This is a genomic window from Haloarchaeobius iranensis (assembly GCF_900103505.1).
Taxonomy (GTDB): Archaea; Halobacteriota; Halobacteria; order Halobacteriales; family Natrialbaceae; genus Haloarchaeobius; species Haloarchaeobius iranensis.
The window spans coordinates 1-56,018 of record NZ_FNIA01000011.1 but is presented as its reverse complement, the minus strand read 5'-3'; the positions used below and the strand labels follow the sequence as shown (position 1 = coordinate 56,018).

The 56,018-nt window shown below is 68.8% G+C and carries 55 protein-coding genes and 3 tRNA genes (1 of these 58 running past the window's edge); 29 read left to right on the top strand and 29 right to left on the bottom strand.

The window, feature by feature from the left end; all coding sequences use genetic code 11:
* The 3 genes from kdgK1 to mutL form a co-directional block, all read right to left on the bottom strand.
* On the bottom strand, positions 1-912 hold the 5' portion of the coding sequence (kdgK1, locus tag BLT27_RS11070) for a bifunctional 2-dehydro-3-deoxygluconokinase/2-dehydro-3-deoxygalactonokinase (RefSeq protein WP_089733843.1). 45 nt of this gene lie to the left of the window's left edge; 912 of the gene's 957 nt are visible here — the first part of the coding sequence; the start codon lies at positions 910-912; its stop codon lies beyond the left edge, outside the window.
* Between the two features lie 129 nt (positions 913-1,041).
* Positions 1,042-2,052 carry an RNA 3'-terminal phosphate cyclase gene (gene rtcA, locus BLT27_RS11065; protein ID WP_089733841.1) on the bottom strand — a complete coding sequence of 337 codons (1,011 nt, stop codon included), beginning with the start codon at positions 2,050-2,052 and terminating at the stop codon, positions 1,042-1,044.
* A gap of 2 nt (positions 2,053-2,054) precedes the next feature.
* Positions 2,055-4,268, bottom strand: a complete 2,214-nt coding sequence (gene mutL / locus BLT27_RS11060; RefSeq protein ID WP_089733839.1) for a DNA mismatch repair endonuclease MutL — start codon at positions 4,266-4,268, stop codon at positions 2,055-2,057.
* An 80-nt stretch (positions 4,269-4,348) separates the two neighbouring features.
* Here mutL and BLT27_RS11055 point away from each other — a divergent pair, with 80 nt between their 5' ends.
* A complete protein-coding gene (locus tag BLT27_RS11055) occupies positions 4,349-5,587 on the top strand; it encodes an outer membrane protein assembly factor BamB family protein (protein WP_089733837.1) in 1,239 nt (412 codons plus the stop codon).
* 13 nt (positions 5,588-5,600) lie between these two features.
* On the opposite strand, the gene ubaA is transcribed toward BLT27_RS11055, so the two are convergent.
* Positions 5,601-6,413: an SAMP-activating enzyme E1 gene (gene ubaA / locus BLT27_RS11050; protein ID WP_089733835.1), complete on the bottom strand. Its 813-nt coding sequence runs from the start codon at positions 6,411-6,413 to the stop codon at positions 5,601-5,603.
* 138 nt (positions 6,414-6,551) lie between these two features.
* Between ubaA and BLT27_RS11045 the strand changes: the two genes are divergently transcribed.
* From BLT27_RS11045 to BLT27_RS11035, 4 genes are all read left to right on the top strand, one after another.
* Positions 6,552-6,737, top strand: a complete 186-nt coding sequence (locus BLT27_RS11045) for an HVO_0416 family zinc finger protein (protein WP_089733833.1) — start codon at positions 6,552-6,554, stop codon at positions 6,735-6,737.
* Between the two features lie 152 nt (positions 6,738-6,889).
* On the top strand, positions 6,890-7,048 hold the full coding sequence (locus BLT27_RS20610) for a DUF7563 family protein (protein ID WP_256399502.1): 159 nt from the start codon (positions 6,890-6,892) through the stop codon (positions 7,046-7,048).
* Between the two features lie 117 nt (positions 7,049-7,165).
* A complete protein-coding gene (locus BLT27_RS11040) occupies positions 7,166-9,007 on the top strand; it encodes a UvrD-helicase domain-containing protein (protein ID WP_089733831.1) in 1,842 nt (613 codons plus the stop codon).
* A 4-nt stretch (positions 9,008-9,011) separates the two neighbouring features.
* Positions 9,012-10,106, top strand: coding sequence for a M24 family metallopeptidase (locus tag BLT27_RS11035; protein WP_089733829.1), 1,095 nt, complete (start codon positions 9,012-9,014; stop codon positions 10,104-10,106).
* Between the two features lie 17 nt (positions 10,107-10,123).
* On the opposite strand, the gene BLT27_RS11030 is transcribed toward BLT27_RS11035, so the two are convergent.
* From BLT27_RS11030 to BLT27_RS11015, 4 genes are all read right to left on the bottom strand, one after another.
* Positions 10,124-10,378, bottom strand: a complete 255-nt coding sequence (locus BLT27_RS11030) for a DUF7533 family protein (protein WP_089733827.1) — start codon at positions 10,376-10,378, stop codon at positions 10,124-10,126.
* A gap of 150 nt (positions 10,379-10,528) precedes the next feature.
* Positions 10,529-10,936: a hypothetical protein gene (locus BLT27_RS11025; protein ID WP_089733825.1), complete on the bottom strand. Its 408-nt coding sequence runs from the start codon at positions 10,934-10,936 to the stop codon at positions 10,529-10,531.
* Between the two features lie 54 nt (positions 10,937-10,990).
* Entirely contained in the window at positions 10,991-11,860 is an 870-nt protein-coding gene (locus tag BLT27_RS11020; protein WP_089733823.1) for a TIGR01548 family HAD-type hydrolase, read from the bottom strand.
* 88 nt (positions 11,861-11,948) lie between these two features.
* Positions 11,949-12,389 carry a UPF0146 family protein gene (locus BLT27_RS11015; protein WP_217639133.1) on the bottom strand — a complete coding sequence of 147 codons (441 nt, stop codon included), beginning with the start codon at positions 12,387-12,389 and terminating at the stop codon, positions 11,949-11,951.
* Positions 12,390-12,428: 39 nt separating this feature from the next.
* Between BLT27_RS11015 and BLT27_RS11010 the strand changes: the two genes are divergently transcribed.
* On the top strand, positions 12,429-12,950 hold the full coding sequence (locus BLT27_RS11010) for an archaemetzincin family Zn-dependent metalloprotease (protein ID WP_089733821.1): 522 nt from the start codon (positions 12,429-12,431) through the stop codon (positions 12,948-12,950).
* On the top strand, positions 12,951-13,661 hold the full coding sequence (locus tag BLT27_RS11005) for a hypothetical protein (RefSeq protein ID WP_089733818.1): 711 nt from the start codon (positions 12,951-12,953) through the stop codon (positions 13,659-13,661).
* Here the strand turns inward: BLT27_RS11005 and BLT27_RS11000 are convergent.
* From BLT27_RS11000 to BLT27_RS10955, 10 genes are all read right to left on the bottom strand, one after another.
* Positions 13,619-14,941 (bottom strand): NHL repeat-containing protein, encoded by a 1,323-nt coding sequence (locus tag BLT27_RS11000; protein WP_089733817.1) that lies wholly within the window; start codon positions 14,939-14,941, stop codon positions 13,619-13,621. The two genes, BLT27_RS11005 and BLT27_RS11000, sit on opposite strands and share 43 nt — an antisense overlap.
* Before the next feature lie 513 nt (positions 14,942-15,454).
* A complete protein-coding gene (locus BLT27_RS10995; RefSeq protein ID WP_089733815.1) occupies positions 15,455-16,966 on the bottom strand; it encodes a carboxypeptidase M32 in 1,512 nt (503 codons plus the stop codon).
* A 75-nt stretch (positions 16,967-17,041) separates the two neighbouring features.
* Entirely contained in the window at positions 17,042-18,160 is a 1,119-nt protein-coding gene (locus BLT27_RS10990; RefSeq protein WP_089733814.1) for a M20 family metallopeptidase, read from the bottom strand.
* 91 nt (positions 18,161-18,251) lie between these two features.
* Positions 18,252-19,880, bottom strand: coding sequence for a globin-coupled sensor protein (locus tag BLT27_RS10985; protein ID WP_089733812.1), 1,629 nt, complete (start codon positions 19,878-19,880; stop codon positions 18,252-18,254).
* Between the two features lie 242 nt (positions 19,881-20,122).
* A complete protein-coding gene (locus tag BLT27_RS10980) occupies positions 20,123-20,542 on the bottom strand; it encodes a NusA-like transcription termination signal-binding factor (protein WP_089733809.1) in 420 nt (139 codons plus the stop codon).
* Positions 20,542-21,744: a DNA-directed RNA polymerase subunit A'' gene (gene rpoA2 / locus BLT27_RS10975; RefSeq protein ID WP_089733806.1), complete on the bottom strand. Its 1,203-nt coding sequence runs from the start codon at positions 21,742-21,744 to the stop codon at positions 20,542-20,544. The genes BLT27_RS10980 and rpoA2 overlap by 1 nt, the downstream gene beginning before the upstream one ends.
* Before the next feature lie 47 nt (positions 21,745-21,791).
* Entirely contained in the window at positions 21,792-24,722 is a 2,931-nt protein-coding gene (locus tag BLT27_RS10970) for a DNA-directed RNA polymerase subunit A' (RefSeq protein WP_089733805.1), read from the bottom strand.
* A 1-nt stretch (position 24,723) separates the two neighbouring features.
* Positions 24,724-26,553 (bottom strand): DNA-directed RNA polymerase subunit B, encoded by a 1,830-nt coding sequence (rpoB, locus tag BLT27_RS10965; protein ID WP_089733802.1) that lies wholly within the window; start codon positions 26,551-26,553, stop codon positions 24,724-24,726.
* A gap of 3 nt (positions 26,554-26,556) precedes the next feature.
* On the bottom strand, positions 26,557-28,122 hold the full coding sequence (locus tag BLT27_RS10960) for a DNA-directed RNA polymerase subunit B'' (protein WP_089733800.1): 1,566 nt from the start codon (positions 28,120-28,122) through the stop codon (positions 26,557-26,559).
* Between the two features lie 4 nt (positions 28,123-28,126).
* Positions 28,127-28,354, bottom strand: coding sequence for a DNA-directed RNA polymerase subunit H (locus BLT27_RS10955; RefSeq protein ID WP_089733797.1), 228 nt, complete (start codon positions 28,352-28,354; stop codon positions 28,127-28,129).
* A gap of 277 nt (positions 28,355-28,631) precedes the next feature.
* On the opposite strand from BLT27_RS10955, the gene BLT27_RS10950 reads away from it, so the two are divergent.
* From BLT27_RS10950 to BLT27_RS10940, 3 genes are all read left to right on the top strand, one after another.
* Positions 28,632-28,704 (top strand) — tRNA-Asp (locus tag BLT27_RS10950).
* A gap of 289 nt (positions 28,705-28,993) precedes the next feature.
* Complete coding sequence (locus tag BLT27_RS19765; protein WP_089733795.1) at positions 28,994-29,413, top strand: group I intron-associated PD-(D/E)XK endonuclease; 420 nt, start codon at positions 28,994-28,996, stop codon at positions 29,411-29,413.
* A gap of 68 nt (positions 29,414-29,481) precedes the next feature.
* Positions 29,482-29,554 (top strand) — tRNA-Asp (locus BLT27_RS10940).
* Between the two features lie 243 nt (positions 29,555-29,797).
* Here BLT27_RS10940 and BLT27_RS10935 read toward each other — a convergent pair.
* Positions 29,798-30,304 (bottom strand): hypothetical protein, encoded by a 507-nt coding sequence (locus tag BLT27_RS10935; RefSeq protein ID WP_089733793.1) that lies wholly within the window; start codon positions 30,302-30,304, stop codon positions 29,798-29,800.
* A 336-nt stretch (positions 30,305-30,640) separates the two neighbouring features.
* Between BLT27_RS10935 and BLT27_RS10930 the strand changes: the two genes are divergently transcribed.
* Positions 30,641-33,643 carry a bacterio-opsin activator domain-containing protein gene (locus BLT27_RS10930; protein WP_089733791.1) on the top strand — a complete coding sequence of 1,001 codons (3,003 nt, stop codon included), beginning with the start codon at positions 30,641-30,643 and terminating at the stop codon, positions 33,641-33,643.
* 256 nt (positions 33,644-33,899) lie between these two features.
* Here the strand turns inward: BLT27_RS10930 and BLT27_RS10925 are convergent, their stop codons facing one another.
* Positions 33,900-35,756 carry an ABC transporter substrate-binding protein gene (locus tag BLT27_RS10925; protein ID WP_089733788.1) on the bottom strand — a complete coding sequence of 619 codons (1,857 nt, stop codon included), beginning with the start codon at positions 35,754-35,756 and terminating at the stop codon, positions 33,900-33,902.
* Between the two features lie 287 nt (positions 35,757-36,043).
* Positions 36,044-37,084: an ATP-binding protein gene (locus BLT27_RS10920; RefSeq protein ID WP_089733787.1), complete on the bottom strand. Its 1,041-nt coding sequence runs from the start codon at positions 37,082-37,084 to the stop codon at positions 36,044-36,046.
* Between the two features lie 74 nt (positions 37,085-37,158).
* Between BLT27_RS10920 and BLT27_RS10915 the strand changes: the two genes are divergently transcribed.
* The gene (locus tag BLT27_RS10915) at positions 37,159-37,605 is read left to right on the top strand and encodes a DUF7382 domain-containing protein (RefSeq protein WP_089733786.1); all 447 of its coding nucleotides are present in this window, start codon (positions 37,159-37,161) and stop codon (positions 37,603-37,605) included.
* Here BLT27_RS10915 and BLT27_RS19160 read toward each other — a convergent pair.
* Genes BLT27_RS19160 through BLT27_RS10895 form a run of 5 tightly spaced genes read right to left on the bottom strand, consistent with a single transcriptional unit; the run spans position 37,583 to position 40,875 of the window.
* Positions 37,583-37,810, bottom strand: coding sequence for a DUF7350 domain-containing protein (locus tag BLT27_RS19160; RefSeq protein ID WP_139172314.1), 228 nt, complete (start codon positions 37,808-37,810; stop codon positions 37,583-37,585). The genes BLT27_RS10915 and BLT27_RS19160 overlap by 23 nt on opposite strands.
* Before the next feature lie 37 nt (positions 37,811-37,847).
* Positions 37,848-38,576 carry a protein-L-isoaspartate O-methyltransferase family protein gene (locus BLT27_RS10910; protein ID WP_089733784.1) on the bottom strand — a complete coding sequence of 243 codons (729 nt, stop codon included), beginning with the start codon at positions 38,574-38,576 and terminating at the stop codon, positions 37,848-37,850.
* Positions 38,577-38,599: 23 nt separating this feature from the next.
* Positions 38,600-39,562: a class I SAM-dependent methyltransferase gene (locus BLT27_RS10905; protein ID WP_089733782.1), complete on the bottom strand. Its 963-nt coding sequence runs from the start codon at positions 39,560-39,562 to the stop codon at positions 38,600-38,602.
* Positions 39,563-39,593: 31 nt separating this feature from the next.
* A complete protein-coding gene (locus tag BLT27_RS10900) occupies positions 39,594-40,220 on the bottom strand; it encodes a protein-L-isoaspartate(D-aspartate) O-methyltransferase (RefSeq protein WP_089733780.1) in 627 nt (208 codons plus the stop codon).
* Between the two features lies 1 nt (position 40,221).
* Entirely contained in the window at positions 40,222-40,875 is a 654-nt protein-coding gene (locus BLT27_RS10895; protein ID WP_089733778.1) for an HVO_0476 family zinc finger protein, read from the bottom strand.
* Positions 40,876-41,254: 379 nt separating this feature from the next.
* Between BLT27_RS10895 and BLT27_RS10890 the strand changes: the two genes are divergently transcribed.
* The 6 genes from BLT27_RS10890 (at position 41,255) to BLT27_RS10865 (ending at position 45,886) form a co-directional block, all read left to right on the top strand.
* On the top strand, positions 41,255-41,683 hold the full coding sequence (locus BLT27_RS10890) for a 30S ribosomal protein S12 (protein WP_089733776.1): 429 nt from the start codon (positions 41,255-41,257) through the stop codon (positions 41,681-41,683).
* 2 nt (positions 41,684-41,685) lie between these two features.
* Complete coding sequence (locus tag BLT27_RS10885; protein WP_089733774.1) at positions 41,686-42,300, top strand: 30S ribosomal protein S7; 615 nt, start codon at positions 41,686-41,688, stop codon at positions 42,298-42,300.
* Positions 42,301-42,396: 96 nt separating this feature from the next.
* Complete coding sequence (locus tag BLT27_RS10880) at positions 42,397-43,725, top strand: PQQ-dependent sugar dehydrogenase (protein ID WP_089733772.1); 1,329 nt, start codon at positions 42,397-42,399, stop codon at positions 43,723-43,725.
* Between the two features lie 72 nt (positions 43,726-43,797).
* Positions 43,798-44,451: a biotin transporter BioY gene (locus tag BLT27_RS10875; protein ID WP_089733770.1), complete on the top strand. Its 654-nt coding sequence runs from the start codon at positions 43,798-43,800 to the stop codon at positions 44,449-44,451.
* A complete protein-coding gene (locus BLT27_RS10870; RefSeq protein WP_089733769.1) occupies positions 44,448-45,149 on the top strand; it encodes an energy-coupling factor ABC transporter ATP-binding protein in 702 nt (233 codons plus the stop codon). Before BLT27_RS10875 ends, BLT27_RS10870 begins: the two co-directional genes overlap by 4 nt.
* Positions 45,146-45,886 carry an energy-coupling factor transporter transmembrane component T family protein gene (locus BLT27_RS10865; protein ID WP_368086035.1) on the top strand — a complete coding sequence of 247 codons (741 nt, stop codon included), beginning with the start codon at positions 45,146-45,148 and terminating at the stop codon, positions 45,884-45,886. Before BLT27_RS10870 ends, BLT27_RS10865 begins: the two co-directional genes overlap by 4 nt.
* A gap of 8 nt (positions 45,887-45,894) precedes the next feature.
* Here BLT27_RS10865 and fer read toward each other — a convergent pair whose 3' ends face one another.
* Positions 45,895-46,542 (bottom strand): ferredoxin Fer, encoded by a 648-nt coding sequence (fer, locus tag BLT27_RS10860; protein WP_089733765.1) that lies wholly within the window; start codon positions 46,540-46,542, stop codon positions 45,895-45,897.
* A 328-nt stretch (positions 46,543-46,870) separates the two neighbouring features.
* Positions 46,871-47,623: a DUF5781 family protein gene (locus tag BLT27_RS10855; protein WP_089733763.1), complete on the bottom strand. Its 753-nt coding sequence runs from the start codon at positions 47,621-47,623 to the stop codon at positions 46,871-46,873.
* A gap of 232 nt (positions 47,624-47,855) precedes the next feature.
* Between BLT27_RS10855 and BLT27_RS10850 the strand changes: the two genes are divergently transcribed.
* On the top strand, positions 47,856-50,045 hold the full coding sequence (locus BLT27_RS10850; protein WP_089733761.1) for an elongation factor EF-2: 2,190 nt from the start codon (positions 47,856-47,858) through the stop codon (positions 50,043-50,045).
* A 187-nt stretch (positions 50,046-50,232) separates the two neighbouring features.
* On the top strand, positions 50,233-50,688 hold the full coding sequence (locus BLT27_RS10845) for a hypothetical protein (RefSeq protein WP_089733759.1): 456 nt from the start codon (positions 50,233-50,235) through the stop codon (positions 50,686-50,688).
* Here the strand turns inward: BLT27_RS10845 and BLT27_RS10840 are convergent.
* Positions 50,664-50,885: a hypothetical protein gene (locus BLT27_RS10840; protein ID WP_089733757.1), complete on the bottom strand. Its 222-nt coding sequence runs from the start codon at positions 50,883-50,885 to the stop codon at positions 50,664-50,666. The two genes, BLT27_RS10845 and BLT27_RS10840, sit on opposite strands and share 25 nt — an antisense overlap.
* A 171-nt stretch (positions 50,886-51,056) precedes the next feature.
* Here BLT27_RS10840 and BLT27_RS10835 point away from each other — a divergent pair, with 171 nt between their 5' ends.
* The 9 genes from BLT27_RS10835 to BLT27_RS10795 form a co-directional block, all read left to right on the top strand.
* A complete protein-coding gene (locus BLT27_RS10835) occupies positions 51,057-51,587 on the top strand; it encodes an amino acid-binding protein (protein ID WP_089733967.1) in 531 nt (176 codons plus the stop codon).
* Complete coding sequence (locus tag BLT27_RS10830) at positions 51,584-52,528, top strand: homoserine dehydrogenase (protein WP_089733755.1); 945 nt, start codon at positions 51,584-51,586, stop codon at positions 52,526-52,528. The genes BLT27_RS10835 and BLT27_RS10830 overlap by 4 nt, the downstream gene beginning before the upstream one ends.
* Positions 52,529-52,674: 146 nt before the next feature.
* Positions 52,675-53,940 carry a translation elongation factor EF-1 subunit alpha gene (gene tuf, locus BLT27_RS10825; protein ID WP_089733753.1) on the top strand — a complete coding sequence of 422 codons (1,266 nt, stop codon included), beginning with the start codon at positions 52,675-52,677 and terminating at the stop codon, positions 53,938-53,940.
* Between the two features lie 4 nt (positions 53,941-53,944).
* A complete protein-coding gene (gene rpsJ, locus BLT27_RS10820; RefSeq protein WP_089733751.1) occupies positions 53,945-54,253 on the top strand; it encodes a 30S ribosomal protein S10 in 309 nt (102 codons plus the stop codon).
* 95 nt (positions 54,254-54,348) lie between these two features.
* Entirely contained in the window at positions 54,349-54,993 is a 645-nt protein-coding gene (locus BLT27_RS10815) for a rhomboid family intramembrane serine protease (RefSeq protein ID WP_089733749.1), read from the top strand.
* Between the two features lie 33 nt (positions 54,994-55,026).
* Positions 55,027-55,098: transfer RNA gene (locus BLT27_RS10810), tRNA-Ala, on the top strand.
* Between the two features lie 173 nt (positions 55,099-55,271).
* A complete protein-coding gene (locus tag BLT27_RS10805; protein WP_139172313.1) occupies positions 55,272-55,511 on the top strand; it encodes a hypothetical protein in 240 nt (79 codons plus the stop codon).
* The gene (locus BLT27_RS10800; RefSeq protein ID WP_089733745.1) at positions 55,508-55,699 is read left to right on the top strand and encodes a hypothetical protein; all 192 of its coding nucleotides are present in this window, start codon (positions 55,508-55,510) and stop codon (positions 55,697-55,699) included. Before BLT27_RS10805 ends, BLT27_RS10800 begins: the two co-directional genes overlap by 4 nt.
* On the top strand, positions 55,696-56,018 hold a 323-nt coding region (locus BLT27_RS10795), incomplete at its 3' end, for a DUF7845 domain-containing protein (RefSeq protein ID WP_455549938.1). The genes BLT27_RS10800 and BLT27_RS10795, both read left to right, overlap by 4 nt.

Here is a 56,018-nt window from a genome sequence, read left to right as displayed (position 1 = left end):
CTCGGACTTGCTGACGGTGGCCACGTCGCCCGGGATGGTCCGCTTGAGCGCGGCGGTCGCGGTGGCGTACTTCAGCGCGCGCCCCACGTCGTCGCCGGAGAGCCGCCGGGCGAGGAACGCGCCGGTGAAGGCGTCGCCGGAGCCGATGGGGTCGTGGGTGTCGGTCTCGAAGGCCTCCTGCTCGTGGACGACGTTGTCGTGGATGGCGACCGCGCCGTGTGCCCCGCGGGTGACGACGACGGTCCGGAACTCGTACTCGGAGGCGAGATGGTGGGCGAGCTGGGTCGGCTCCCCGTCGTAGTCGAGCACGGCCTCGGCGTCCTTCGCCGCGATGACGAGCACGTCGATGGCCGGGAACAGCCGCGTGATAGTGTTCCGGGCCGCCTCGGGCTCCCAGAGCTTGCGCCGGTAGTTCACGTCGAAGGCGACCATCGTCCCGGCGTTTCGGGCGACGCTCAGCATGTTGACGGTCGTCTCGCGCATCTGCTCGGAGAGCGCGGGCGTGATCCCCGTCGTGTAGAAGGCGGTCGCGTTGCGGACCCGGTCGAGGTTGAACTCCTCGGCGGCGGCGGTGGAGAACTCGGAGTCGGCACGGTCGTAGACGACGTTCGTCCCGCGTGGCTTGCCGGCGTGTTCGAGGTAGTACGCCCCCGGACGGCCCTCCTCCGCCCACACCACGTCGGTCGTGATGTCGTGCTGGCGGATGCCGTTCGCGATGCGTCGGCCCGGCGACGTGTCCGGCAGCTTCGACAGCCAGGACGCCTTCGCACCCAGTCGCTCGGCCGCGATGGCGGTGTTGGACTCCGCGCCGGCGGCGTGGACCGCCAGCTCCCCGGTCGTCTCCAGCCGCTCGTTCCCCGGCGGTGACAGTCGCAGCATGGACTCGCCGAACGTCACGAGGTCGTCGCTCATCTGTACGCTCCCGGCGTCGCCGCCGACTGGCTCGCAGCACTCATGTACGGCCGAACGGACGGCACCGGTATAAGTGTCCCCACCGCACACGGGCGACGGGTATCGAATCGAAAACCAGGGGACGCGCCGTCAGCCCGACAGACGCGCCTCGTCCTCGCGCTCGCCCAGGGACACGTCGTAGCCGAACCCCTGAGCGACGGCGACGTTCGTCTCGACGTGGTCGGTGGCCGCCGGCAGCCGGACGCGCCCGCCGCCGACGGCCAGCGGGAGGACGAGCTGGTCGCCGGTGTGGGAGTCGACGACGCCCGGCCCGTCGTGGAAGTCGAGCGCGTCGGCCGCCGCCGCCTCGCCCACGTCCTCGGCCGGGCGGCCGGGTTCTCCCAGGGCGGTGAAGCCGGCGACGCTCTGCTCGTAGTCGAGGACGACGAGGACGCTGGAGCCCGTCGAGGGGGCGTCGACGCTGGTGACGGCCCGTTCCCGGACCGGCGCGTCGACGGCCGCCCGCACGGCGGCGGTCGCCGCGGTCGCCTGCCGCTCGTCCACGTCGGCGTCGGCGAGGTCGTCGGTGGCGACCGACAGCACGCGGACGCCCTCGAGTGCGCCCCGGTCGGTGAGCGACAGCGCCCGCGGCTCGCCCGGCGCGACGCGGAGCGTCGCCTCGCCGCCGCCCTCGGGGTAGAAGCCCCGCCGGAGCGGTTCGACGGCGGCGTGCAGGCCGGCACGGCGCGCGAGCGGGAGCCGGACCCGCTCGTAGTAGTCGAGCGTCGGGGACCAGGCAACGTCCGTCCCGCCGGTGGCGGTCACCGACATCGGTCCGTCGAGCGCCGCCGAGAGCGGAAGCAGCGTCTCGAAGACGAGCGTGACGGCCCCTGCCGTCCCCACCTCGACGGTGTGCTCGCCCGGCTCCGGCTCGCCCGGGTCGAAGACGACCGTCTCGCTCCCCAGCTCGTCGCCCTCGACCGTGGCATCGCAGACGGCCGCGATGGCCTGGAGGCCGGCGAGGTGCTGGTGTTTGAGTCCGGGGTCCGGCCTGTCGCCACGGACGCGCTCGACCCGGACCGGCTCGCCCCGAACCGCCGCCAGCGAGAGCGCCGAGCGGAGCACCTGGCCGCCGCCGTCGCCGCCGTCGATGGTCCGCATCGCTACCCCCCGTGCCCCGGGTAGTCCCGTTCGAAGCGCGCCTCGATCTCGTCGGCGGGGAACGAGACGAGCGTCGGGCGGCCGTGCGGGCAGGCCCACGGGTTCTCGCAGTCGTCGAGCGCGGCGAGCAGGTCGACCACGGAGCCCTCGGTGAGCGAGGTGTTGCCCGTGATGGAGGGGTAGCACGCGAGGTCGGCGACGAACTCGTCCGCCAGCTCGTCGACGGTCCCCTCCCCGTCGGCCCCCTCGGCGACGAAGCCGGCGAGCACGTCCCGGAGGTCCGCGGGGTCGAGCGTCTTCCGGAACACCGCGGGGACGGCCGTCACGGCGACCGTCCGGTCGCCCGTGCGCTCCGCCCGGAAGCCGAGCGCCGAGAGCGCCTCGCGGTAGTCCGGGAACGCGGCCGCCTCGCCCGCCGTGAGCTCCAGTTCGACCGGCTCGGCGAGCGCCTGGGCGGTCGCGCCCTCCTCGAACCGCGCGCGGAGCCGCTCGTAGTTGACGCGCTCGTCGGCGGCGTGCTGGTCGACGAGCACCAGCCCGTCCGGCGACGAGGCGACGAAGTACGTGTCGCGGTACTGCCCCAGCACCTCCAGGCGGGGGAGCGCGTCGTAGTCCGTCGTCTCGGTGGCGTCATCCCCGGTGAGCGTGGCCTGGGTGCGCTCGCCGCCGAACTTGCGGTCGTCACCGCCGGCAGCCGTCGCCGGCCCCGCGTGGTCGCTCGACGACGGCGGGTCCGGCCAGCCGCCCGAGGCCCGCGAGTCCCCCGGCCCGAACTCGCCGAGGTCGGTGGGGCGCTCCCGTCGCTCGGTGGTGCCCCAGTCCGACGACCCGGCCGTCGACGACGCGTCGCCCTCGTCGGTCGAGGGTGACGGCTCGGCCGCGCTCGACCCGGCCGTCGAGGGTGCCTCGGTGTCGGCGGCCGCCGTCGCAGACCCGTCGTCGTCCGCCGACGTCGACGCCTCGCTATCCGCGGTCGACGGTGACGCCGGCTCGTCGGGCGCCGACGACCCGTCAGCCGGCGACCGCGTGGGATTCCGGGTGTCACGAGCCGCGGTGTCCCCGGCGCTCGCGGCCGCCTCGGCGGTCTCCGAGCCCGTCGTCCCGGCGTCGTCTGTCTGTCCCGCCGCAGGCTCCGGCCGCACGTCCGCCTCGGCCGCCTTCGACTTCCCGCGGGGGGCCGACGACCGCAGGAGACCGGCGTCGAGCAGCGCGTCCTCGACGGCGTCGTGGACCTGCCGACGGACCCCCGCCTCGTCGGAGAACCGCACCTCCATCTTGCGCGGGTGGACGTTCACGTCGACCTGCCCGGGGTCGACCGAGAGCTCCAGCACGACGAACGGGTAGCGGTCGCTCGCCAGCTGGCCGTCGTAGGCCGACAGCACCGCGTCCCGGACCAGCTTCGAGCTGACGTAGCGGCCGTTGACGAACGTCGAGACGTACTCGCGGGTGCTCCGGGTCGTCTCGGGGTGTGAGACCAGTCCGGCGACGGCGTCGAGCGGCCCGTCGTCGAGCTCCCGAGCCTCGACGGACTCCATCGCCTGGGCGACCTCCCTCCCGTAGACGCTGAGGACCGCCGAGCGCAGGTCGCCCTGGCCGGTCGTCGCGAACACCTCCCGGTCGTCGTGGGAGAGCGAGACCGCCACGTCTGGGTTCGCCAGCGCGTAGCGGGTCACCACGCGGTTGACGTGGCTGAACTCCGTGGCCCGGGTCTTGAGGTACTTCTTCCGGGCTGGCGTGTTGAAGAACAGCTCCCCGACCTCGATGGTCGTCCCCGCCGGTCGCCCCACGGGCTCGACCGACTGGACCTCGCCGCCCTCGTAGACGAGTTCGGTGCCCTCGGCGGGGCCATCATCGGGGTCCCGTGGCTTGGTCCGGATGGTGGTTCTGGAGACCGCCCCGATGGTGTGCAGCGCCTCCCCCCGGAAGCCGAGCGTGCCGACGCCGCCTTCGAGGTCGTCGATGTCGCGTATCTTGCTCGTCGTGTGCTCCTGGACGGCGGCGCGCACGTCCGCCTCGGTCATCCCGACGCCGTCGTCCGCGACCGTCACGCCGTCGACGCCGCCGTTCTCCACGGCCACGTCGACCCGGGTCGCGTCGGCGTCGAGGCTGTTCTCGACGAGCTCCTTCACCACCGACGCCGGGCGCTCGACGACCTCGCCGGCGGCGATGCGCTCGACCGTCGCCTGGTCGAGCCTCCGGATGTCCGTATCGGGCATGTGCGTCGGGTCGGCTGCTATCGCAATACGTGCTGTGGTCCGGGGGAAGACACTTACCGGCGGCTACGGAACCGGCGCGTATGTCGCCCGACTCGCCCTCCACCGCCAGCGTCGGCCGGCGCGCCCTCCTCGCCTCGGCGTCCGCTGCCGGCGTCGCGGCACTCGCCGGCTGTTCGACCGTCGACGGCCTGCTCGACGACGGCGTCGAGCCGCCCGAGCGCCGCGTCCCGGCCGACTGGAGACCCACACCGGGGGACTGGCCGACCGAGTACTACGGCTACGCCCGGACCCACCACAACCCGTTCGCGTCGCCGCCACGGAGCGAGCCGACCGTCGACTGGGAGGTCGACGCCGGCGGCCCCGTCGCCTCGATGGTCGTCGCCGACGGGCTGGTGTTCGTCTGGAACGATATCGACGGCGTCGTGCTCGCACTCGATACCGAGACGGGCGACGAGCAGTGGCGAGCGTCGATGCCCGGTGACGCCGGGCGGCTCCAGTACGTCGCCGGACGACTCTACGCCGGAAGCGACGATCGGCTCACAGCGTTGACCGCCGACGGGGAGGAACAGTGGTCGACCGACCTGTCCGACAGCGGCGTCTGGGCGTCCTTCCTCGTCGAACGCGAGGGCTGGGTTTTCGTCTTCCCTTCGGACGGGCCAGTACGCCTGCACGCCGACACCGGCGAAATCGTCGAACGGAGCGACGACGCCCTCTACGCGACCACGACCGCCGGCGGGTCGCTGTACGGCGGGCGCTCGACGTTCCGGGCCTGCGACGTCGACGACGGGGGGCTCGACGAGCGCTGGACGGCCGACTACGACGGCTACGAGACCTACGGCGCGCCCGCGGTCGCCGACGGGCTCGTCTACCGGGGGACAAACACGCTCTCGCCGTCCGACTCGGAGCCACGGGGCCGGCTCTCGGTGTACGGCGCGAGCGACGGGGCCGAGGTCGCGACCGTCCCGTTCCAGCGGACGCCACAGACCCCGGCGGTCGCCGACGGCACCGTCTACGTCGCCACTTCGGGGGTTCGGGCGAGTAACATCGGGAGAGAGGGCCTGCTCGCCGCGGTCGGCCACGACGGCGAGGTACGGTGGCGGTTCGACCCCGCGGCGGGCCTCCGTACGCCGGTCGTCGCCGACGGCACCGTCTACACCGGACCGTTCCGGGCATCCGGCGCCCCGCTCGTCGCGCTCGACGCCCAGTCGGGAGACGAGCTTTGGCGACGCGACCTCGGCCCGTCAGACCCGGAAATCGCCGTCGCGGACGGGACGCTGTACATCGCTGCTGGGAGCAAGGTGGTCGCGTTGCGGGACTGACGACGCGTCGGCGCTACTCCACCGCGCAGGTCCCCGAGTAGGACACGTCGTCCAGCGACCGCACGGTCGGCTGGTCGCCGCAGACCGGGCAGTCGGGGTTCTTCGCGACGGGCACCTCGTCGGTGGTCATGTCGGCGGCGTCGTAGACGAGCATCCGGTCGTCGAGCGGGTCGCCGACCGGCACGAAGTGCTTGACGGCCTCGGTGGCCATGATGCCGCCGACGACGCCCGGGAGCACGCCCAGGACGCCGGTCGTGGCACAGTCCGGCACCGTGCCGGGTTCGGGTGCCTCGGGGAAGACGCAGCGGTAGCAGGGGCCGCCGGGGAGGTACGTCGTCGCCTGGCCCTCGAACCGGTAGATTGCGCCGTGGACGAACGGGGTCCCGTCGATGACGCAGGCGTCGTTGACGACGTACCGTGTCGGGAAGTTGTCCGAGCCGTCGACGACGAGGTCGTAGTCGGCGACGAGGTCGGTGACGGTGTCGGCGTCGAGCCGGAGCTCGTGGCGGTCGACCGTGACGTCCGGGTTCAGCCCGGTGACGAACTCGGCGGCGCTGTCGACCTTCGGGCGGCCGACGTCGGCGTCGCCGTGGACGACCTGCCGCTGGAGGTTCGACCGCTCGACCGTGTCGTCGTCGACGATGCCGACCCGCCCGACGCCGGCGGCGGCGAGGTACGCGAGCACGGGCGAACCGAGCCCGCCGGCACCGACACAGCACACCGAGGCGTCGAGCAGGTTCGCCTGCCCGTCGGGACCGACCTCGTCCATGATGACGTGCCGGGAGTAGCGGTCCAGCTGGGTCGGCGAGAGCGAGAGGTCGGTCATGAAGGGTGGTTCGGGCCGGCAGTGAAAAACTCTCACGCTCGGCCGGGCGGCGGTGGTCGCCAGCCGACCCCGACGCCAGCGGTTGTCAAAGTATGTCGTACCACAACGAATTTAACCTGGTGTGATGTACCATGGCACATGGCGTCCGCACCCGACTCCGGTGACGATGTGTTCGACGAATTCCTCTCGGACCGCGGTCACGAAACAGAGCGAGTAGGGTGGGAGCGGAACTACAACAAGCTACAGTGTCCCGACTGCATGGCGCTGCACGACGAATCAGCCGACGACTGCTCGGTCTGCGGCTGGGACCCGTCCCCGGCGTAACCGCCGGTACGCGTCGATTCTCTCGTCAGCGGCGAACCGCCGACCGACCCGTCGCGTGCGGTGTGTTGTCAGTTGCGTGAGACGCGGCAACACGGGCGGCTTGGCGGTAACGTTATTAAACATAATTCCATCAGACAATCTTGGAGATTCAAATGCCGGAATGTCAGAACTGCGGGTCCTTCGTTACCGAGGCGTACGCGCGAGTGTTCACACCGCGGGAGATCGACGATCCGCGCGTCTGCCCGAACTGCAAGGACAAGATCCGCGACGGCAGTGACGTCCGAGAGGCGAGATCCCCACGGAACAACTAGATTTCCTCGCAGTCGTTCGTCTCCCCGCAGTGGGGCCACACCAGGTCGCCGGCGTCCGATTCTGTGCGTCGCCCGAACCCACGGCTCTTATACGTATCGGCCTCCAGTATATGTGCAATGAGCGACGCCGACACGAAACTCACCCGCCTGTTCGGTGGGCCGGGGAGTGGGAAGACGACGGCCCTCCTCGACCGAGTCGAGGAACTGCTCGAACGAGAGGACGTCAGCCACCGCGACATCCTCGTCGTCTCCTACACCCGCGCCGCCGCCGCCGAGGTCCGCGAGCGCCTCGCCGAGCGCCTCGACATCAACCCCCGGTCCCTCCAGGGCAACGTCTGTACGATGCACGCGAAGGCCTACGAACTGCTCAATCTCTCCCGTGGCGACGTCGTCAGCGAGTCCGACAAGGAGGAGTTCTGCGAGGAGTACGGCATCGAGTACGAGGACGAGTACGGCGGCGCGGGCCGCCGGACCGCCCGCTCGACGACTATCGGGAACAAGATAATCGCCACCTCGCAGTGGCTCCAGCGGACCGAGCGCGACGTGGCCGACTGGTACGACGTGCCCTTCCAGTGGAACGTCGAGGAGGTCCGCCTCCCGCCGGAGGTCGACCCGAACGCGCAGGACGGCAACAAGTACACGCCGACGTGGCCGTCGGACGACGACCGCATCGACGTGCCCGATGTCATCCGCGGCTGGCGGAACTACAAGGGCGAGCACGACCTCACCGGCTTCGCCGACATGCTCGAACGCGTCAAGCAGCGCTCGCTGCTGCCGAACGTCGACCACCTCGTCATCGACGAGTTCCAGGACATCACCACGCTCCAGCACGAGGTGTACGAGGAGTGGAAGCCGCACATGGACAGCGTGCTCATCGCCGGTGACGACGACCAGGTCGTCTACGCCTGGCAGGGCGCGGACCCCGACCTGCTGCTCGAGGCCGACCCCGACGAGGACGTCATCCTGCCGAACTCCTACCGGCTGCCCTCGCGCATCCTGAACGTCGTCAACCGCGAGATCCGCCACATCGACAAGCGCCAGGACAAGGACCTCAAGCCGCGCAAGGAGGGCGGCGCCGTCGAGGCCGTCGAGAACCCGTCGATGCTCGACCTGGTCCGGAACGTCCGCCGCACCGTCCAGAGCGACGACGGCACCGTGATGGTGCTGTTCCGGGCGCGCTACCAGATGTTCCAGTTCATCGACGAGTTCATCAGCGAGGGCATCCCGTTCAAGTCCCTCACCGACCAGCGCATGTGGACCGACCGGCTCGACGACTACGTCACCGCCGTCGAGGCGCTCGACGAGGACGAAGCGGTCAACGGGCTGCAGGCCCGCCGCCTCGCCGACATGCTCGCCGACTCGGCCTTCGGGACCAACGAGCGCGACGACCTGTTCGACGCCATCGACGCCGAGCAGGAGGACGCGGGCGTCGAGGACCTCACCGAGCTCGACGTGGACCCGAGCCTCGTCACCGACTTCGTGCCGTTCATGCCCGGCCCCGCCTCCGCGTCGGACATGGTCCGGAAGGTCACCTCCTTCCAGCGCAAGTCGATGAAGGCGTACTTCGCGACCCAGGAGTACCGGGACATGGAGCGCAACGCCGTCCGTGTCGGCACCATCCACTCCGCGAAGGGTCGCGAGGCCGACCACGTGTTCGTCGGCACCGACCTCACCGAGAAGGTCGTCGAGCAGATGGTCGCCACCGTCGACGAAGAGGCCCTCGACGACGACCTCGAGTTCACGAAGACCACCTCGCCGGTGCCGGTGCTGACCGACAACGAGCGCCGCGTGTTCTACGTCGGGATGTCCCGCGCCCGCGAACGGCTGGTCCTGCTCGAGAACCTCGTCAGCGGCGCACCCACGCTCCCCATCGACGTACTGCTGAACAACGAGCTCACCGGGGCCACCACGGACGAGCTCGCCGAGCTGGCGAGCGAACCCCTCGAGGCCGCCGACTGACCACATGAGCCGTCCCGCTCCGTTCGAGCAGGTCCGCGAGGAGCTCCGCGACCGCGAGGCGTGCGCGTTCGTCCACGTCGGCCGCGAGGACGATCCCACGCTCCGGTACCTCGGCCGCGCCGGCCGCGTCGACGGCGAGCTCGGCGTGGTCGTCACCGCCGACACCAGCATGCTGCTCGCCGCCGACGCCCCGGCCGCCGCCCGCGAGACGTTCCCGGGCGACAGCGTGCTGCCAGCCGGCGGGGAGATTCCGACCGGCGAGCGCGTCGGGACCGTCCTCGACGACCTCGGACTCGACGGCACCGTCCTCACGCCCCGGACGATTCCGCACGACGCCGCGCTGTACCTCGACGAGGCGGGGTACGCGGTCGCCTCCACGGCGGTCGTCGACGACGCACGCGTCGGGAAGACCGACGCGGAGCGCCTCCGCCAGTCGACGGTACAGTCGGCCGCCTGCGCCGGGATGCGCCGCGCCGCCGCGGTGCTCGACGCGTCCCACGCCCACGAGGGCCGGCTCGACTGGGAGGACGCACCGCTGACCGCGCTCCGGCTCCGCCGCGAGATCGACGCCGCCATCGCCGCCGAGGGGATGGCTCCCGGCTACACCGCCATCGGCGTCGGCGGCGAGCCCGCCACGCCTCGCTCCGAGACGACAATCGAGCCCGGCCAGACGGTCGTCGTCGACCTCGCGCCACAGGGACCAGACGGCTACCACGGCCGGCTCGTCCGCACGTTCGTCGTCGACGGCGACGGCGGCTGGACCCGCCGCGCACAGCTCGCCGCCGAGGGCGCACTCGACGCCGCGATACCCGAACTCGCGCCGAACGGTGCCGACGCCGTCCAGACCGAACTCGACGCGGAGGTCACCGCGTACGGCTTCGACCCCTCGGCCGAGTCGGGCGGCTACGGCGTCGGCCTCGCCCGCCGCGAGCGTCCCACGCTCGACGGCGGCGACGAGCTTCCCGTCGGCACGGTGCTCGCGCTCGACGTGCGTGTGTCGAACCCGACAGAAGGTACCGTCCGCCTCGCCGACCTCGTCGCCGTCACCGAAGACGGCGGCGAGCCGCTCGGTGCGTTCCCGCGCTCGCTCTCGCCCTGACTCCCGCACCGCCCCGACTACTCGTTCTCCTCGCCCTCGTCCGGCTCCTTCACCGCCGCCTCGACCATCGTCTCGCCGACGATGCTGCCCGCGTCGAACGGGTTGTCGACGTACTTCTCCATCAGTACCATCAGGACGCCGATGCCCATCAGCGCCGCGCCCCAGGTCGTGTTCCCCTGGACGAAGAAGAGGTCGACGCCCGCCGCCATCGCTGGCAGCGCGAACGCGAGCGTCACCAGCAGCGAGAACTGGCCGAAGATGCTCTGTCCCATGTTGGGCATTCGTACGTCACCAGCGGAGAAAAAAGGTGCTACTCGGGAGTCGTGGCGGCTGCGCCGAGCACCGCGAGGGTCGCTGGCCGGTGCTGCCCCCGGAGACACCCTCGACTGCCACGCCGCCACTTCCCCCGGAGTTCCCGCTGGTCACCGGAACAGCCCGTAGAGCCGGTCGAAGGGGCCGTAGTAGATGACCAGCTCGGCGAGGAGGAACAGGCCGCCGACGATGCCGGCGACGGCGGCGAGCTGCTGGCCCTTGGGCAGGTCCCAGAGCAGCCCGGTGTCGACGCGGGAGAAGACCGCACCGGTGACGATGAGGAAGACGAGGAGGGTGCCGGCGAACAGCCAGAGGCGGTCGGGGTCCGGCGACGCATCGTCTGCCGGCGTCTCGATGGCCGCAACGTGGTAGCCGAGCAGGAGCGTGACGGCGAAGGCCGCAGCGACGTAGGCGATGTTCGTGAACGGGTCCGGGGGACTGAGCGTCGCGCCGCCGACCACGGCGGGACCGATGCCGATCGGGAGCGCCCAGCCGAGTCGTCGAAGTCGAGTACCCATCAGATGGGGCTGGGCGACCGTGATACAAAAGGCTGGCTAGCTGTCGTCGGGCGATTACGTCTCCAGGAGGTCGGGCAGGAGCGTCACGTCGTCGAGGATGGCCTCGGCGCCGTAGGCCACGAACGTCTCCTTGCCGGCGACACCGGAGAGCCCGCCGCTGAGGACGCCGACGGCGTGGTACTCGCGGGACGTGTCCTCGGCGGCGGCGTTGCGTGCGGTCTGGACGTCGTCGATGGTGTCGCCGACGAAGACGAGCGAGTCGGAGTCGAAGCGCTCGGCGAGCGTGACCAGCGCGTGTGGGTCGGGCTTGCCGGCCTCCCAGTCGTCCATCGTGAACCGGTGTTCGTCGGGGACGTCGAGCCCCACTCGGTCCAGTGCGATGTCCGCCTCCGCGGCGGGGCGGCCGGTGACGATGCCGACGTTCCAGCGTTCCGTGAGCGCCGCGACCGTCGCCGGCGTGGCGATGACGGGCTCGTTCTCGATGTAGCCCTCGTGGTCCATGTCCGGCTCGCCGTCCTCGAGCTCGCGGTAGCGCTCGCTGCCGAGGTAGAGCTGCTGGAACACGTCCCGGAGGCGGTCGGTGTCCCAGGCGTCGTGGACCGCGTCGAGGGCCGCCGCGCCGATCTCGCTGCCGACGACGAGTTCGGCGGCGTCAAGTCCGCCGCCGTGTTCGCGTACCTCGCCGGTGAACTCCTCGAGACCGAGTTCGAGCCCCTCGCGCTTCGCGAGGACGAACAGCGCCGCGGCGTAGGTCAGCTCCCAGTCGTTGTTGAACCCCTCGGCGTCCTTGAACGCCTGCACGTCCGCACGGTCGATTGTCTCGCCGTAGACGTGCTCGACGGCGTCCACGATGGCACGCCGGTAGGAGTCGGAGACATCGACGAGCACGCCGTCGACGTCCAGGACGACCGTGTCCACCTGCATACCCCGCCATCTGTTCCCCCGGGTAATGGGCCTATCGGACCCTGGACGCGAGCGGTCATAACCGCCGTCACGGGACGCACAGGCGTCCTTAACGCCCGTTCCGACCGCCCCGCCCACGTCGTCGACCGGCACCCGGCGCGTCGGTGTCGACCACGAACAGCGTGTCGCCGGGAATCGTCTCTTGCGTCACCGGGAGCGTCGTCGGGTCGCCGCCGAGGGTCGTGAGAAGGCAGGCGGCGTCGGCGCCACGGGCGACCGCCGCGACCGCTCGCTGGAGCTCCGGCGGACAGTTCAGCGCGTAGACGGCGTCGGCCGACGCGTACACCGAGGGGTCGGGGCCGGTCACGTCGTCGCGTAGGAAGCGAACGCCGTCGGGAACCGGACAGTCACGCACGTCCGTCGCGGTGACGGCGACGCCGCGCGCTGCGAGCCCGGCGGCCACGTCGGTCCGGTTGCCGATGCCGACCTCGACCACCCGCTCGAAGCGGGCGAGTCGGTCGATCAGCGCGGGGGTCGAGTCGGGGACCACGGCGGGATATTTATAGCCCGGGCTACCTTACGGTTTTCCATGCTCGTCGACATCGTCCCCGTGGGGGACGTCTCCGCCGCCGTCAAGCGTGCGGCTTCGGAGGGACTCAGGTCGGTGTACGACTGCGACGTGACGATCCACGAGCCACAGCCGCTCCCGAGCGACGCGTTCGACCACGGCAGAGAGCAGTACTCCGCCGAGGAGTTCATCCAGCTCGCGGAGCAGGTCGGGACGGGCGAGAAGAACATCGGCGTCACGCCGAAGGACCTGTTCTATCGCCGCCGGAACTACGTCTTCGGACTCGCCTACCTCGACGGAAGCGGGAGCGTGGTCTCGACGTACCGGCTCCAGACCTCCAGCGACGGCGGCTTCTCGAACCGCAGCTCCGAGGACATCTTCGAGGACCGCATCCGCAAGGAGATCGTCCACGAGATCGGCCACACGATGGGGCTCGAACACTGCGACAACAAGCGGTGCGTGATGAACTTCTCGCCCACGGTCCGCGAGGTCGACGTGAAGGAGGAGAACCTCTGTGGGACCTGCCAGCGGATGGTCCTGTAGATGGACGACGCCCTGCCGACGGGCTGGGTCCGCGAGTACGAGGGGCGAAACGGCGCGGAGTACTTCCACGAGCCACGCGAGCTCGCGCTGAGCATCCTCCCGCGCTACGACTCGCACAACGGCCGCGCCAGCGAGATGACCGCGAGTGCCTACCTCGTCCGCGTCCACCGGCTGTTCGGCGACGACTACTGGACGCCGCTGACGCTCGGCCGAACGGCGACGCTTGCCGAGGCCAAGGACCTCGCGCTGGCGTACATGCAGCGCCTCCACCGGCAGGGCGACACCCGCACCGAGGAGCTGGCCGCCATCGCGGGCGTCGCCCCGTACACGGACGACCTGCTCGTCCGGCTCGTCCGCACCCGGAGCGAGTTCGCCCTCCGGGCCGTCGCACACCGGGTCGGCGACGACGTGACGGTCGCCTACGAGCGTGACGACGCCGACGCCCTGTCGGCCAATGAGGCACGGACACGGTGCCGACGGCTCGCCCGCGCGCTCGTCGCGGACGGTGACGCCCCGGCCAGCGTGGTCGTCTCGACCGGCGACGAGACGCTGGTCTACGTCGCCCCGCCCGGCGAGCCCGCAGCCGGGTCGCTGTTCGCCTTCGACCCCGACGCACGGCTGGTGCTGCCGGGCCTGCTGGACGACCTCGAGACGCTGCTCGCGCGCCGTCAGCGTGACGGTAGCGACAGCGAGCGCGAGGACGCACGGTAGCGTTCGACGCCCGCGAGCAGCAGGGAGAAGACCGCACCGAGCAGCCAGTACAGCTGTTCCGCGACGGCGTAGGGGAGCACGTACTTCGAGACCGCGATGCCGAACGCGAGGTACTCCGCGACGACGTTCGCGTCGGTCATCGCGCTCGAGAACTCGCCCTGGGTGGCCGACGGCGCGGGGCGGCTCCCGTCGCTCGCGTCCGCCGGCGTGGTGACGCGGTCGACCTCGTAGACGAGGTTGCCGACCTCGACCGCCCAGACGACCTCGCCGTCGGGGGTCACCTCGACGACGCGGTCGTTGTACGAGTCGGCGACGAGCGTGTCGCCGTCGGGGAGTCGGTCGCCGTCGCGCGGCCAGTCGAACGTCGCACTGCCGCCGACCTCCCAGACTACGTCGCCGTCCGGCCCGAACTCGACGATGCGGTCGTGCTCGCTGTCGGCGACGATGAGCGAGCCGTCGGCGAGTCGGTCCGGGTTGTGCTGCTCGTACAGCTCGCCCTCGTCGTCGGCGTGGAACTCGTTCGGCCCGACGACCGGCTCGACCCGCACGTCGCCGTCGTCAGCGACGTGGAGCTCGGCGACGGTGTCGAAGTTCCGCAGGCTGATCTGGAACACGCCCGGCTCGATGCGGTCCACGTCGTTCACGTGCGTCCAGTCACCCTCCGGCCCCATCCCGTCGGGCATCTGGTAGTCGTCCGTGGCGTTCCACTCCCAGCGCAGGGTCCCGTCGTGGTCGACCGCGAACACCCGGTCGTTGCCCATGTCGGCCATCGCGTAGCGCGCCTCGCCGTCGACGACGTACCGGTCGGCGTCGTGGAGCTCATGCTCGTGCTTCTCCACGTCGTACCAGGCGTACTCCCAGACGACCTCGTTCGTCCCCCGGTCGACGTGCTGGAGCGCGTTGCGCACGCAGCCGTCGTAGCCGTCGCTCGCGTACGGCTCCGGACAGTCCGAGTCGGGGACTGTCGACGCGGTCGACACCTGCACGGTCGACTCGTTGACGAGCTCGAGGTCGAACACGTCGTCGGGCTCGCTGTACTCCCACGCCACCTCGCCGTCGGGCGTTATCTCCAGGGCCTTCCCGCCGTCCTGGTAGCCCTGGACGGCGACGAGCGTGTTGTTCTCGGGCGGCTCCTCGTCCACGGTCAGTACGGGCTGGGTCGGCGTCGTCACGATGCCGGCGACCGCGACGACGAGAAAGACGAGCGACAGAACCGCGAACAGACGGGCGCGTCCGCCGGGCGTCCTGAGCTCGGCGGCCGCGGAACGGAGACGTTGCACGCCCGTTCGTAGGTGTGGAGGGGGACGTTAGCGCTTCGGTTCCGTGTCAGAGAAATCGGGGAGTTGCAACTGGTCGGCGCGGGACTGGAGACACCTCGAACGCTCTGCAGCCGACGAGAACTGCTGGTGACGACAACAGCCGGAAACCCCGGTCAGTCGTGAGACACGCTAGTACCGGAAACAGCCAGATAGCCCCGACGTGCTCGTCGGCTGCGACTCGCTGTCGTTCGAGAGAGCTTCGCTCTCTCGTGATGACGAAAGACGCCGAAGGCGTCTTTCGAACCACGGCCTTCGTTCCTGTGGTCCTTGCATCGTCTCGCTCGACGAGCACGTCGCCCCTTTCAGTCCCACCCCGCACCGCACCTCGAACCTCCCCAGCCGATTGCGCTCCTCGCTTCGCTGCGGTGCGCATCCCTCGCGCGGATGGCTCGCGGCCTTCGGCACGCTCGCCAGCCGCGCGCCATGCCAGCTGGTCGCCGAGTGTCGAAAACGGTGACAGAACGGGAAGTCGACTCAGTGCAGGTCGTACAGTTCGCCGTACTTCTCCGTGACGTAGTCGAGGAAGTAGTCGGCGGTGAAGCCCTCGCCGGTCGCCTCCTGCACGAGGTCGTCCGTGGTGTACAGGCAGCCGTGCTGGTGGACGTTCTCGGTGAGCCACGCGTGGAGCTCGTCGAACTCGCCCTCGCGGGTGCGCTCGTCGAGCGCCCCGAGGTCGTCCTCGGCGGCCTCGTAGAGCTGGGCGGCGAGCACGGAGCCCAGGGAGTACGTCGGGAAGTAGCCGAAGCTGCCGTGGCTCCAGTGGATGTCCTGCAGGCAGCCCTCGGCGTCGGTCTCGGGCCGGATGCCGAGGTACTCCTCGTACTTGTCGTTCCAGACCTCCGGGACATCCTCGACGTCGAGCTCGCCCGAGATGAGCTCCTTCTCGACCTCGAAGCGCACGACGATGTGCATGTGGTAGGTGAGCTCGTCGGCCTCGACGCGGATGAGGTTGTCCTCCTTGACGGTGTTGGCTGCCTCGTAGACGTCACGCGGCGTGGCGTCGTCGACCTGTGGGAAGCGCTCCCGCATCGAGGGGAGGAAGCGCTGCCAGAACGGCTCGGAGCGGCCGACGTGGTTCTCCCAGAGCCGGCTCTGGCTCTCGTGGACGGTGAGGTCGCGGGACTCGCCCAGCGGCGTGCCGTAGTGCTCGTCGGGCAGGCCGAGCGTGTACGTCGCGTGGCCGAACTCGTGGACGGTCGAGGTGAGCGCGCCGAGCGGGTCGGACTCGTCGAACCGGGTCGTCACGCGGGCGTCGAACTGGTTGCCCGTCGAGAACGGGTGCGGCGCGACGTCGAGGCGGCCGCGGTCCCAGTCGTAGCCCAGCGTGTCGAGCACGTCGCGGGCCAGTTCCTCCTGGGTCGCCTCGTCGAACTCGCCCTCGAACGGCGTCGCGAGGTCGGCGTCGGAGGCGCGGATGTCCTCGACGAGCGGGACGAGCTCGTCGCGCAGTTCGGTGAGCGTTTCCTCCGCAGTGTCGAGGCCGAGGTACGGCTCGTAGTCCTCGAACAGCACCGCGTACGGGTCGCGGTCGGGGTCGATGTGCTCGGCGTACTCCCGCTTCAGCTCGACGAGCTCCTCCAGCTTCGGCGCGAAGATGGAGAAGTCGTCCTCCGCCTTGGCCTCCTTCCAGAGCGGGTGGGCCTCCGCGGCGGTCTGGGAGATCGTCTCGACCAGGTCCGTCGGAACGCGAGCTGCGCGCTCGTACTTCCGGCGCACCTCGCGGACGACGGCCGCCTGCTCGGCGTCGAGGTCCGCATCCGCCAGCTCGTCGAGGTAGCCGGCCATCTCCTCGCCGGTGAGCAGCTCGTGGCTCACCGCCGAGAGCGCAGACAGCTGCTTGGACCGGGCGGGTGTGCCCTCCTCGGGCATCATGACCTCCTGGTCCCAGTTCAAGAGCGACTGGGCGCTCCCGACGTTCGAGATGCGCTCGACGAGTGTGATGAACTCCTCGTACGTCTCGGAGTGCTGGGCGGCTTCCGTTGCCATGGGTGGGTGTTTCGATTCGGAACCTATGAACTCTCCCATTCGTGAGACGCGGGTCGCCGCGACGGCGAGGGCGACTCACATCGCGTCGGGCCAGGCCGCCGCGAGCCGTCGGTAGGTGTCGTAGCAGCGTTCGAGCACGTCGATGGAGACGCTCTCCGCCGCGGTGTGGGCCTCGCCGGGTTCGGCGGGGCCGCAGACGACGCAGGCCGTCCCGGCCTCGGCGAGCCAGCCGGCGTCGGTCGCGTGGGGTTTCGTGACGAGCTCGCCGGCACCGTCCTGTCCGTCCCGGACCGCGTCGAGGACGGCGTCGGCGAAGGCGTCGTCCGAGCAGCGCATCGGCGGGAGGTCCTGGTCGACGGTCCACTCGACGCCGTCGATTGTCTCGACCTGCGCGAGGTCGGCCCGCTCGCCCGGCACGGTGCGCTCGTCGACGGTCACCTCGCAGGACTCGGGGACGACGTTCCACGCCGACCCACCCTCGATGCCGGTGACGGTGACGCTCCCCGAGAGCTCCTCGCCGGCGACCGCGACGGACGGCCAGTCGAGCCCCCGAACCACGTCGACGGCGTCGCAGGCGCGGTACGCCGCGTTCTCGCCGGCGTCGGGCTCGCTGGCGTGGGCGGCCTGCCCACGGGCGGTCACGGTGCTCCCCCGGCGGCCCTTGTGCGCGACGGCGACGTCGAGGACGGCGGGCTCCGAGTAGCCCGTCGACCCCTCGGCGACGAGCGCCCAGTCCGGACCGAAGCCGTCGTCGATGGCAGCCCGCGCGCCGATGCCGCCGTCCTCCTCGCCGACGAACGAGGCGAAGACGAGTTCGATGGCGCCGACGTCCGCATCGCGAAAGGCGAGCAGCATCGCCGCGTCGGCCCCCTTCATGTCGGCGGTGCCGCGGCCGTAGAGTCGCCCGTCGCGTTCGCTGACGACGTAGCTGCCGTCGCTGTCGACCTGTCCGTCGCCCGGCGGAACCACGTCGTGGTGGCCGACGAACGCGAGCGTGGGCGCGTCGGGCTCGTCGGTCGCGCCACGGCGGGCGATGACGTTCCCGCCGCGGGCCGCGTCGCCGGCGTCGTCCCGGGTCACGTCGGCGCCGGTCTCCGCGCGGAGCCAGTGCTCGACGAAGTCGCCGGCAGCGGCCTCGCCGTCGTGGCTCGGAATCGAGACGAGGTCGCGGGTGAGCTCGGTGAGTTCGTCCATGGCCGACCCTGCGGTCGCTCGACACAAGAGGATTGCCGCGGCGGTGGACCCGACTGCGCCGGCGAACCGCCGACTCGGGGAGCCGGTCGGCTCAGACCTGCTCGTACACGGGCACCTGCTCCTCGATGGGGTCGGTCGACAGCTTCTCGACGGCCTCGGCCACGTGTCTGGCGCTGGCGGCCTGCTCCTCGCTCGCGCTCGCGACCGACTGTGCCTCCGAGGCCACCGACTCGGCGGCGTTCGCGAGCGACTCGACGGTCTCGGAGATCTCGACGATGCTCCGGGCCTGCTGGTCGGCGGCGGCCGCGACCTCCTCCATCCCGTGGGCCGCGTCGTCGACGACACCCTCCAGGTCGTCGAGGGTGTCGACAGCCGCCGCCACCTCGGCCCGACCCGCCCGGACGCTGTCGTTCGCGTCGTCGACCGCCTCGCGGGTGGACGCCGCCTCGTGCTGGAGGGCGTCGGCGGCCTCGGCGACCTCGTCGATGTCGTCGCGGGTGCGGCTCACGAACGTCTCCAGCTCCGACGCGATGGTCTCCGCCGGGCCACCGGCACCGCCGCGCTTCGCCTCGACCTTCGCGTTCGTCGCCAGGACGGCCGTCCGGTCGACCAGGTTCTCGACGCGGTCGACGACGTCCTCGATGTCATCGGCGCGGGCCTCGACGGTCTCGGCGGCGTCGAGCAGGTCCTCGGTCGTCGCCTCGACGGCTTCGAGCGCGTCGAGCGCGCGCTCACCCGCCGCGACGCCCTCGCTCGCCTCCTCGGCCGCGCGCTCGCTCGTGTCCCGCACGTCGTCGGCGACCGACGCGACCTCCTGGGCTGCCGCGCTGACCTCCTCGACGTCGGCGGCGGCGTCGGCCGCGCCCTCGGCCTGGCCCTCGGCGTGGTCGCGGATGGTCGCCGCGCTCTCGGCGACCGACGCCGAGGACCGCTTCAGCTGGACGACCGGGGGCTGGACCTCCTGTTCGACCTCCGTCGCGAGCTCGCGCTGGGCGTCGATAGCTCGTTCCAGGCGCTGGCTGTAGGAGTCGACGTACGTGTCGCTGGCGACCTGCAGGTCGAGGTTGAGGATACGGAGGACCGCGAGGACGTCCTGCATCCCGTCGTGGATGGCGTCCCGAACGGTGGCCTCCAGCGACTCGTCCAGCCCCTCGGGCTCGTCGTCGCCGCCGAGGCCCCGGAGCGCGCCGACGACGCGTTCCAGCCCGCCGTCGTTCGCTTCGCGCTCGTCCACCCAGTCCTCGATGGCGTCGACCACCTGGCCCTGGACGCGCTCGTCGACCCGCGAGAGGATGAGGTCGTAGTAGAGCCCGTACTGCCCGACGTACTGCTTCAGCGGCATGTCGAGTATCTCGTGGAGCTTCCCGATGCGCGCCCGGTTCGTGAAGTAGTCCTCGTCGTAGTCGCCGGTCGCGAGCGAGACGAGGTACGCCTTCTGCGTGCGCTTGAGCTGTTCGACGCCCTTCGGCGAGCGCTCGATGACCGCACGGGTCTGCTCGTGGTCGGTCAGGTTGTCGTAGAACGCGTCGGCGATGGCGTCCTGGTTCGCCCGGAGCAGCGGTTCGAGGTCGTCGAGCCGCCGCTCGTCCTCGGCGTCGAAGCCCACGAACTGCTTTCGCCAGGCTATCTCGTCGTCGTCCAGCCCGATCTCGCCCGTGAGCGAAGCCGCCTCCACGAACCGGTTCAGCCCACCAATTCCGAACTCCTTCGAGGGATCCATATCCGGGCGAAGACGTTCGGGGGAAGAATCTGGTGGGGGTGGTTCCCAGCAGGCAGGAATCGGTGACGTAGCGACGGGGTGGCGTCCCAGGTCCGGCGCGGCGAGTTCTCCATCCCAGCCGACTGCTCGCCGGACCGCCGTGTGCGTGTCCGAAGGGGGGAGCGACCGGTGGCCGTCCGGCCGTCCGTCGTCACTCGCCCGTGCTCACCCGAGGCCAAGCAGCAGAAACGAGCGGGTCGACCCTACGCCAGCTGGATGTCGTCCACGTCGAAGTGTCGTTTCGCCAGCTCGCGCGCGGTGTCGATGTTCCGGCCGTCCGAGCCGATGGCGACACCGGTGTCGGCCTCGTCGACCTCCGCGTAGGCGACGGTGTCCCCGTTCTCGCTGATGGTGACGTGGTACACCGCCGCCGGGGCGAGCGCGTTCGCGACGAAGTCCGCCGCGGTGTCGGCGTCCTCGACGAGCTTCACGTCGCGGCCGAGGCGCTCCTCGAACTCGGCGACGTGCTGGCCGGCCGGGCCGATTGCCGGGCCCATATCGCCCGCGGCGACGAGGACGACGACCCGGTCGTCCTCGACCAGACAGTCACGGCCGCTCGCCTCGGTGACCTCCTCGAACAGCCCGAGGATACGCAACGCCTCGTCCGTCAGCGTGACCGCCATCAGTCGGCTTGCGAGGACCGGCTCGTCGACCCCATCTTGAGGTTCACGTCGCCGGTACCGAGCTTGATGGGCTTGCCGACGATGACGTTCTCGGTGACGCCGTTGAGGTCGTCCACCTCGCCGTGGATGGCGGCGTCGAGCAGGTGGTTGACCGTGACCTCGAACGCCGCACGCGCGAGGACGGACTCCTTCGAGCCGGAGATGCCGTGCCTGCCGATGGATTCGATCTCGCCACGGTTGGTCATGATGTCCGCGACGAGCATCAGGTGGCGGACGTTCACGTCGTCCAGCCCCTGCTCTTCGAGGGTGGTCTTCGTCTCCTCGATGATGATCTCGCGGGCCGCCTCGATGCCGAGCTCGGAGTGGATCTCGTGGATGTTGTTGCAGGTGGTCCGCGAGGCGTCGACGCCCTCGATGGAGAGCACGTCGCCGAACGCGGAGCCCTCGGTGTAGAGGACGAACTCCTCGCCGTCCTCGGTCTCCTCCTTCCGGATGACGACGCGGGAGACCTCCTCGATGCCCTTGAACGTCACGTCGCGGAGCTCCTCGACCAGCTGGAGCAGGTCGCGGTACGACGGCTCCTCGGGGCCGAACTCGACGTTCGTGCCCTGCTGGACCGTCTTCACACCGAGGGAGTCCTCGATGATACCCGCGACCTCGCCGGCGATCTCGTCGACGCTGTCGACGGTCGGCCAGCGCTCCTGGAGCGTGTCCGGGTTGAGGTCGATGTGGACGCGCATGTCGGCGACGTTCGTCGAGATGTCACCGAGCGCGAGGATCTTCGTCGCCTCGATCTTCCAGACGACCTCGTGTGCCTTCTCGCGGTCCGCCGCGTACTCGTCGTCGAGGTGGACGGTCATCGTCGGCGTGTCCGGCGTCTTCCGTGCGTCCACCAGCTCGATGAGCCGGGGCAGGCCCTGGGTGACGTCGATCTCCGCGACGCCCGCGTAGTGGAACGTGTTCATCGTCAGCTGCGTGCCCGGCTCCCCGATGGACTGGGCGCTGACGGTGCCGACGGGGTCGAGCGCGTCGACCCGCGTGTCGAGGTAGCGGTGCTCGACGGCGCGAGCGATCTCGTCGGCCTGCTCGACGGACGCGTCGCGCTCCTCGACGCTCCGGTACACCTCCGCCTTCAGCTCCTCGGGCAGCTCGGTGTCCTCGACGACCGCCTCGACGTCGGCCGAGACGTCGAACTCAGTCATCCTTCACCTCCGAGCGAAGCTCGGCTGTGAGCCTGATTGAACGGAGTTCAATCATCGGACTCCACCTCCGAGAGGATGTCGGGGTTCCGACGTGCCTCCCCGTGCTCGGAGAGGTTCGTCGGCCGGGCCTTGTCGCCCAGGAACTCCGCCTTCGAGTCGTCGCTCTCGAACTCCGCCTCGAGGACGCGGTCGGCGATCTGGTCCACGTCGATGCCGTGGTCGTCGTCGTAGGCGACCTTCGTCGGGGACGTGCCGTCCTCCCCGAACTCGAACTGGACGATGGTGTCGCTCGTATCGCGCACCGTCCCGTCGTACTGCGTCTCCAGCTCGGAGAGCGCGTTGATGAGCCGGCGCTGCAGGTAGCCGGACTTCGAGGTACGGACTGCCGTGTCGACCAGGCCCTCGCGGCCACCCATCGCGTGGAAGAAGAACTCCCGCGGGGTGAGGCCGCCCGTGTAGGAGTGCTCGACGAAGCCGTGTGCCTCCGCGGAGAGGTCGTCCGGCTTGTAGTGGCTCAGGGTGCGGTCCTCGTAGCCGCGGTTGATGCGGGTGCCACGGACCGCCTGCTGGCCGACACAGCCGGCCATCTGAGTCAGGTTGAGCATCGAGCCACGCGCACCGGAGTTGGCCATGACGACCGCCGGGTTGTCGTCCTCGAAGTGCTCTTCGGCGATGTCGCCGGCGTTGTCACGCGCCTTGCCGAGCGTCTGCATGATCTTCATCTCAAGCGTCTCGTCGACGGTCCGACCGGGCAGGGACTCGAGCTCGCCCGCCTCGTACGTCTCGATGAGCTCCTGCACGCGGTCGTAGGCGTCGCCGATCGTCTCGTCGATGCGGTCCTGGGCCGCCCCCGGGATGGTCTCGTCGTCGATGCCGATGGAGAACCCGAAGTGCATGATCGAACGCATCGCGAGCGTCGCGACCTCGTTGATGAAGATGCGGGCGCGCGTCTCGCCGTACACCTTCGCGAGCGTGTCGACGACCTCGCCGCCGAACGCGCCGACGCCGTCCTCGTCGATGGTGCCCTCGAGGAGCTGGCCGTCCTCGATGACGACCGTGTCCCCGGTGTTCGACTGGAACTCCAGGTTCAGGTCGTCTGGCAGCAGCTCGGAGAACAGCTGGCGACCGGTCCAGTACGGCCGGCCGTCTTCGGTGCCTGCCTCCTCGGGCAGCTCGTCGATGCGGGTCGCCCGGAGCAGGTCGAGCGCCTGCGTCTCGTTGAAGTGGGGATTGTCGTGGGTCAGCAGGTACGTCCCACTGATGTGGTCCTGGATGGCCCCGATGATGTTCTCGCCCATGCGGGGGCTCAGGATCTGCTCCTGCACGCGCATGAGGACGCGCGCCTCGGCGCGTGCCTCCTCGTTCTGCAGGGCGTGCATGTTCATCTCGTCACCGTCGAAGTCGGCGTTGTACGGCGGGCAGACGACGGTGTTCAGGCGGAACGTCTTGTACGGCATCACCACGACCTCGTGGGCCATGATGGACATCCGGTGCAGCGAGGGCTGCCGGTTGAACACGACGATGTCGCCGTCGATGAGGTGCCGGTTGACCTCCCAGCCGGCCTCGACCTTCTCGGCGAGCTCCTCGCAGTTCTTCTCGGTCACCTTCAGGCGGCGACCGTCCGGGCGTCGAACGTAGTTCGCGCCGGGGTGTCCCTCGGGCCCGTTGCTGACGTAGCGCCGGGCGTCCTCCAGGTTCCGCTCGGTGACGTTCATCGTCTGGGTCATCTCCGTCGCGACCCGGTCTGGCACACCGACCTCGTTCAGCGAGAGCGTCGGGTCCGGGCTGATGACGGTCCGTGCGGAGAAGTTCACGCGCTTGCCGGACAGCGAGCCACGGAAGCGACCCTCCTTGCCCTTCAGGCGCTGGGAGAGTGTCTTCAGTGGGCGGCCGGAGCGGTGTCGCGCCGGCGGCGTGCCCGATATCTCGTTGTCCATGAACGTCGTGACGTGGTACTGCAGGAGCTCCCAGAGGTCCTCGATGATGAGCTGGGGTGCGCCCGCCTCGCGGTTCTCCATGAACCGCTGGTTGATGCGGATGATGTCGACCAGCTTGTGGGTCAGGTCGTCCTCGGAGCGCTGGCCGTTGTCCAGCGTGATGGAGGGACGCGCCGTCACCGGCGGGACCGGCAGCACGGTCAGTATCATCCACTCCGGCCGGGACTTGTCGGCGGAGATGCCGAGCACCTCGATGTCCTCGTCCGGGATGTCCTCGAACCAGTCGCGGATGTCCGAGGGCATCAGCTTGTTCATGTCCTCCTCCGTGAGGTCGATGTCGAGCGCCTTCTCCAGCGCCTTCCGGTCGGACTCGCGCGGGCGGAACTCGCCCGAGAGGATCTGGTTGACCCGGGAGAGCTCGATGCCCGTCTCGTTGGCGAGCGCCTCGCGTCCCATCGGCTCGTCGTCGTCGTCGTCCGGCTGCATCGCGGCCGCGATGCGCTGGGAGTACTCCGAGGTCAGCACCTGCTGGACCTCGTAGTACGTCGTCGGCTTCTCGTGCTGGATGTCGAACTGGCCCTCGCCACAGAACGGACAGCGGTCCTTCTTCCGGGCCTGGCGGATGGCCGCCTTCGTCACGTCGTTGAGGTCACGACCGAGCTTGCGCGTCTGGTCGAGCTGGCCGCGGAACTCATCGCGCTCGTCCTCGGTGAGACAGAGCCGGGCGCACTCGCGGCAGGTGCCACGGAGCAGTCGCCGGATGAGCTTCGTGAAGCCGACGTGGATGACGGGCGCGGCCAGTTCGATGTGGCCGAAGTGCCCGTTGCACGACCCCGAGTGCTGGCCGCAGGTCTTGCACTCCAGCCCGGGGTCGATGACGCCCAGGCGCGGGTCCATCAGCCCCATGTCGATGGGGAAGCCGTCGTCGTCGTACGTGTCCGCCGTGATTATCTTCGTGGCGGACATGTCGCGGTACTCCTCCGGGTCCATCAGCCCGAAGTCGATCTCGCCGATCTCCTTTGGTGTCTGTGAGCTTGCCATGTTAGACTGCGTCCTCCAGTTCGAGTCGCGGCGCGATGCCGAGTGCCTTCATCTCGTCGAGCAGGAGCTTGAAGGCGTAGCTCATCTCTATCTCGTGAATGTCGGTCTCCTCGCCACAGTTCGGGCAGTAAACCCGACGCTGGTCGACGTTCTCGACCGCGCTCATCCCACACTGGCCGCAGACGTGGATGAACTCGCGGTCGGACTCGTCGAGCAGGCGCTCCTTGAGCGCCATCGCCGCACCGTGCCCGATGAGCACGTCGCGCTCCATCTCCCCGACACGGAGGCCACCCTCGCGGGCACGCCCCTCGGTCGGCTGGCGCGTGAGCACCTGCACCGGCCCGCGCGAACGGGCGTGCAGCTTGTTCGAGACCATGTGGTACAGCTTCTGGTAGAAGATGACCCCGACGAAGATCTCGGCGTCGATCTTCTCCCCGGTGACGCCGGAGTAGAGGGTCTCCTTACCCGAGGACTTGAAGCCGGCCTCCTCGAGTCCGCCGCGGAGCTCGTCCTCGTTCTCGCCCGTGAAGGGCGTCCCGTCAACACGGCGACCCTCCAGCGCACCGATCTTGCCGCCCAGCATCTCCAGCACGTGGCCGACCGTCATCCGCGACGGCAGCGCGTGCGGGTTGACGATGAGGTCCGGGACGACACCCTCCTGCGTGAAGGGCATGTCCTCCTGGGGTGCGATGTGGCCGACGACACCCTTCTGGCCGTGCCGTGACGCGAACTTGTCGCCCATCTCCGGGATGCGCTCGTCGCGGACGGAGACCTTCGAGAGCTTCGAGCCGTCCTCGCCCTCCATCAGTGTGACCGTGTCGACGACCCCGGACTCGCCGGAGCGCATCGTCACGCTCGTCTCACGTCGCTTCTGCGGGGAGAGGCCGCCCATGTCGTCGGGCTCCTCCAGGAACCGCGGCGGCGAGGTCTTCCCGAGCAGCACGTCGTTCTCGCCGACGCGCGTCTCCGGGTTGACCAGGCCGTCCTCGTCGAGGTGCGTGTACGCGTCCTCGCCCCGCGCACCGCGCACGTCCTGGCTCGGAATCTCGAAGCGGTCCTCCTGCCCGCCGGGGTAGCGCCGCTCCTCGCCCTCGTACGTCCGGAAGAAGTGCGAGCGGGCGAGTGCGCGGTCGACCGACCCCTGGTTGAGCACGAGTGCGTCCTCGATGTTGAACCCCTCGTAGCTCATGACGGCGACGACGAAGTTCTGCGCCGCGGGGCGCTCGTCGTAGCCGATCTGCTCCGTGGTCTGGGTCTTGACCATCGAGAGCTGCGGGTAGTGCAGCAGGTGCTGGCGCGTGTCCGGCCGGATGCGGTAGTTCGCGCTCGGCAGCCCGAGCGACTGCTTGATCATCCCTGCACCCATCGTAATACGCGGCGACGCGTTGTGCTCCGGGTACGGAATCATGCCCGCACCGATACCGAAGATGAGCTGCGGGTCGACCTCGAGGTGCGTGTGGTCCTCGGTGAGGTCCTCCCGGTCGACGGCGACGTAGATGTCCTCCTCCTCCTCGGCGTCGATGAACTCGACGTGGCCGTGCTCGACGAGGTCGTCGAACTCCAGTTCGCCGTCGCGGACCGCCTCGATCTCCTCCTGGGAGATGCGGGGCTCGCCGTTCTCGACGACCAGCAGCGGGCGGCGTGCCCGGCCGGCGTCGGCGTTGACGATGACCTCGCGGGTGCGGTCCTTCACCGAGACGTTCACCATCTCGCTCACCTCGCCCAGCCGACGCGCCTCGCGGATCTGCTCCGCGAGCTCGTGCGGCTCGGGGTGTGTCCCGACCAGACTACCGTTGACGTATACCTTCGCTTCGCGCTGTTGACTTGCCATGTGTTAGTCGTCCGCGGGTGTTTCCTGGCCCTGTCCTTCGAGCCCGGGGATACCCTTGACCCCCATCGACGCCAGTTCTCGTTTCAATCCCTGTTCGTCCTCGATGTTCTGCGACAGCTCCATCGCCTGGGCGAAGTTCTTCACCAGCCCACAGTTCGGCCCCTCGGGCGTCTCGGAGGGGCAGATACGGCCCCACTGGGTCGCGTGCAGGTCACGCGCCTCGAAGTGGGGCTGCGAGCGGGAGAGCGGCGATCGCAGCCGGCGCAGGTGGCTGAGCACGCCCATGAAGTCCGTCCGGTCGACCAGCTGGCTCACGCCGGAGCGGCCACCGACCCAGTTCCCCGTCGCGATGGGGTGCTCCAGGCGCTCGGTGAGCACGTCCGAACGGACGACCGTGCTGACCGAGAGCTGCCGGTTGCGCATGTTGGCGCGCTCGAGCTGGTACTTCACGTCGCGTGCCAGCTTGTTCAGCGCCGTCCGGAACAGGTCCTTCATCAGGTCGCCAGAGACCTTCAGACGCTTGTTGGCGTAGTGGTCCTTGTCGTCGGACTCGCGCCGTCCGAGCGCGAGTTCGAAGCACGCCTCGGCCATCCGGCAGAGGTAGTACGCCTTGTTGATGCGGACGTCCTCCTCCTCGACGCCCTCCTCGTGGAGGTGCGGCAGGAGGTACCGGTCGATGACGTAGTTCGCGCGCTTGAGCTGGTAGTTCTTCCCCTGGCCGGAGGCGACGCGCTTGCCGAGCGTCTCGATAGCTTCCTCCTGGCTCTGGACCTCGGCGGCCTCCAGGTTCTCCAGCATGTACTTGACGACCTCGGGGTCGTCGCTGACCCGGTGGACGATCTCCTCGTCCGACTCCAGGCCGAGTGCGCGCACGAGCGTGACGAAGTTGATGCTCCCCGAGACCGACGGGAAGGACACTTCGAGCAGCCCTTCGCGGTTACGCTCGGTCAGCACGAGGGCGCGGTACCCTCGTCGCTGGCTGAACGTCTTCGCGACCTGGATCTCGTCGCCGTACTTCGTGTCGTACTCCGCGAGGATCTTGTTCGGCGCGAGGTCCTCGCTCGTCATCAGCACGCGCTCGGAGCCGTTGACGATGAAGTAGCCACCGGGGTCGGCGGGGTCCTCGCCGATCTCGATGAGCTCCTCGTCCGAGAAGCCAGCGATGTTGCACTTCTCCGAGCCGACCATGATGGGCATCCGGCCGATCTTGGTCTCGGTGGAGTCGACGACCCGCTCCTCGCCCTCCTCGCCCTTCACGATGGACATCTCCATGAAGACGGGCGCGGAGTACGTGATGTTCCGGAGGCGTGCCTCCTGCGGGTAGAGCAGTTCCTCGGAACCGTCTGCCTCCCGCACGCGCGGGGTGACGACGCGGACGTCGCCCAGCTCGACGTGGACCGGCTCCTCGCCCTCCTTGTCGCCGATGTCCGTGTCGATGGTCTCCTTCTCGTCCACGACGCGTTGCATCCCACGGGTCAGGAACGCGTTGAACGAGCGGAAGTGGTGTTCTGCGAGTCTGTCCTTCGAGAAGTACTCACGCGAAATCGCGCGTCGGTTTGCTCTTTCCATTCTGTCAGTCCACCACGAGTCTGTACACGACCGCTGTGTCTGTCGTTCGTGATTCTCGGATGATCTTCACCACGTTACCCATCTCTGCCTCGTCGGGCAGCGCCGGGTCGGTGCGTTTGATCTTCGGAAGGTCCGTCCTGTCGATGTCATACTCGTCGAGCACGTCCTGCAGTTCGTCCTCGTCGAGGACGACGTGCTCGGGCACGAGTTCGTGTTGGCTTACGTCTACCATGGTTGTGTCTGACCGGAGAGAGAAGCTGCTGTCACGAGATACTACAGGGCACTACCGGCGGGAGGCATTTAACGTTTGCCAAGTACGTACGGGAGCGTTCGCTACTGGTGCCCGCCTCGGCGGCGGGTACGAACCCGCGGTCGGGACGACGTGAACGATTTCAGTTTCGTCCTGACGATTGCGCTACGACCCTAAAGCGTTTGTGCCGCGGTGGACACACGCACACGCCTTCCGATTGGAAAGCCTTAAGCGTACAACCCGGGTACGTAGGGGTGAAGCCCGGGTGGTGTAGTGGCCCATCATACGACCCTGTCACGGTCGTGACGCGGGTTCAAATCCCGCCTCGGGCGTATTCTGCTGGCGTAACCGAACGAGGAGCGCTAGCGACGAGTGAGTCTGCGCCAGCGAATCGCCCCGCAGGGATTTGAAGCAGCGAGTGGAGCGACGGCGGAACGAGTGAGGTTCAAATCCCGCCTCGGGCGCTTTCTCAGCAGACAACGTGAGTGTGGAGCGCTAGCGACGAGTAGGTCTGTGCCAGCGAATCACCTCGGGCGCTTCTGCGAATATTCGTTCACGAGCGACCCCCCCGTCGTCGACCATCGTCCAACAGTTCAAACCAGAAGCCGTCTCAACGTCGACGTGAACCCCTCTCGACGCGGTGACGAGACCGAAGCGATTCTCCTCGCCAGACTGCTCGACTGTGGCTGTTCCGTCTCCGTCCCGTTCGGGGATAGCGACCGGTACGACCTGCTGGTCGACGACGACGGGTACCTGTTCCGCGTACAGTGCAAGACGGGAAGCTGGGTGAACGGGACGGTGCAGTTCAAGCTCTACAGCTCGACTGTCGCCGATGGTGAACGGGTCGACGCCGACTACACGGCGGAGGAGGTCGACGCGTTCGCGGTCTACGCACCGGAGACCGATGGAGCTTACTGGGTTCCGATGGCGGAGACAGGGACCGGCGAGATGCGACTCCGGGTTGAGGACCCGCACCCCGAGGCACCGCGCTCCCGAGTGAACTGGGCCAGCGAGCACCGCCTGACGGAACGGTTCGAGTGAGAGTCGGGCGTCGTTCCGAATCGACACCGATTAATAAGTCCAGCAGGAACGAGGAGACGCGTTCGAAAGCCCGGGTGGTGTAGTGGCCCATCATACGACCCTGTCACGGTCGTGACGCGGGTTCAAATCCCGCCTCGGGCGTATTCTGCTGGCGCAACCGAACGAAGAGCGCCAGCGACGAGTGAGTCTGCGCCAGCGAATCGCCCCGCAGGGATTTGAAGCAGCGAGTGGAGCGAAGCGGAACGAGTGAGGTTCAAATCCCGCCTCGGGCGCTTCCGCGAGGAACTCCGTGACGGGGAGAGGGACCGCAGCGGGAGTCTTTCTACTGGCGAATATCGGTTGTCGAGCGTTCGAGGCTGCACTCAGAGAGCGACCAGACGACAGTCAGCCTTCGACATCGTACGTGTGGACTCCAATTTGCTGGGACCGTTCGCCGTTGTCCCAGTACAGTCCCAGGCTGCCCTCCGTGTCTTCGGGGACGGAGATAGTTCCGGAGTCGCCGGGGGCGATGGGTGAACCGATGATTTCGTCGAGCGTGCCACGTGGTGAGCCCTCAACCCGGACTGTGATTCGATCGGGTTGTTGGAGGGTGTCGCCACCACCGTGGATGATGGTAACGGTATCATCCTCGGGATTGTCGGTGTAGTCGAACGCGACGCTGGGAGCTGGGTCTCCAGGGGACCCGGCGTCCCATACCCGCCAGTTTCCGTTCTCTGTCCGGAGTTCGTACTCGACTCTGTCGGTTCGGGAGTTACCCTCTTGGTCGGACAGGGTGTACTCAACGATGACCAGCGCAGTGTCGTCTTCCTGGGTCCTGACCTCGGTCTCTTCGATGGTGAGGTCGATATTCTGGTATCCATCTGATGTCTGGCCCTCTTTGGCACGCTCCATCGTTGGCCCGTCGGAGTGTACAAGTTCGAGGGCCCGGTCTGTCTCTCTCTGTCCACGGATGCCCGGAGATACGCACGCAACGTCGCCTCGGGGTCGTCACCGACATCGCTGTCGCTGCCCCCACCGAGTATGCCGGTACAGCCGGCGAGTGCAGTCAGGGAGAGAGTACTCGCAGTCAGGTAGGTCCGTCGTCGCATGCGAACCGGATTTCGGAAGCCGCCACAAGAGTGTTTACATTTTGTCCTTTTTGGCGGGTATCTACCGTCGACAGCGGTCGGACGACCCCCCGGACAGTTGACTCTAATCGTTTAGTACCCGGGGGACGTAACGGCCGGTATGTCAGGAGACGGGCTCGGCGAGGGGATGTCGCGGACGCCGACCGTCGAGGCGGTGTCGGTGCTGTTCGTCGACAACGACGCGGATTTCGCCGGTGTCTCGAAGACGATGCTGGAGCGGGCCGACGAGAGCATCTCGGTGACGATCGTCCCGAACGGGCGTGCGGCGATCGAGGTCGTCGAGGACCCCGGACGCCAGGTGGACTGTATCGTCAGCGACTACGACATGCCGGAGATGGACGGGCTGGCACTGCTGGAGGCGGTGCGGGAGCGGGACGACCGGCTGCCGTTCGTACTGTTCACGGGGAAGGGGAGCGAGGAGATTGCGAGCGACGCCATCGCGGCGGGCGTGACCCAGTACCTGCAGAAGAAGCCGGGTCGCGAGCGATACGCGTTGCTGGGGAACCAGATACGGAACGCGGTGGCGCAGTACCGGACCCAGAGCGCCCTGCAGGACCGGGTCCGCCAGCAGGAGGCGGTGGCGGCCATCGGCCAGCAGGCGCTGAACGAGCCACAGCTCGAGGTGCTGTTCGAGACGACGGTCCGCCGGGTCGCGCGGGCGCTCGACGTGAGCCACGTTCGTATCCTCTCGCTCCCGGAGTCGGCCGCGGAACTCGGCACGGAGGCGGCCGTCGGGTGGCGGCCGGACGCGCCGCCGTCGGGCCAGGCACAGTACGCGGTCGGCGACGGCAAGCCGGTCGTGGTCGTCGACGACGTTCCCTCGGAGGACCGGTTCGATACGAGCGACGCGGCCGAGGTGGAGGAGCTCCGGAGCGGTGCGTGTGCGACGGTCGGCCTGCGTGGCTCCGACTGGGGGGTGCTCGAGGCACACGCGCGGACGCATCGGCGGTTCACGCAGGACGACGTGACGTTCCTCCAGAACGTGGCGACGGTGCTCGCGAGCGCCATCGAGCGCAACGTCATCGAGGGCGAGCGCCAGGAGAGCAGCGAGCGGTACCGAACGCTGGTCGAGGTCTCACCGAGCGCGGTCGTCGTGCACAGAGACGGCGACCTCGTCTACACGAACCCGGCGTTCGTCTCGCTCGTCGGGGCCGCCGACGCGACGGAGCTGCTCGGGTCCGACCTGGCGTCGCTGTTGCATCCGGAGGACGAAGCGGCCGTCACGACGGCCATGGCACAGACTCTGGCCGGGGAGGCGGAGCCGACACGCCGGGAGCGACGGATCGTCGGACGCGACGGGTCGGTCGTCCACGTCGAGATGACCTCGCGGGCCATCGAGTACGAGGGGGAGCGGGCGGTGCTGACGGTGGCGACGGACGTGACTGAACGCAAGCGCTACGAGGAGACGCTGGACACGCTCCACGAGACCTCTCGGGACCTGATGCGTGCGGAGACGCGGGCGGACATCTGCGAGACCGCTGCGGAGACCGCGGCGGACCTGCTGGGGCTGAGTGCGCTCGTCGTCTACACGTTCGAGAGCGACACCGGCGAGCTCGAACCCGCGGCGACGACCCCGAGCACGAGCGACCTGCTGGGGTCACCGCCGACGGTCGAGCGCGGGGCGGGCTACGTCTGGGAGACGTTCAGCGAGGGGGAGTCGCGGTACTTCCCGGACGTGGCGGACGAGCCGGGCGGACTGGACGACGTGGTCGAGAGTCAGCTGGTGATCCCGCTCGGGACCCACGGCGCGCTGGTGGCCGTCTCGGACGCCGTCGAGGGGTTCGAAGAGCCGACCGTCGAGCTGTTGCACATCCTCGCGGCGAACACCGAGGCGGCGATGGACCGGGCCGAGCGCGAGCAGCTGCTCCGCGACCACGACAGCCGGCTGACCCAGCAGAACGAGGAGCTGCGGAAGCTGAACCACACGAACAAGATAGTCCGGGACGTGAACCGTGCGGTCGCACAGGCGTCGACCCGACGGGAAATAGAGCAGGCGGTCTGTGACCGGCTGGCCGAGGCAGAGCCGTACGTCGCCGTCTGGGTCGCCGAGGCGGAGGGCCCGAACGGCGCGATGACACCGCTCGCCTGGTCGAACACCGACGCGGACTACGTCGACCGGATAGACGACGACGTCGACGACCCGACGCCGGAGGGGGACCTCGTCCGGCGGGCCGCCGACACGCAGGAGGTTGTCGTCGTCGAAGACGTGCTGACGGACGAGTGGAGCGAACGCCGGACGGAGGCGCTCACGTACGGCTTCCAGACGGTCGTCGCGGTGCCGCTGGTCGACAACGAGCGCGTCTACAGCGTCCTCGTGTTGCACGTCGCGACGCCAGAGACGGTGACCGAACAGGAGCTGGCGGTGCTCGGCGAGCTGGGTGAGACCATCGGGCACGCCATCCACGCGGTCGAGCGGACGCGGGCGCTCGTCACGGACAGCGTCGTCGAGCTGGAGTTCGACGTGGCCGACGAGCGGTTCACGTTCTCGCGGCTGTCGGCGGCCGTCGGCGGGACGATTCGGCTCGATGGCTCCGTCGCCCGGCCCGACGGCACCCACCTCTGTTTCGTCCGGACCGAGGGTATCGACCCGGCGCTCGTCGAGTCCACGCTCGCGGACTGGTCGTCGGTGCCGTCGGTGGCCTGCATCAACGAGGACGGCGAGACGGCGCTGTTCGAGCTGCGCCTGACGGAGCCACGGCTGTTCGAGCTGCTCCGCGAGTACGACGGGACGATCCAGTCGCTGTCAGCCACGGACGGTGTCGTCTCGTTGGTCGTCGAGCTGCCACAGGGCGGTGACACCCGTGGGTTGTGGAACGACCTGAGCGAGTCCTACCCGACGACGGAGCTCGCGGCCCGGCGGGAGACGAGTCAGGCGAACCGCCAGCACCGGACCCATCGGTCCTGGGTCGAGGGCGAGCTGACGGAGCGGCAGTTCGAGGCGTTACAGAGCGCCTACTACGCCGGTTTCTACGAGTGGCCCCGCGAGGTGAACGGGGAAGTGCTCGCCGAAGCGCTCGACGTGACGCCGCCGACCTACCACTACCACCTGCGTGCGGCCGAACGGAAGCTGGTGAGCGGGGTGTTCGGGTCTGGCTCTAACTGATTAGTGTCGGTCGAAGGAGTGCACTAACAGATTAGAATAAACTGTTAATTCCGTTGCATCCCTACGGTTAGTCGGCGAATCAGCAGCGAACCGCTGTCGCCACCCCCCCCCATACTCCCCCCAACCCCCTTCCTGAAGCACTATCCGACGAGAGCCGTCGCTGTCGCGTGGCTCGGGAGGTGGCTGCCGGCCGGCAGGAGGGAGCGGCGGAGTCGGTGTCGGCGGACGTGGCTATAACGACCGCCAGGGCGGACGTTCAGCTCCGCTCGCCGATGGTGACCTGGTTGAACTTCTGTCGGCTGCCGCCACCCGCGCCGTACGGGTCGATGTCGACCCAGTCGTACGCGAAGCGCTCGTCCGTCCGGTGGTAGCAGGGCAGGAGTATCATGTCCTCCCACATCGCCTCCTCCATCTGGACGTACGCCTCACCGCGGGTCGCGGCGTCGTCTTCGGTGGGTGCCTGGTTGTTCTGGACGGTCTCCCAGGCGCTGCTCATCTGGTCGACAGCGCCGTCTTCCACGTCGTCCCAGTCGAGGTAGGCACCGCGGGCACCACCCTCGCGGTCGGTGTCCGTGAGTTCCGGGACGAGCTGGCCGAAGAAGTTGTCCGGCGCGGGCCAGTCCATCACCCACCCGAGCGAGTAGGCGGAGAGGTTCCCGTTGCGGCCGCGGTTGAGCAGCGTCGAGAACGGCGCCTCCTCGAGGTTCATGTTGACGTGGGCGTTGACGAGCTTGTCCCGGAGTATCGTCCCGAGGCCCTGCCACGTCGGGGACGTGTAGGTGGTGAACGTGATATCGTACTCGTTGTTGGGGCCGTACCCGGCGTCCTCCATCACCTGTTGTGCGTCGTCGAGGCGCGACTCGCCGTAGCCGTAGGGGTAGTTCTGCTCGGCGTGTTCGTCGTACGCGCTGGTCCCGCCGGGGTAGATACGCGGCGGGCTGAAGTGGTACGCGGGCTCGCCACGTCCCTTGAACACCTGCTCGACGCCCTCGTGCTGGTTCATCGCGTACGCGATGGCCTGCCGGACGGGCTTTGGCACGTTCTTGGCGTTCAGACCGATGTAGTACGTGTTGATGGTCGGGACGGCGGCGTACTCGGCCGTCTCGCCGTTCTGCATCGGGCCGTAGGTCCCGCGCTGGCGTCCGAGGTCGTCCTCCTCCTCGATGGTGACCTTGCTCGGGTCGTACTTCGAGGTCGGCATCGGCGGGAGGTCCGCGTTCTTGTTCTGACCGTAGTTGTACCGCGCGTCGCTGTCGGTGATTATCTGCCAGTGGATGCCACCGATGAGCGGCCCGTCACCGTGGTAGTCGTCGAAGCGGCTGACCTCCGCCATGGTGTTCGTCTCCCAGCTCTCGAACGTGAAGGGCCCGGCGCTGATCGGGTTGGTCTGGGCGAACTCGTCGTACCCTATCTCGCCGTCGTAGCCCGGTGTGTCGTCGACGAACCCCTCGGGAATCACGCCGAAGGCCGTGTACGCGAGCATCGGAAGCGTCGAGTGGAACGGCGCGGAGAGCTGGACCTCGAGCGTCGTCTCGTCGACGGCGGTGACGCCGAGCGTGCCGGGTTCGTAGTTGCCGTCGCTGTCCGTCTCGTGTTCGATTCCCATCGCGGACGTGGCGAAGTACGCCCGACGGGAGTTCGAGGAGGCCGTGAGCCGCTCGAAGGAGTAGACGAAGTCCGAGGCGGTGACGGGGTCGCCGTTGTGGAACTGGACGTCCTCCTTGAGGTTGAAGGTGTACGTGGTGAAGTCGTCGGACACCTCGTAGTCCGTCGCCAGCAGCGTCTCGACCTCGATCTCACCGTTCGGGTAGTTCATCAGCCCGTCGAACACCTGCTGGATGACCCGGCCGTTCGCCGTGTCGGTCGAGGCGATGGGGTCCAGCGTACTCATCGTCGCGTTCGTGAGCTTGAGGGTCCGGTCGCTCTCGCCGAAGCCCTCGTCGTCGTCGTCGGTTCCCGTTCCAGGGTCGTCGGTCCCCTCGGTGTCGGTTCCAGGGTCGTCGGTGCCGTCGTCGTTGTTGTCGCCCGTACAACCCGCGAGGGCCAGGGCTGTCGCCGCACCGCCGGTCGCTTTGAGGAAGCTCCGGCGCTGGAGGGACTGGTCGTCTGACATACACCCACCGGTTCGGCCTTTCGTGTCAAAAGGCCGCCGTAAACACTAGTGGGCTCTAGTCCTAGGAAAAGCCTTATTAAGGGAAATAAATCCGGCAGAATAACAAATATCGGGACACAGTTCTACTAATCTCCAAAAAGCCGAAGCAGTGGCTGTCGACAGGAGCGAGCTGGTCTGCAACGCAGTCGCGGGGGCTGAATCGGGGTGGGGATGACAGCAGGCGGCGTTCCTGTCGACAGTAAACCCAAAGACGGGACGGGTATTAAGGCCGGTGAAGGGTCAAACCATCACTTGAGGCTTCGGTCCGCCACGACCGCGCTCGCGTTCGGGCTGTCCCCGTCGTGGGGAGTGTGCCGCTCGCGGACCTGTACCGCGTGGCGTCGCTCGGTGGCGTCGTCGATTACGCGAACCTCGCCGGGGCCGGTGGGCATCCGTTCCGTCAGGGCCGAATCGACGTACGATGGGCGCGCTCGTTCCAGTGCCTCGCGGTCACGTCGGTCGGTGAGTCGATGTGCAACGACGATATCGGCTTGCGAGGCTGCCACTGCCGGCAGCGCGCTCGGACGCTGGGTCGCCGCGACGAGGCTCACGCCCGGCTGTCGGCCACGCGTGAGCAGGGTCCGCAGCGCGGGTGCCGCGACACCGTCGAAGAAGGCGTGCGCCTCGTCGAGCAGGAGCCACGGGAGCCGGTCGACCGTCCCCTGCACCCGTGCCCGGTAGAGCGCCGTCGCGGCCGCCCGGACGACCGCGTTCGCCGCCGCCGTCGGTCGTCCCGACACGTCGAGGACCGTCGCCGTGCCCGAGGCCAACGCCGCTGCGTCGAGTCCGTCCGGGTCGAACACGTCCCACGAGGCGGCGAGGTCGAGGTGGTTCCGGGCCGCCCGGCGGGCCGCCCGGTCGCAGTCCAGTGCTGCCAGTCGCTCCCGTATCTCGTCGACGGTCGTCCCCGCCGCAGCGGCCCGCCAGAGTACAGCCCCGCCTGGAGACTCCGGGTCGAGACCGACCAGCTCGCACCACGCCGTCGGCGGAAGCGCGTCGGGGTCGACACGTGGCTCCGCGACGACGGTCGCCGACCCGTCGGCCGCGAGCGTCCCGAACACGCCCATCGGGTCGACGACGACCGGCGCGACGCCCGCCGCCGCCGCCAGTCCCTCCGCCAGTACCCCGAGCGTGTACGACTTGCCGTAGCCGCGCTTGCCGACGACGAGCGCGGCGTGGGGGGACTCGCAGTCGAGGCCGACCGCCGCACCCGCGCTCCCGTCCGGTGCACGGTAGCGCCCGAACTCGACTGTCGCGCCCTCGCCGCCGTCGCGTCCGATGACGACCATGGCCGCTCTGGCCGCGGGATTGTACTTGAATGGCCGGCCCGCCGTTCAAATACCATCACGGGCCCAACCACGGCGTGCGACTCACACCGCTCCGGCGCGACGACCGCGCCATCGAAGGACTGCCGATTCGACTCGTCATCGCCCTCGTCGTCGGCGTCGCCAGCCTCTCCGTCATGATGAACATGATCTCGGGTATCGGCGGGCTCGCCGTCACCGAGGTCGACGCCCAGCCGACCCCGGACGTCGTCACGCCCGGCGAGCAGACCGTCACCATCCGCGTCGTCGACAGCGACGGGAACCCCGTCGAAGGCGCGACCGTCGTCGTGAAGGGTGCGACCGCACGGCTGGACGGCATCGAGACGGCGAGCACCGGAGAGAACGGCACCGCCGAGGTGGATATCAGCCCCTCGCTCGGCCCGAACCAGGCCGAGGGCACGCTGCAGATCGATATCAAACCACCCGCGGGCAGCGAGTACGCCGACCAGCGCGCGAACACGGTCATCCTGGTGGTCGAGGACTGATCAGGGGACCGGCAGCGTCACCGACTCCATCTCGAAAAAAGGCCGTCTCGTAGCCCTCGTGTCTGGACGCCTGCGGCGGCGTCAGCACCGTGAGCGTGACCCGGTCGCCGCTCGCCAGCTCGGGGGCGGGCGCGCCGTAGTGGGCGCCGAGCAGCGGGTCGACCGTGCGAGAGAGCGTGTCCGCGCTCCCTTCGACCAGCGCCACGACGCAGCGACGACGGCGCTCGTCGTCGGCTGGGTCCCTAATCCCAGTCGATCCACTCGTGCTCCCAGCCGTTCCCGACGGCGGCTTGGGCGCGTTCGCGGTCCTCGCGGTCGGTCCGGTTCCGTTCGAGCGCGCCGGCCTGTTCGCCCTCGACGAGCAGGGGCGCGAACGCGACCGGGCCGTGCTCGTCGCGGACGTCGCCGGTCGCGTCGACGGAGACGAGCGTCTGCCCGGCCGCGCCCCGGGGCATGACGAGTCGTCCGTCGTCCGCGAGCTGGTCGACGAGCGCACGCGGCGGCTCGATGGCGGCGGCCTCGACCAGCACGCGGTCGAACGGCGCGTACTCGGAGAGACCGTGGGTGCCGTCGCGGCAGTCGACGAGCACCTCGCCGTAGCCCGCGTCGGCGAGGTTCGACCGCGCCTCGTAGACGACGTGGCGGGTGATGTCCACGGCGTGGACGTTGCGTGCGCCGGCGAGTTCGGCGGCGACCGCGCTGGTGTAGCCGACGCCAGCGCCGACGACGAGCACCGCGTCGCCCGACTCGACGTCGAGCGCCTCGAACAGCCGCGCGACCGATGTCGGCGAGAGGATGCGGGTGCCGGCGTGCTCGTGTGACTGGTCGGTGTACGCGCGTTGCTCCTCGGGGACGAACTCGTGGCGGGGCACCTCCCGCAGCGCGAGGCCGACCGCGTCGCTGTGCACGACGCCCTTCGCGTCGTATTCGAGGCTGTCGACCATGTCGTCTCGCAGCGCCGCCGGCTCCATGCGCGAAGCTCAGTGATGCTCCGTTAAGAATCTCGCGCCTGCCCCAGCACCGCCTGCCGGTCCGTCCCCGGGACGTCACGCACCTGGACCGCCCGTAATCCGGCAGCTTCGAACCAGTCCCGGTAGGCAGCGGGCGCGTGGGCCTCGCCGGAGCCCAGCGCGAGTCGCCGGACGGTCGCCGCGCGCGCGGCGGGCGAGCGTTCGCGAAGGTAATCGACTACCACGAGCCAGCCGCCTGGCCCGAGCGCGTCGGCTGCCCCGGCGACGAGTCGCCGGTTCGCCGCTGCCGAGCGCTCACCGGTCCGCAGCGGGACGAACGCGCAGTCGACGCCCTCGACGGGGAGGTCGCTGGAATCGGCGCCGTCGCAGGGCAGGTTCCACGTGACCGCCTCCACGGGCTCGCGGGCGAGCAGCGACGCCGACGCGTCGAGCCGGTCGGCGGCGTCGAGCAGGGTCACGTCGTAGCCCCGCCGCGCGAATTCGACGGCGTAGGTGCCCGGCGCGCCGCCGATGTCGACGACCCGGCCGTCGGGGACCACGTGCTGGGCGGCGGTGACACAGGCCCGGACGGTCGCCTCGTCGGTCGCCTGCACGTGGCCGAGTCGGTTGCGGGTCCACTCGGACGCGGTGCCGTCGGGTGCGCGTTCGTCGTTGGAGCCGACCGGCGGGTCCTCGCCACGCATCGTCGCCGGGAGCTGGCGGAGCGCGTCGAGGTCGTCGAGCTCGGCCGGGAAGCGCCCGACGGACCGAAGGTCGGCAGCCGCGAGGAAGCCCAGGGCGCGGTTCGTCGGCTCGTAGACGCCGCCCACGTCGCGGAAGAAGCCGGCGTCGGCGAGGGCCGCGACGGTGAGTCGGGCCGCGCGCTCGGTCACGTGCGTCCGTTCGGCGACCTCCGCAGGCGTGTCTGCGTCGGAGAGCAACGCGTCGAGGACGCCCGTCTCGCGGGCGGCCCACAGCAGGAACAGCGTCTCCCGGTCCTCTGTCATGGTCAGCGATGACGAACCGGAGGGGAATAATTCACTGCATCCGGACGAAGCGCACCCCGCCCCGGTCCTCGCGGTCGAGCGAGCCGTCCGCCCGCCGTGTCGCGTGGACGAGCCGCTGCCGGTCGGTGCCGATAGGGGCGAGGACGACCCCGCCCGGGCGGACCTGCTCGACGACCGCGTCCGGGAACCCGGGCGCTGCGCAGGTCAGGTACGCCGCGTCGTAGGGGGCGTGCTCCGGCCAGCCCTCGCGGCCGTCGCCGGTCCGAATTCCGATGGCTCCGTAGCCGAGCCTGTCGAGGCGCTCGCGGGCCTCGCTGGCCAGCCGCTCGCTGTACTCCACCGAGAACACGTTCTCCGCGCCGACGACCTCGGCGGTGACGGCGGCGTGGTAGCCACAGCCGGTGCCGACTTCGAGCACCCGGTCGCCGGTGGAGAGGTCGAGCGCGTCGACCATGATAGCGACCATGTGCGGCGCGCTGATGGTCGCACCGTCCCCGATTGGCAGGGGGCGGTCGGCGTACGCCTCGCTCCGGCGTGATTCGGGGACGAACTCGTGTCTCGGGACCGCCCGCACCGCGTCGAGCGTCGACTCCCGCTCGATGTCGCTCCGGCGGTCGAGCCGGTCGACCAGCGACTCCCGGGCGGCCTCGAAGCTCATCTCACCAGGCGGACCAGGCCGTCGTCTCTTCGTCCCACGCGTAGACGCGCTTCGCGTCCTTGGCGACGACCGTATCGCCGTCGTGGTCGAGCTTGTCGTGGTAGTAGCCCTCCGCGTCGGCGCGGACGGCGATGCCGCTGATGGTGAACTCGTCGTTGTCGAACGTCTCCGTCTCGCCCACGACGAACTCGTAGTCGCCGGGGACGTGCACGCGCTCCGAGCGCGTCTCGTTGTTGCGGCCGTCGCGCGGGTGGATGGTCACGTTGACCCCGACGTTCCCGACCGCACGGGTCCAGAACGTCTCCACGTCGCCCGCCTCGGCCTCCTCGACGCGGCGCTCGCCGTCGAGTTCGAGGCTGGTGATGCGGACCGTCATGATTGCCTCGTCGGTGTCGAGGATGAACTCCTCGCCCGTCGCGACCGTCTCGTCGACCGGGGCCTCCACCGTCGCGGTGAAGGAGTCCCCGTCCTGACTGACGACGACATCGACCGCGACCGTCTCGTCCGGCTCGACTCGCTCCTTGTGGACGTGCCCGCACTCCGTACAGCGGACCGTGTACATCTGCCCGCGCTCCTTCAGCACCTCGTGCGCCCGTTCGAACTCGGGCGAACACGAGGGACAGGGGAGCGCGAGCCTGTCGGCGACTTCGCTCATACACCGTAGTACACCGCGACGCGGTAAAAGCCGTCGGACCGCCTGTCCGTGTGGTGGTGGTTGTCGGTATCCCGTTCTGTTCGTGGTTCCCTTGTTGGGTCTCACTTCGTTTTGGCCGTCTGGAGCTGTTCTCCCATCGAAGCACCGACCACATTCCGAGAATACGGACAGCACACCAACCAGAACACCCGAACGCGACGAAACCCGAAACGAGCGGGTCTGCGAACCGCTTTCGAGATAAGGAGCGCGTAGAGCGCGTAACTCCGAACGCCGAAACGGCCTCAGATTCCTCCTTCGACCCCTCTCGCGCTCGCTGGAGCCGTAACTCGCAGGGGAAAAGGGTGGGCTTAAGTGCCTCCGTAAGATACCGACTGGTACTATGGCGAACGGCAAATACGCCGCGCGCAAGCTCAAGAAGGACCGCCAGAACCACCGGTGGTCCGACTCTGAGTACGCTCGACGCGAGCGCGGACTTCGCAAGAAGTCCGACCCGCTCGAGGGCGCGCCCCAGGGTCGAGGTATCGTACTGGAGAAGGTCGGCATCGAAGCGAAGCAGCCGAACTCCGCGATTCGAAAGTGTGTCCGTGTCCAGCTGATCAAGAACGGCAAGCAGGTCACGGCGTTCTGCCCGGGCGACGGTGCCATCTCGTTCATCGACGAGCACGACGAGGTCACCATCGCCGGTATCGGTGGGGCGAAGGGTCGCGCGATGGGTGACCTCTCCGGCGTGAACTACAAGGTCGAGAAGGTCAACGGCGTCGCAATGCTCGAACTCGTCCGCGGGAACGCGGAGAAGCCGGTGCGCTAACCATGGCGGCCGAAGACACACCCGAGCCGGACAAGCCGGCCGGCACGGACGAGGAGGGCGCACGCGCCCAGCTGTTCGGCACGTGGGACGTGACCGACATCGAGTACAACGACCCGTCCACCGAGCGCTACATCTCGGTGACGCCGGTCGCACACACGATGGGTCGCCACTCCTCGAAGCAGTTCAAGAAGTCCGAGATCTCCATCGTCGAGCGACTCATCAACCGTCTGATGCAGACGGAGGAGAACACGGGCAAGAAGCAGAAGGCGATTCAGATCGTCCGCGACGGCTTCGAGCAGATCCACGAGCGCACCGACGAGAACCCGATCCAGGTGCTCGTGACCGCCGTCGAGAACGCGGCACCCCGCGAGGAGACCGTTCGCCTGAAGTACGGTGGCATCTCGGTCCCGAAGGCCGTCGACGTCGCGCCGCAGCGCCGCGTCGACCAGGCCCTGCTGTTCCTGACCGACGGTATCTACAAGGACTCGTTCAAGACCCCGACGTCCGCATCCGAGGCGCTGGCCAACCAGCTCGTCGGCGCGGCGAACTACGACGTCCAGACGTACGCCGTCAGCCAGAAGGAAGAGAAGGAACGCGTCGCGGCCGCGGCACGCTAACGCTCTCTCTCTCTCCCGTTCTCGCCACGCTCGGAGCCACCGGCTCGGCGACCGGATAGCACGAAGTATTTACCTATCCTGTCGATAGCACCTGGTATGGCACCGAACCCTCCATCCCGCCGCCAGTTCCTCGCGGCGGCTGCAGCGGCCGGCCTGGCCGGCTGTCTCTCGGACGTCACCGGTAGCGACGGCACGCCGACCGACCCGCCGACATCGGCGTACGACCCGACGGTCGAGCAGGACGAGTGGCCGAAGTACGACGAGGACTGGGAGGCGCCGACGGACTCCCCCCTCGACTACGAGTACGAGACGGAAGTGCTGGTCGAGAACCTCGATATCCCGTGGGATATCTCCTTTACGGGCGAGGACGAGCTGTTCCTGACCGAGCGCACCGGCACCATCCGACGGTTCGAGTCGGGCGAGGTCGTCGACGTGGTCGAACCCGACGAGGCCATCGACGCGGGCTCCATCGACAGCCCGGACGAGCAGACCTGGTGGGTCGAGGGCGGCGAGGGCGGCCTGCTCGGCGTCGCTGCCCACCCCGACTACCCGGAGCCACCGCTGGTGTACGCCTACTACACGTACATGGACGGCGGGGCAGAGAAGAACAAGGTGTCGTCGTTCGACGCCTCCGCGGACGACCCGTCGGAGACGGTGACGACGCTCGTCGAAGATATCCCCGGCGAGAGCTACCACGACGGCGGCCGCATCGCGTTCGGCCCCGAGGGCCACCTCTGGGTCACGACGGGCGACGGCGGGACCCCGGAGAACAGCCAGAGCACGGAGTCGCTGGGCGGGAAGGTGCTCCGCATCACCGCGGGGGGCGACCCGGTCGAGGGGAACGCCGAGGGCGGCGACGCGCGGATCTTCTCGCTGGGCCACCGGAACCCCCAGACGATCACGTGGCTGCCGGACGCGACGCCGGTCGTGTCCGAGCACGGACAGACTGCACAGGACGAGGTGAGCCTGATATCGCCCGGCTGGAACGGCGGCTGGCCGGAGCACCGGACGGCCGAGGAGTACCCCGGCAGCGACTACAACCGCCCGGTCGCGCACACGGGAGCGAACACCTCGTGGGCACCGAGCGGTGGCGTCTTCTACACCGGCGACAGCGTCCCGGGCCTCCAGAACCGACTGCTGGTCGGCGGGCTGTGGAGCCAGCGCATCAACGTCGTGACGCTCTCGCCGCCGGACGGCGACCTGCCGCCGGTCGGGAACGGGAAACGGCACGACGCAGACTGGCTGGACAACGACTACGTCGCCACCTCGCACCACCTGTTCGAGGACGAGTTCGGGCGCATCCGCCACGTCGAACAGGGCCCCAACGGCGACCTCTACTTCATCACGTGCAACCGCGACGGCCGCGCCGAGGGTGACTTCCCCAAGGAGAACGACGACCGGCTCGTCCGCGTCCGGCAGGTCTGAACGGGCGGTTCACTGGTCTCTCGCCGTCTGTAAACCGGTACGCTATTGCTGGTTGACGGGTATTCGAGACGTATGTCCGACTCGCACGAATCGGTCGACCTCGTCGCCGACGAGACGGTCGAACGGCTCGCACTGGCGGCGGTCGTCGCCGCGTTGACAGCGGCGCTCGCACAGGTGTCGATTCCCGTGCCGGGACTCCCGGCACCGGTCTCGTTCCAGCCGTTCGGGGTGTACGCCGCCGGGCTGTTGCTCGGCGCACGATGGGGGGGCCTCTCGATGCTGCTGTACCTGCTCACCGGCGCGGCCGGGGTGCCCGTGTTCTCGAACGCCTCCGGCGGGCTCGGGGTCGTCCTCGGTCCCACCGGGGGCTACCTCGTCGGCTACGTCGTCGCCGCCGTGGTCATCGGGCTGCTCGCCCACGGCGGCCTCGACGCGAAGCGGCCGTCGGTGGTCCCGACCTGGCGGCAGTCCCTCGCGCTGTTCGCCGGCATCGCCGTCATCTACGCCCTGGGGGTGCCGTGGCTCGCCGAGACGACGGACTACTCGCTCTCGGCGGCGATGGCGGTCCCGCTCGACCCGCCGTTCGTCGCACTGTCGGGGCCGACCGTGCGCATGCCCCAGGCCGTCGTCGTCGGTGCGGTCATCTTCCTCCCCGGCGACGTGCTGAAGATACTCGCGACGCTCGGCGTCGTCCGGACCGGCGAACTCGACGCACTCGTCGAATGATCCGCGTCGAGGACCTCACGCACAGCTACGGCGATACCCGCGTGCTCGACGGGGTCTCGACGACCATCGCGGACGGCGAGTTCGTCCTCGTCGTCGGCGCGAACGGGAGCGGGAAGACGACGCTCGTTCGGCAGTGCAACGGCCTGGTGGAACCCGACTCGGGCACCGTCACCGTCGACGGAACGCCCGTCCACGAGGACCTCGTGCGTGCCCGCACCCGCGTCGGCATGGTGTTCCAGCACCCTCGCGACCAGCTCGTCGCCGCGACCGTCGGTGCGGACGTGGCCTTCGGCCCCGAGAACCTGGGGCTCGACCGCGATACGGTGGACGCCCGGGTCGCCGACGCCCTCGACGCGGTCGGGATGGCCGGCCGCGAGGACGAGCGCGTCGACGAGCTCTCCGGCGGCGAGGAGGCCCGGGTCGCCATCGCGGGCGCGTTGGCCATGGAGCCGGCGCACCTGATACTCGACGAACCGCTCGCCGGACTGGACGCGACGGGCCGCGACGCCGTCCGCTCCCGCCTCGCGGCGCTGCACGCCGACGGGGCCAGCGTCGTCGTCGTCACGCACGACCTCCACGAGTGGTTCGACACCGCGGACCGCGTCGTCGCGCTCGCGGACGGTTGCATCGTCGCCGACGGCCCGCCCGACTCGGTGCGCGACGCGCTCGCGGACGTGGCCGTCGACGTGCCCCCGTGACCACTGTCCCGATGATCAGCTACACACCCGGGGGGACGCTCGCCCACCGACTCGACGCCCGCTCGAAGCTGCTGTTCCAGTTCGGCTTCGCCATCGCCGCGTTCGCGACCCCGACGCCGCGCTGGCTCGCCGCCGTCGCTGTCGTCGCCGCCCTCGCGCTCGTCGGCTCGCGGACCTCGCCCGTCGCCGTCGTCCGCACGTACTGGTTCGTGTTCGTGCTCCTGTTCAGTGGCCCCGCCATCGACCTGGTCGCGCTCTCGCCGCTCCGGCTCACCCCCGGGCCGGCGGTCGCCCCGACGCTCGCCGTGAGCCGCGTCGGCCTCGTGCTGTTCGTCGGCGCGGCCTACGTCCGTACGACACCCGTCCGCGAGACGCGGGCGACCATCCAGCGGTACGTCCCCGGGAACGCGGGCCGCCTCCTCGGTGTCGGCGTCGCGCTCACCGCCCGGTTCCTACCGGTGCTCCGCCGTGACCTGACCGCCGCCCGGACCGCCATGCGTGCCCGTCTCGGCGGCGAGCGCCCGGTGACCGACCGGCTCGGCCGGCTCGGCCGCCTCGGGCTCGTCCGGGCGTTCGAGCGCGCCGACCGGCTGGCGCTGGCGCTCAGGACGCGCTGTTTCTCGTGGGAGCCCACACCGCCCCGCTTCCGGTTCACGGCGGCCGACGCGGTCGTCTCGCTCCTCGGCGGCGGGCTGGCGGTCGCGGGGCTCTCGGTGGTGCTCGGACTCCGGCCCTGAGAAGCGGATCAGTTCATCCGGGACGGCAGCTGGAGCTCCTCCAGCCCCGGCAGGTCCTTCACGTTGAAGACGACTTTGAGGTCGTCGCTCACGGGCGTCCCGATACAGGAGAGCTGGATGCCCTGCGCGACGAGGTCGTCCGAGAGCACGTTGTCGACGGTCATCTCCATCTCGCCGTCGACGACCAGCACCGCGCAGTTCGCACACGCGCCGCCGCGACACGAGAACGGCCAGTCGAACCCCTCGTCCTCCGCGGCCTCGAGCAGGTAGTCGCCGGGCTCGACCGTCAGCTCGCCGTGCGCGTCCTCGTCGAGCCCCGCCCGTCGTGCCTTCCGGAACAGCTCGTCGTCGCCGAGCTCCCAGCCGTTCGCCACGACCGCCTCGTAGTCGAGGTACTCGACGTAGACGTTCGGGTCCTGCTCGGGCTCCGGCGCGGACTCCGCCGCCGTCGCGGGCTCGTCGGTCCCGTTCGTCTCGTACCAGCTATCGGCGCCGCCCTCGATGATGGTCTCGTAGGCCGACTGGACCAGCTGGAACTCCTGGGCCGACCCTCCCTGGTCGGGATGGGCCTCCTTCACCCGACGGCGGTACGCCTGGTGTACGGTCTGCTCGTCGGCGTCGGGGTCGACCTGCAACACGTCGAACGGCGAGGGCACGCGTAGCGCTAGCGATATCAGGGTAATAAGTCTCTCCCACTCAGCAAGCTCTGCTGGGTGGCCGGCGGGTATGGTACTCGGTAAAATCGGTCGGTCTGGACGCGCTCAGCCCTGAGAGTGACGGGTGTCTACAACGACCAGAAAGCTCCGACTGTCTCGACTCCGGGGACTCGCTCGTTTCGGTCCTAGCCCCCGCGACCGCACCGCCCCCTCATGCCTCTCCAGCCGCCTCGCTCTGTCGCAGGCTCCCCGTTCGCAGTCGCGGTTCTCGCTCGCCAGCGCGCGCCGATGGGCGGAGATCGGGGGCCCTCGAACCGCGATTCAGCCCTCAGTCCGCGGCCTGCTGCCTGCCCAACGCGAACGCCCGGGTCACGTCGACGAGCGCCTTGCGGTACTCGCTCTCGGTCGGGTCGTCGACGAGCGAGACGAACCGGCCCTTGAACTCCTCGAGGCTGACGTCGGGGGCGTCGCTGGCGGCGGCGGCGGCGAGGTCGTACAGCCGGTGGTCGGGGTCGGCGAGGTCGTGCCGCTCGACGAGTGCCAGCGCGAAGGCCGCGTTGACCGCCGTGATGTCGGGGTCAGCACCGGGATTGGCGGGGACGAGACCGCCGCGGAACGGCCGGGGCTGGTCGGCGACCGCGGCGGCGAGCCCGGATTCGAGGAATGACACCAGCTTCTCGGCCGAGGCGACGCGCATCGTGATGTCGTCGGCGTAGATGTCCTTCATGTGGTTGGCTATCTGGTAGCACTGGGCGACCTTGTGGCGTTCGACGCTGTTGCCCGCGAGCCCCAGGAACAGCGCCTCGTCCGTCGACTGGGTGTGCGACGGGTGCGACTCCTCGTACCGGGCCATGTGGGCGAACTCGTGGAGCGCGAGCTCGCGGGCCATCGCGCTCGTGGCCGCCCGTCTCGAGATGTTGAGGACGTGGTGGTCGTCGTAGTGCCCCGTCCACGTCCGTTCGTCCGGGTTCTCCCTGACCTGGACTCGAACCGGCAGTTCGAGGTCACAGACGGTCTCGAAGACGTCCCTGGCACTGAGGAAGGGGGCGGCTGGTCCGCCGTCCTGCACGCGAACCTCCATGTTCACCTGTATCAGGGTTCTCGTGGGTATGAGCGTTGTGGCTGTGGTACCGGTTGCCGTGACCTTGGCGCAGTCGCGGTATGCGGGTGACGACGGTCGTGGGATCGCCGAGAATCGTGTGTACTGTTGTCTCACGAACGGACGAATCGTGGGCCAACGACCGCCTATTCGTCCGGTTCTCTCCCGACTGAAAACACTACCCTTTTGAACCTTGTGCCGGTATCAGGCACCAATGGGTAGACGCAAGAAGATCGTCGACGAGTGCGAGCGACTGATGGACGAGCCGGAGCAGATCCGGAACATCGCCATCGCCGCACACGTCGACCACGGCAAGACGACGCTCACAGACAACCTCCTCGCGGGTACGGGCATGATCGCCGACGAAGGTGAGGCGACGAAGCTCATGATGGACACCGAGGAGGACGAGCAGGAGCGTGGCATCACCATCGACGCGGCGAACGTCTCGATGACCCACGAGTACGACGAGCAGAACCACCTCATCAACCTCATCGACACGCCCGGCCACGTCGACTTCGGTGGCGACGTCACCCGCGCGATGCGCGCGGTCGACGGTGCGCTCGTCGTCGTCGACGCCGTCGAGGGCGCGATGCCCCAGACCGAGACCGTCGTCCGGCAGGCACTCCGCGAGGGTGTGAAGCCGGCCCTGTTCATCAACAAGGTCGACCGCCTCATCAGCGAGCTCCAGGAGGGCCCCCAGGAGATGCAGGAGCGTCTCCAGAAGGTCATCGCCGACGTCAACGAGCTCATCCGCGGCATGACCGAGGAGATGGACGACGTCGACGACTGGACCGTCTCCGTCGAGGACGGCACCGTCGCGTTCGGCTCCGCCCTGTACATGTGGGGCGTCTCCGTCAACTCGATGCAGCGCACCGGCCTCGACTTCGGCGACATCATCGACATGGAGCGCGCCGACGAGCGCCAGGAGCTCCACGAGAAGACGCCGCTGTCGAACGTCGTCCTCGACATGGTCGTCGAGCACTTCCCGAACCCCGTCGACGCTCAGCCCCGCCGTGTCCCGCGCATCTGGCGTGGCGACGACGAACTCGACATCGCAGAGCAGATGCAGCTCGTCGACGACGATGGCGAGGTCGTCCTGATGGTCACCGACATCGGGATGGACCCCCACGCCGGCGAGATCGCGACCGGCCGCGTCTTCTCCGGGACGCTGGAGAAGGGCCAGGAGCTGTACGTCTCCGGCACGGCAGGGAAGAACCGCATCCAGTCGGTCGGGCTCTACATGGGCGGCGAGCGCGAGGAGGTCGACCACGTCCCCGCCGGGAACATCGCGGCGGTCACCGGCCTGAAGGACGCCATCGCGGGCTCGACCGTCTCCTCCGTGGAGATGACGCCGTTCGAGTCCATCGAGCACATCTCCGAGCCGGTCATCACGAAGTCCGTCGAGGCAAAGAGCATGGACGACCTGCCGAAGCTCATCGAGACGCTCCGTCAGGTCTCCAAGGAGGACCCGACCATCCAGATCGAGATCAACGAGGACACGGGCGAGCACCTCATCTCCGGGCAGGGCGAGCTCCACCTCGAGGTCATCACCCAGCGCATCGAGCGCAACCAGGGCATCCCGGTCACGACCGGTGAGCCCATCGTCGTCTACCGCGAGGCGCCGCGCCAGGCGACCGAGGAGGTCGAGGGCATCTCGCCGAACCGCCACAACCGGTTCTACCTGACCCTCGAACCGATGAACGAGGAGATCGTCGAGAAGATCCGCCTCGGCGAGGTCTCCATGGACATGCCCGAGCAGGAGCGCCGCGAGGCCCTGCAGGACGCCGGCATGGACAAGGACTCCTCCCAGAACGTCGAGCACATCTACGGCACCAACATCCTGCTCGACGACACGAAGGGTATCCAGCACCTCAACGAGACGATGGAGCTCGTCATCGAGGGGCTCGAGGAGGCCCTCGAGGACGGCCCGCTCGCCGCGGAGCCGGTCCAGGGCTCGCTGCTCCGCCTGAAGGACGCCCGCCTGCACGAGGACACCATCCACCGCGGTCCGGCACAGGTCATCCCGGCAGTTCGCAACGCCGTCCACCGCGCCCTCATCCACTCCGGCGTCGCGCTGCTGGAGCCGATGCAGGACGTCCGCATCGACGTGCCCAACGAGCACATGGGTGCCGCCTCCGGCGAGATCCAGGGCCGCCGTGGCCGCGTCGACGACATGTACCAGGAGGGTGACCTCATGGTCGTCGAGGGCATCGCGCCCGTCGACGAGATGATCGGCTTCTCCTCGGACATCCGCTCCGCGACCGAGGGTCGCGCGTCGTGGAACACCGAGAACGCCGGCTTCGAGTTCATGTCCGACTCGCTCCAGAAGGACAAGATCATGGAGATCCGCGAGCGCAAGGGTATGAAGCTGGAGCTGCCCGAGGGCGCCGACTACCTCGACTGAACGGTCGGGATTCCTTCGGTTTCTCCGCGGTTCTTCCGTTCTGTTCGGGAGTGGCGAGACTGCGTCGTTCGTGAGGCGGGTTTCTGAGGACGGTTGGCGACTGGAACAGTCGGGCAGTCTCGTAGGGACGATTCGGCTGGCAAACCCAGCCCGAAAAATTACCACACGTGGCCCAGTACAATCACCAATGGAACGCACGCTCTCCAGGCGAGGGCTGCTCGCTTCGGTCGCGGCCAGTCTCGGGCTGCTTGGCGGCTGTCTCGACGGCTCGACCGAGGACGACGGTCCCCCCAGGCTCGGCGCGGTCGAGCTCAGGAACGGCCACGACCGCGCCCACGACGTGCGGGTGACGGTGCTCGACGACGGCGAGACGATGTACGAACGCGCCGTGTCGCTGGACGCCGCGTCGGACGGCGAGCAGACTGGCCGGGTGTTGACTGGGGAGTTCGACACGGTCCAGGACGGGCTCACCGTCGAATACGCGGTCGACGGCGGCGAGAGGGAGCGGGTTAGAACGGCCGATTTTGGCGACGAACCGTGTTACGTACTGCTGATTCGAATCGGGGACGGCGGCGATGACTCGACGTTCACCACGACCGGCTACGAGTGCGAGGCGGCTCAGAACGGCAGAATCCGGTCGTAGAGCGCGTCGATGCGGTCGTTGATGCCCTCGGGCTGGCGCGACCCCCACGGGTACCGGGAGAAGTAGTAGCCGCAGGCGATGATGATACCGACGGTCTGTGCCATCGAGGCAGACGCTATGGGCGCGATTAGCAGGATGCCGGCGACGGCGAGGACGCTCGCGACCACGACCTCGACCATCTGGCGAGCGACGGACATACCCGAGAGTTCGGGCGACGGGGCAAGAAGCCACCGAACCCGGCTCCCGGGGCGTACGGGCGCGTCGTGCCGGCACGACAGTGGTGAGACTTGCACGTGGCTGAAGGCTTATATCCGCCCCGGCGAACAAACGACACATGAAGCGACGACGCCCGGTGTCGGGTGAGCGCGGTGGCTGACGTAGCCGAGACGCGGCGGGCGTACACGGTTCGTCTGGAGCTCGTCGACGAGCCCGGCGAACTGATGCGTGCGCTCAGGCCCATCGCCGAGAACGGCGGCAACCTCCTGTCGGTGTTCCACGAGCGCGGGAACCTGACACCGCGGGGGAACATCCCGGTCGAGGTGGACCTGGAGTGTTCGCCGGGCCGGTTCGACGACGTCGTGGCCGGCCTGCGCGACGCGGGCGTGACGGTGACACAGGCCGGCGAGGACGGCTACGCGGAGGAGGTGACGCTGCTGCTCGTCGGCCACCTGGTCGACACGGACCTCTCGGACACGCTGGCGACGGTCGAGTCCTGCAGCGGGGCGTCGGTGACGGACTTCTCGCTCGACGCGCCGGCGGGCACCGACGAGCAGTCGAGTGCGCGCCTCCGGCTCGCGGTCGACCCGCCGCAGGTCGACGAGGTGCTGTCGGTCGTCCGCGACGTGGCCGACCGGAAGGGACTGCAGGTCGTGGAGCCGCTCGTGGAGGGTGAGCGATGAAGCTCGCAGTCGTCGGTGCCGGCGCGGTCGGCCGGTCCGTCGTCCGGATGGCCGGCGAGTACGGTCACACGGTCACCGCCGTGGCCGATTCGAGTGGTGCGGCCGTCGACAGCGACGGGCTCGACGCCGAGGCGGTGCTCTCGCGGAAGTCCGCACGCGGCAGCGTCGGCGCCGCCGACCCCGAGGACGCGCTGGCAACCGAGTACGACGCACTGGTCGAGGCGACGCCGACGACGCTCGGCGACGCCGAACCGGGGTTCTCCCACGTCCGGCAGGCGCTCGACCGGGACAGACACGTCGTGCTCGCGAACAAGGGGCCGGTCGCGGAGCGGTACGGCGAGGTTCGCCGGCACGAGGCCGAGAGCGAGGGCGAGGTGCTGTTCGAGGCGACCGTCGCCGGTGCGATTCCGGTGCTCGGCACCATCGCGGACTACGGCCCGGCACAGGTGACGGCCGTCCGTGGCGTGCTGAACGGGACTGCGAACTTCATCCTCTCGCGGATGGCCGCCGAGGGGCTGGACTACGAACACGTGCTCGCGGAGGCACAGGACCTCGGTGTCGCCGAGGCCGACCCGGCCTTCGACGTGGAGGGGACCGACGCCGCGCTCAAGTGCGTCATCCTCGCGAACGTCCTCGGTGACGGGTCGCACACGCTCGCCGACGCCGAGGTGTCGGGCATCGTCGACATCCCACCGAGCGCGCTCTCGCTGGCCGAGGAGGATGGACGTACGGTCCGGCTCGTCGGCGAGGCGACGCCCACCGGCATCCGCGTCGGCCCGCGGCTCGTGCCGATGGAGAGTCCGCTCGCGGTCGACGGGACCGAGAACATCGTCCAGCTGGAGACGACCCACGCGGGGACGCTCGCGCTCCGCGGTCGCGGTGCCGGTGGCGACGAGACGGCGAGCGCGGTGCTCGCGGACGTCGCGCGGCTGGACCGTTGAATCGCCCTCCGGGACGGGGGCACTGTGTGTCGGTGTGACACAAAACGCAAGACGGCGACAGGCTGGGCAGGAGTCCGTATCGAAATGGTTTTAACCGTTTCTGCCGAAAGATTCCCACACAGCGCCTCTGCGCGTGAGATACAACAATGAGCGACAAACCACACCAGAACCTGGCTATCATCGGCCACGTCGACCACGGCAAGAGCACACTTGTCGGACGACTCCTCTTCGAGACGGGGAGCGTCCCGGAACACGTAATCGAGCAGTACCGAGAGGAAGCAGAAGAGAAGGGCAAGGGCGGCTTCGAGTTCGCCTACGTCATGGACAACCTCGCCGAGGAGCGCGAGCGTGGTGTCACCATCGACATCGCCCACCAGGAGTTCGACACCGACGAGTACTACTTCACCATCGTCGACTGTCCGGGCCACCGTGACTTCGTCAAGAACATGATCACGGGCGCCTCGCAGGCCGACAACGCGGTCCTCGTCGTCGCGGCAGACGACGGTGTCGCGCCCCAGACCCGAGAGCACGTCTTCCTGGCCCGCACGCTGGGTATCGGCGAACTCATCATCGGCGTCAACAAGATGGACATCGTCGACTACGACGAGGCCAAGTACGAGGCCGTCAAGGACGAGGTCAACAAGCTGCTGAAGCAGGTCCAGTTCCAGTCCGACGACGCCACGTACATCCCGATCTCGGCCTTCGAGGGCGACAACATCGCCGAGCGGTCCGACAACACGGACTGGTACGACGGCGACATCCTCCTCGAGTCGCTCAACAACTTGCCGGAGCCGGAGCCGCCGACGGACGCGCCGCTCCGCCTGCCGATCCAGGACGTCTACACCATCTCCGGTATCGGTACCGTCCCCGTCGGACGTATCGAGACCGGGACGATGAACACGGGCGACATGGTCTCCTTCCAGCCCAGCGACGTGGGTGGCGAGGTCAAGACCATCGAGATGCACCACGAGGAAGTCCCGAGCGCCGAGCCCGGTGACAACGTCGGGTTCAACGTCCGCGGCATCGGCAAGGACGACATCCGCCGTGGCGACGTCTGTGGCCCGGCCGACGAACCGCCGACGGTCGCCGAGACGTTCAAGGCCCAGATCGTCGTGATGCAGCACCCGAGCGTCATCACGGCCGGCTACACGCCGGTCTTCCACGCACACACCGCACAGGTCGCGTGTACCATCGAGAGCCTCGACGCCAAGATCGACCCGGCATCGGGCGAGGTCGCGGAGGAGAACCCCGACTTCATCCAGTCCGGCGATGCGGCGAAGGTCACGGTCCGCCCGCAGAAGCCCCTCAGCATCGAGCCGGCCGGCGAGATCTCCGAGCTCGGCAGCTTCGCGGTGCGCGACATGGGCCAGACCATCGCCGCAGGCCAGGTCCTGAGCGTCAACGAGAAGTAAACAGATGCAACAGGCACGCGTCCGTCTCGCGGGCACCAGCCCCGACGACCTCGACAACATCTGCGACGACGTTCGCGAGATCGCGAACAAGACCGGCGTCTCGCTGTCGGGCCCGATCCCGCTCCCGACCAAGACGCTGGAGATCCCGACTCGCAAGTCCCCGGACGGTGAGGGGACCGCGACCTGGGAGCACTGGGAGATGCGCGTCCACAAGCGCCTGATCGACCTCGACGCCGACGAACGCGCACTTCGTCAGCTCATGCGGATCCAGGTGCCGAACGACGTCAGCATCGAAATCGTCCTCGAGGACTGAGGACGCTGCCGACGGCTACTCTCTCTCGCGCAGCGCCGTCGGTCGACGCGCGGTCGACCCCGTCAGCTTAGTAGCTGCGGGACCGCACTGGATATATGTCGCGCGGCAGCCCGACCCTCGACACGCTCGTCGTCTTCGCCGTGGTCTTCGCCTTCCAGGTCCTGGTGAAGGGTCTCTTCGGGGTCCTCGGCGCGTGGAGGCCCGTCTACTCCTTCCTCTTCGTCCTCGACGCGCCGGTGTCACAGCCGTGGACGTTCGTCACGAGCGTCTACTCGCACGCCGGCGTCGGCCACCTCCTCTCGAACGCCGTCGCACTCGTGCTCGTCGGGTTCATCCTCGAACGCTACACGACGCGCCTTCGGTTCCACCTCTTTTTCGTGGGGACGGGCGCCATCGCCGGGCTCTCGCAGGTGCTCCTGAGTGGGGTCTTCGCGGCTCTCGGAGTCGGCCGCCCGGCCGGCGTCCTCGGCGCGAGCGGCGCCGTGTTCGCACTGTACGGCTACGTCCTCGGTGGGAACCGGCTCACCGACGGCCTGCTCCGGAACCTCGACATCCCCGAGTGGGTCGAGTACGCCGCGTTCCTCGTCGTCGCGCTCGTCGTGACCGTCGCGACCGGCGCACCCGGCGTCGCCCTGTTCGCCCACTTCACCGGCTTCCTCGTGGGGCTCGCGGCCGGCCGTGCGAACCTGCTCGCGGTGTCACAGTCCACCTCGTACGGCCCTCGAAAGGAAAGGTACTAATACGCACCACTGGCAAGGATTGGATGCGTTCGCGGGCTCGTAGATCAGTGGTAGATCGCTTCCTTCGCAAGGAAGAGGCCCTGGGTTCAAATCCCAGCGAGTCCATCCGAATTTTACTCGGGTTCTACTTCTTCCAGAGCGGCAGCTTCGTCGTTCTCGCGTCCGTTCTCGGCCGATTCGCCTTTCCGAAACCACGGTTCTGCGAGGAGATTTCAACACCCCTCGCGTTGCGCCCCGAAGCCGTCTGCGCCTGAGTGTAGTGAAACGGGGTGGTCGGCGTGAGTGCCGAGAGCCAGTTCGGTATCTCGGCCGAGGAGCTTCGGGTCCGCGAGAAGGCCCGTCCGAAGCCGACTACGTCGCGGGAGTTCCGGTGCGACGAGTGCAAGGCTCGTTGCACCCGGCTGACCGAGGGCGGTGAGGCTGGCCATGCGTACTTCTGTTCTCGGCGGCTCCGGCGGACGGGAGCCGAGCGCGAGCGGCCGACGCTGGATGACCTTGACCGGGGTGACGGCCAATGAGCTTCGTCCGTGCGTCTCGGCTCTACGATACCGAGAGTGGAGAGACGAAGCGGTGGGACTGGCCGCGCTCCGGTGAGCGGGTGGATGCGTTCACGGCCCCGGTGAGCAGTGAGTATGAGCTGAAGCTGGTCGCGCCCGAGTCGGGGGCCTGGATCGAGGCGGCCGACGCCTGGGAGGTGCGACGATGAGCTTTCAGCAGTTCGTCCGACCGCAGTGCCACGAGTTCGACGTACACTTCCACTTCACGCAGTACGCACTGAAGCCGTACTTCGCGCTCGACTCTGTACGGAAGGACCACAACGGGTGGAATACGTCGGGGAAGCCGACGGCGAACTTCAACCTCGACGGCGACCGGTGGGCCGCGTCGTTCGACTACCAGCACCAGCCCATCCTCCCCCCGGACCCGTCGGTCGCGCCGAACTACGGACTCGAAACGGTCCCCCTGTTCCGGGTCCACTTCGTCGCGCGGGATAGCCTGTACGACAACGAGCGCGCGGACCGGTCGGC

Bases quoted from the DNA above. Each gene is read 5' to 3' on its own strand.
- BLT27_RS11030 (WP_089733827.1), bottom strand. From the start codon at position 10,378: ATGGGACAGAGCATCTTCGGCCAGTTCTCGCTGCTGGTGACGCTCGCG.
- BLT27_RS10980 (WP_089733809.1), bottom strand. From the start codon at position 20,542: ATGGCGGTCACGCTGACGGACGAGGCGTTGCGTATCCTCGGGCTGTTC.
- BLT27_RS10885 (WP_089733774.1), top strand. From the start codon at position 41,686: ATGGCGGCCGAAGACACACCCGAGCCGGACAAGCCGGCCGGCACGGAC.
- BLT27_RS10845 (WP_089733759.1), top strand. From the start codon at position 50,233: ATGGAACGCACGCTCTCCAGGCGAGGGCTGCTCGCTTCGGTCGCGGCC.
- BLT27_RS10990 (WP_089733814.1), bottom strand. From the start codon at position 18,160: ATGGACGAACTCACCGAGCTCACCCGCGACCTCGTCTCGATTCCGAGC.
- rpoB (WP_089733802.1), bottom strand. From the start codon at position 26,553: ATGGCAAGTCAACAGCGCGAAGCGAAGGTATACGTCAACGGTAGTCTG.
- BLT27_RS10930 (WP_089733791.1), top strand. From the start codon at position 30,641: ATGTCAGGAGACGGGCTCGGCGAGGGGATGTCGCGGACGCCGACCGTC.
- BLT27_RS11055 (WP_089733837.1), top strand. From the start codon at position 4,349: ATGTCGCCCGACTCGCCCTCCACCGCCAGCGTCGGCCGGCGCGCCCTC.
- BLT27_RS10870 (WP_089733769.1), top strand. From the start codon at position 44,448: ATGATCCGCGTCGAGGACCTCACGCACAGCTACGGCGATACCCGCGTG.
- ubaA (WP_089733835.1), bottom strand. From the start codon at position 6,413: ATGACCGACCTCTCGCTCTCGCCGACCCAGCTGGACCGCTACTCCCGG.
- BLT27_RS10875 (WP_089733770.1), top strand. From the start codon at position 43,798: ATGTCCGACTCGCACGAATCGGTCGACCTCGTCGCCGACGAGACGGTC.
- BLT27_RS10815 (WP_089733749.1), top strand. From the start codon at position 54,349: ATGTCGCGCGGCAGCCCGACCCTCGACACGCTCGTCGTCTTCGCCGTG.
- rtcA (WP_089733841.1), bottom strand. From the start codon at position 2,052: ATGCGGACCATCGACGGCGGCGACGGCGGCGGCCAGGTGCTCCGCTCG.
- BLT27_RS11010 (WP_089733821.1), top strand. From the start codon at position 12,429: ATGCTCGTCGACATCGTCCCCGTGGGGGACGTCTCCGCCGCCGTCAAG.
- BLT27_RS11020 (WP_089733823.1), bottom strand. From the start codon at position 11,860: ATGCAGGTGGACACGGTCGTCCTGGACGTCGACGGCGTGCTCGTCGAT.
- BLT27_RS10895 (WP_089733778.1), bottom strand. From the start codon at position 40,875: ATGAGCGAAGTCGCCGACAGGCTCGCGCTCCCCTGTCCCTCGTGTTCG.
- BLT27_RS10960 (WP_089733800.1), bottom strand. From the start codon at position 28,122: ATGGAAAGAGCAAACCGACGCGCGATTTCGCGTGAGTACTTCTCGAAG.
- BLT27_RS10900 (WP_089733780.1), bottom strand. From the start codon at position 40,220: ATGAGCTTCGAGGCCGCCCGGGAGTCGCTGGTCGACCGGCTCGACCGC.
- BLT27_RS11045 (WP_089733833.1), top strand. From the start codon at position 6,552: ATGGCGTCCGCACCCGACTCCGGTGACGATGTGTTCGACGAATTCCTC.
- BLT27_RS10985 (WP_089733812.1), bottom strand. From the start codon at position 19,880: ATGGATCCCTCGAAGGAGTTCGGAATTGGTGGGCTGAACCGGTTCGTG.
- BLT27_RS10910 (WP_089733784.1), bottom strand. From the start codon at position 38,576: ATGGAGCCGGCGGCGCTGCGAGACGACATGGTCGACAGCCTCGAATAC.
- BLT27_RS11005 (WP_089733818.1), top strand. From the start codon at position 12,951: ATGGACGACGCCCTGCCGACGGGCTGGGTCCGCGAGTACGAGGGGCGA.
- BLT27_RS10855 (WP_089733763.1), bottom strand. From the start codon at position 47,623: ATGGAGGTTCGCGTGCAGGACGGCGGACCAGCCGCCCCCTTCCTCAGT.
- BLT27_RS10800 (WP_089733745.1), top strand. From the start codon at position 55,508: ATGAGCTTCGTCCGTGCGTCTCGGCTCTACGATACCGAGAGTGGAGAG.
- BLT27_RS11040 (WP_089733831.1), top strand. From the start codon at position 7,166: ATGAGCGACGCCGACACGAAACTCACCCGCCTGTTCGGTGGGCCGGGG.
- BLT27_RS10830 (WP_089733755.1), top strand. From the start codon at position 51,584: ATGAAGCTCGCAGTCGTCGGTGCCGGCGCGGTCGGCCGGTCCGTCGTC.
- BLT27_RS10935 (WP_089733793.1), bottom strand. From the start codon at position 30,304: ATGGAGCGTGCCAAAGAGGGCCAGACATCAGATGGATACCAGAATATC.
- BLT27_RS10840 (WP_089733757.1), bottom strand. From the start codon at position 50,885: ATGTCCGTCGCTCGCCAGATGGTCGAGGTCGTGGTCGCGAGCGTCCTC.
- tuf (WP_089733753.1), top strand. From the start codon at position 52,675: ATGAGCGACAAACCACACCAGAACCTGGCTATCATCGGCCACGTCGAC.
- BLT27_RS10995 (WP_089733815.1), bottom strand. From the start codon at position 16,966: ATGGCAACGGAAGCCGCCCAGCACTCCGAGACGTACGAGGAGTTCATC.
- BLT27_RS10905 (WP_089733782.1), bottom strand. From the start codon at position 39,562: ATGACAGAGGACCGGGAGACGCTGTTCCTGCTGTGGGCCGCCCGCGAG.
- BLT27_RS10955 (WP_089733797.1), bottom strand. From the start codon at position 28,354: ATGGTAGACGTAAGCCAACACGAACTCGTGCCCGAGCACGTCGTCCTC.
- mutL (WP_089733839.1), bottom strand. From the start codon at position 4,268: ATGCCCGATACGGACATCCGGAGGCTCGACCAGGCGACGGTCGAGCGC.
- BLT27_RS10970 (WP_089733805.1), bottom strand. From the start codon at position 24,722: ATGGCAAGCTCACAGACACCAAAGGAGATCGGCGAGATCGACTTCGGG.
- BLT27_RS10890 (WP_089733776.1), top strand. From the start codon at position 41,255: ATGGCGAACGGCAAATACGCCGCGCGCAAGCTCAAGAAGGACCGCCAG.
- BLT27_RS11035 (WP_089733829.1), top strand. From the start codon at position 9,012: ATGAGCCGTCCCGCTCCGTTCGAGCAGGTCCGCGAGGAGCTCCGCGAC.
- rpoA2 (WP_089733806.1), bottom strand. From the start codon at position 21,744: ATGACTGAGTTCGACGTCTCGGCCGACGTCGAGGCGGTCGTCGAGGAC.
- BLT27_RS11025 (WP_089733825.1), bottom strand. From the start codon at position 10,936: ATGGGTACTCGACTTCGACGACTCGGCTGGGCGCTCCCGATCGGCATC.
- BLT27_RS10925 (WP_089733788.1), bottom strand. From the start codon at position 35,756: ATGTCAGACGACCAGTCCCTCCAGCGCCGGAGCTTCCTCAAAGCGACC.
- rpsJ (WP_089733751.1), top strand. From the start codon at position 53,945: ATGCAACAGGCACGCGTCCGTCTCGCGGGCACCAGCCCCGACGACCTC.
- BLT27_RS10880 (WP_089733772.1), top strand. From the start codon at position 42,397: ATGGCACCGAACCCTCCATCCCGCCGCCAGTTCCTCGCGGCGGCTGCA.
- BLT27_RS10850 (WP_089733761.1), top strand. From the start codon at position 47,856: ATGGGTAGACGCAAGAAGATCGTCGACGAGTGCGAGCGACTGATGGAC.
- BLT27_RS20610 (WP_256399502.1), top strand. From the start codon at position 6,890: ATGCCGGAATGTCAGAACTGCGGGTCCTTCGTTACCGAGGCGTACGCG.
- BLT27_RS10920 (WP_089733787.1), bottom strand. From the start codon at position 37,084: ATGGTCGTCATCGGACGCGACGGCGGCGAGGGCGCGACAGTCGAGTTC.